This is a genomic window from Vibrio sp. 1978 (assembly GCF_033344345.1).
On sequence record NZ_JAWPOP010000032.1, the window covers coordinates 1 to 51,371 of the forward strand.

Consider the following 51,371-nt stretch of genomic DNA (forward strand, 5'->3'; position numbering starts at 1 on the left):
CGAGGTCTGCCGCGCTTGCCTTGTTTGTTTTGCTTCCACTCGGCTATCGCTTCCTCATCAATCCAAAAGGTCAGAGAGCCACGGTTTATTAAGGCTTTGTTGTACTGCGTCCAATTAGTTGTTTTGTAACGAGGTTTAGGCATGAGGCTACGACGATTAATGGGTGTAGCCGATCAGATCGTAGCTTCTTGATTTAGTTCCATCGATTTAAGCAACAAAGCCGATATCAAAAGTCAATTTGAAGGTTTGGAACGTAGTGGATATCGAATCATAAAGTCGGGAAAATCAGTAAACATAGAAACACCATTACCTCAAATATCAATCGCAGAACAGAGTTTTGACTCAGTATTGGAAGAAATTAGTATCGCACTAAATAAAGCCCAGCAGTTGCATTCGTGGATGGTAAATCACCCTTCTGTGTGACGTTAAAGAAACGATGCTCAGGAAAACTTATATCTAGAGGCTTGCTGATGGGGCATGAAACACAGAAATGCCCCAAAAAAGAACTGGAATAAATACTCTACAAAATTTGGTTCGTACGTTTTACCCTACGAAAAGTTATCCGATTGAATGTAACTCAACACTATTGAGCCTTCATTGTGCTTGTTTGATTAGTCAAACTGCCTATTTAATTGGTTAAATCATCATGCAATCTTGTTGGGGATGATAAATCACTGAAAATATTGTTATTATCCTTTTTATTTATCAGTAAAACCGACTCCCATGAGATATGAATCCTCTCCTGTAGCCCCAGAAGAAAGACAAGAAACCACTAGAGAACGAGCAGCACGTCAACGCTGAGAACGTCAGGAAGAGCTGAGATCTACCGCGAACGATGAGAAACGATGGGCTGAAAATAGCGAGCGCGTTCTTGCTGAACGCAAAGCGGTCCAACAAGCTTACGACCTAACAGAAAAAGAATGGAACGATGATTTACAAAAGCAAGCTAAAGAATATCAGTGGGACACCTCTCAACAAGAGAACGTGAGTATTGCGGTACTGACTGTTGAAGAAGGTAACGAGTATTTAGACTTGCTCATCAAAGACTCGCATGGACAACTTTCGAACGGCAAGGACTACACTGGCGTAGGCATGGGGCTTAAAGGCGCTTATGAGGTCGCTAAAGAGCTTGGCGGTTGGGGGCAACCGCTAAAGCTGTCAATATCAATGGTGTAATGAATATTGTGGTTGAGAACTACAAGCCTAAATATTTAGACCTAGGTATCCGTTGGCAAGAAGCAACACCACAAATGCTTAAAATTGGTCATGCTCTAAATACTGTTCAAGGCAATGTCAGTTTCTTGAAAGGCAACATCTATGTTGAACTTGTGTTTAGTGGTGCGGTTAATGCGGTTGACTACATTCTACATGATGAAAAAACGCTAGGTGAAGTGGTCGGCCAATTTACAGCGGATATATCTAAGGGCATTGCCGCAGGAGTTATCGCTCAAGGAATAACTATTCTGGGAGTCGCAACATTAAGTACGGTACTTGTTGTGCCAACCGCTCTAACACTTGGTATTTTCGCTGTTACTGCGTTTATTGTAGGAAAGGAAATATCTAAACTAGATGACCAATTTAAATTTACGGAACCGATGAAGAATCAAGTAAAGAAAACTATTAATGATTTCTAATGAAAAATTTAACCGAAGACTAAAGATAAAGCGTTGGCTTAAAGTGATGGCTAGTTGGCCTCTTATGGTTTTTATGGTGTGGTTGAGCTACAGCTCAATTAATGAGTTAATTAGCATTAACAACTCAATCGGTATCATTCCTAAAGTAAAACTAGCAGGTTTAGTGAACAATGTTGCTTCTTTTGTAGGCCTTCTAATATTTGGTTTTATAGCGATCATTCCCATAGCTATGCTACACAGGTCAACAGAACTATTACTAAAAGTACCATTTTCGACAAAAACAGGGCTATATTCTATAGCGATAATAGTATTAAGTTCTATTGCCTCTGCCATATGGTTAGATAACAACACGAGAGAAAAAATAAAGCAATATGACTATATTGAATGTACTTCTGAACAAGAACTTACATTAAAATCCTCAAGTCGGACGTATGTTTTAGACCCTAGTTCGTGCGATTAAATCATCTTTCAAGCTCTTGGCACAAGCACCCTGCTAGCGTATGTACATGTCATGCGCTAGCTCTCAATACTTGAAGTTATCCATTAGTTGCTAATATTCTATTTGTCGTAACGCATTTTTGTCCATCAATGTGTCAGCGAGATCTTGGCTGGCATGAAAATGCCACACTTCTGTTTATGAAACATCAGATTTACTCGATTCCGTTTATCAATATATAAATAAACAATGACTATGCAATCATGTGGTTGCATAATGAATTGCCTTTCAGGCCAAATCGCTAGACGTATACAGCTGCTAAATCCGGAATCAAAATCTTACTACTAATTAAATTAAAGGCTGACTATTCATATGTTTAATCACGATATCAAAAAGCAAGCTATCGCAGACTTAGAACGGGCAGATCGCCAATACAAACTATCTATTGAAACGGTTCAAAAATCGTCAGTAGCGTTATTCGAGCTCCGCCAGTATTGCAGTACAGAGCTTATCGTTGAGTGCGAAGATTTCATTAATACCCTGGCAAACTCTCCTAAAGAGTTCGAAAAATCATTCGGTGAGTACAAAGCTCAGGTAAAAGAATTTAAGAACGTATTGGAACAAATCGAGCAAGAGGTCATGGACGCCAATCTTAAAGCCGGTGGAACGGCTGGTGCCGGTATCGCTGCGGGTGCTGGCGTAGCTGCATTTGCCCCAACGGCTGCTATGGCTATTGCGACGACTTTCGGTACAGCATCAACAGGAACGGCGATTGCTTCACTAAGTGGTGCTGCAGCGACTAACGCAGCTCTCGCTTGGCTAGGCGGTGGTGCGCTTGCAGCTGGCGGTGGCGGTATGACAGGTGGAAGTGCTTTGCTTGCACTCGCGGGGCCAGTTGGTTGGGGTATTGGCATCACGGCTTTGGCTGGCGGTGGCCTGTTAGCTCGTAAAAAAAACGGCGAAATTGCCAGAAAAGCAAAAGCTCAAGAAAAAGAAATCAGAGCGCATAAAGCGCAACTGGATGTTAGTGCAACAGAGATCAAACGATTGATTGACTTGACCAAGCAACATTCACAAGGCATGAAAGACATTCTTAGCTCATTAGTGAATGCGGCACCGTTAGATTACAACCGATTTACTGAAGAGCACAAACTATCACTGGGAGCACTCATCAACCACATTCGCTCGCTGTCTGAGCTACTTAACAAAAGCGTTAAATAGGTAAACTCTATGAGCGTTGAGAGAAATAGTGCCGTCACCGATCAGATTTCAGGCGCCTTTGTCGATAATATCAACCAAGCTCGTCTGTTTGAGAAAGGGATTGAGCTCGATAAAGCGCAGGCTGCCTTTAATCTAGCGCAGGCCCAAGTAGATAAGGTTCGAGACTTCATCAGCAACCCTGATGGGATCTTAGGGTCGGAGGCAACGAAGCACGGTGAAATAGCTGAGCAAGTTGAGGTAGGAATACGTAACGCAAAGGCAGCTTTGGCAGGAATATCTGCAGATGATTTACCAGCAGATATTGATAGTGTAGCACGAACAGGCCCAGCCGATTATTTGCTGAACGATACCGAGGTCCAGTCTAAGTTTATCAACGGTGCCAACAACAACCTGAAACACGTATTAGACCACATGGAAAAATATCCGGATTTTGGAAGAGACGGTTCGTTCTACCATATCCCTAAGGATACACATGAGCTAATCGGCAAAATTATGTCGGGAGAAAATGTTGATGGGCTATCTCAAAGAAGCATAGATGCTATAAAGGCAAAGGTTGCAGAAATTGAAGAGCTTACAGGCCAACCGTTTAATTCAGTGGTTCAACCTGGCATTTCCGATTATGCAGAAGTGCAGCGTGGTGCGATCGATGACACACTGAATAAACACGAGGAAGAGCTACGCAAAGAAAGCGAACGACAAAAGGACCAAATTGAGAAGGAGCATGGGCCGTCGTTAAACGAGATGGGTAAAGCTGCCCTGATTGGTGGCGCAGTTGGTGGAGTGATTGCGTTCGCCTCGACAGCCTACGCGAAGTACAAATCGGGCAAAAACATTTTTGCGGGCGATTTTGACCGCGAAGACTGGAAAGAAGTCGGTCTTGATACGACCAAGGGCGCCGCGATAGGTGCTGTGTCATCAGCGGCAATCTATGGGTTAACTAATTACGCGTCAATGGCTGCTCCATTTGCAAGTGCTGTTGTTTCTGCAACAAAAGGGGTCAGTGTACTAACCAAGCAGTATATGGATGGTGAGATCTCCTTTGATGAATATATGAACTTGGGATTGGTCGTTTGTTCAGAATCTGCGATGGTTGGTATATTCACAGCGGCAGGGCAGACACTCATTCCGGTCCCTGTACTTGGTGCGGTGATAGGCTCAATTGCAGGCAAATTGTTTGTTGATATGGCGGGTTCTGGAAACAGTAAGCTGGCTAACGAGCTTAAAATCTTGATGTCTGAGTTCACTAAGAAACTCGATGCTATTTCGCTCCAGGCCTTGGAACGAATCAACAGAGAGTTTGATGAATTGGGTGATTTAACGACCGCAGCTTTCGAACCTAAAAACAATAGATTGGACAGCAGTGTAAAGTTAGCCAGAGCATACGGAGTATCGGAGTCCCTGATAATCAAGTCATCCAGTGAGTTAGATGACTTTATGCTGAGTTAAGATGAAAGAGGCCTGTTTAGGCCTCTTTTGCTATCTTTGCGAGCAACCCACTCATGAGCACATATCGAGCTTCCTGTGCGATTCATTAGAATTAGCACAGTGTATAGAGTTTTTTCCATATATTTTCTCATCTAAACAGAATACATATTGCTCCTGTTTGTAAAACAGAATTGTCCAAAAATGTTTACAGAGCCAAGCTTTGGGACAAAAGCGCCTTAGAACATCCACTCTAAAACATGTATGCCCCAAACTATTTTATAAGGTGTCTTCCATTCGATAGATTTAGCTAATTGGTCTAAAGGTGGCAATAATGCGCAATGCAATTGTATTTGCTAGTTGGAAAGTAGAGCGTTTTTGGGGCTGCTCCTAGAAACCATTAGCTGATACAACAACATTACGACCACTATTTTTTGCTTTGTACAGAGCAGCATCGACCTGTTCTAAATAAAGTTCGACTGTATCTCCACGTTGAGGAACATAACTGAACACCCCAATAGAAGTTGTAATTTGATGGGATATACCAATGTCTTCGCTAGAGATAGTAATAGTTTCAATATTCCCACGAACTCTTTCCGCTAACTCTAGGATTTCAGGACTTGATGACCCAGATACGACCACTAAAAACTCTTCTCCTCCCATCCTGAAGGAGAAATCTCCAGCACGCCTGCAAAGCTTGGAGATTCTCATGCTAGCCTCAACAATAGCTTCATCTCCTTTAGGGTGACCAAGTCGATCATTGAGGGATTTAAAATGATCCAAGTCTATGGAAATGAAGCTGATTAAAGATTTTTCCCTGATAGCTCGTTGAATCTCATTGGGGATTATCTTATTAAAATAACGGCGATTGAAAAGACCTGATAATTCGTCAGTAATAGATAACTGCTCTAACTTTCTATTTGCTGAACGTAGTTCTCCTTCAACCTTAATACGTATTTTTCTCTCTCTAATTAATTCGATTGCTTGGAAAGAAAGCTCATCATACATACCTAGAATAGTATCAATGAGAATACGAATCGAACCACTCATATGTTCATCGGCTATTTCTTTAGATTCAGAAAAGCTCTTACCTTCCATCATTTCATGAACAACAAAGCTCATCCTCTTATCATCATCCAAAATGTGAAAAGCAAGCCAGCGGATCAAAAACTGGATTATTTGCTCTATTACCTCTTGCCAAGAGTTAGCTGAATCCAATTGTCTGATTTTATTTACTTTTGGCAAGAATGAAGCATGGCTTGAGCGATGGGAATCGAGAAAACTTCCATCAGGAAAATACTTTTCCCAAATACTTTCTTCTGTAGAGAAGTGGTATTCTGCATATGCATAAAGTTTATTAAAAGCAAGATCGATATCAACTTTGTTGTCATTTACTATGGTGTTAGCTAACTGATTAAGTATTGAGACCAGTTCTTTGTGTTGGTTGTCAATAAGTTCAATACCTGTCTCAAAATTTTGATTCCACTGAAAAATGACAATATCTTTGCTCTGCATTAATCGAACCCACTCAATTTAAACTTGGCTGGATGAAAGGGTAATTTTACTGAATCAGCCCCAAAATCAAACGTATGCCAACTCTATGATACTGATAATCAGGTATTTTAACATGAAAAAGTTCACTAATCGGCAATAAGTCCATAGTAACAGTAAGGGGCTGTTGCCGAAGTTATCTGCTCTAGTGAGACTGGACTTCTCGTTAACCGAATTTTCAATACCTTTAGTTATTCTTGAGTTGCTAAATTAGTAAAATCACTGACCAGCATTGCCCCGAGACAGGTTTGACGAGTGGTTCGTAAAGTGCGGTTCGGGTTTTACGAACTGAGAAGCTTTTGTCCAGAAATGTACTTTAAGAACAGCATGGTTAAGATGAAGTCTTTGTAGATAGAGGGATCAACAGTGCCACGGAAGGTGTCACAGGCAGCCCATACGGCTTTGTTGATCTCATCTTGGTTGATTGGTGTGTGTGGCATTAAGTTGTTCTCGAGTAATGTTAAATTGTTTTAATTAGTGACGCTGCAATGCATTTAAAGGAGGCAAAGCAGGTATCAAAATCATGAGGTTCGGTGTTAAACACCATAGGAGTGACAAAGTCTTGAAAGCGATGGCGGAAAACAGGGTTTTCTTCAAGTTCTTGCAATCCGAGTTGTAGCTCTTGTTTTGGAGTGGCAACAAACTCTGCATGCTGATTACCAAAACGCACAATATCTTCTTCCAACACAGTTTTAAATAACGCTGTAAGTGCTGTCAGGTCGAGGTGTTCTGTCTGTTCTTCGGTCTTTAGAATGCAGTAAACATCATAGATATGGCGCACAAGAGTGGCATCATCCTTACGCTGTGCATCGCGCTTGACTGACATTGTGCGGCGCAACATTGATATGATTTTTTCAACCAACGTGGCATGGATAGAAACGCAATCAAACCCCTTCACTTCTGGTGGTTGTTTATACAGCTCTGCGACCAGTGATTGAATGCTACGAGGCTCTGCATCAAACAGTGGGATTGTCTCCATTAACTCCAGTTTGATAATGGGGCGAAGACATGGCGCTTGGCTAAACTGTTGCGGGTATCGGAGTTCCAACTCAACATAGCGATATTCATCACTTACACTACGCGCTTCAACCGTAAATCGCTCTGACCGAGTGATCGCCTGTTCAATACCGTTGATGCATGCCTTACGAGCTGCTTTCTTTTTTGCGCGGCTCAGTTCATCAAACGCTTGCTTAGGGATCAATTTAATGTCTACGTCTTCTGACATTCTCAGAATTTTAACGTTTGACTTTGCCAGAGCTGTACCGCCAGAAAAGACCATTTGGTGAGAGTCAGGCTTCACTTCTGCTAGCTCAGAAAGCAAGGCAACTACCCAGTAATCTTTTTCAATAATGGCAGGGTTTCCGAGCTCAAGTGCATCGGAAACCTCAAGAAACTGTTGCTTTAGTTTTTCCATATTAACTCGGTGAATTCAACACTCGGTTACCAACAACCAATTTGCGATTAAATTGTTTGGGATTCCATGAGTATTGAACGGATGATGGGATTTGGGTGCTTTCACCTGATAGGCTTTGCAAAGATAGGTTGTCCATCTCAAAATCGACGCCTTTCATCTTTAATATCTCGCGCATCAGGGCATCGCTCCCCCCAGGGTTCGTAGGCATGGGTTTGCCCGTTAAGCTGTTAATCCTTGCCTTGGTGTATAGACCATAGCCAAGCTTGATTAACTCACCTTTTGTGACTAGTTGCTTTAGCGCACGACCAATTTGATCGTAGCTAGCAAAGCCATCAAAGTCTTTGCGCTCAAACACATAACGTCTTGAACGCTTTATCTTTTGATAAATACGGTCAACGGCTGTCATTTGAACCTCCTAATTTCCTAAGTGTTCAGATTATAACTCAACCCTGTTGCCATAGGAATAAATACGGCACATGCATATGAGTAAATGCGACACTTGATCAGTTGATAGTTAGCATAAAGCATTGAAATAAATACACAATATTGATTAAACTCAAGATCGACATAACTTTAATTCAGTGTCTAACCTAGTTATGAGTCTATCCCTTCAGAGATGTTCAGCGCATCCTCTATCTCGACCCCCAAATATCGAATTGTATTATCTAGCTTCACGTGACCAAGTAACAGCTGAACAGCCCGAATGTTTTTGGTGCGAGCATAGATTAACGTCGCTTTGGTACGGCGCATTGAGTGCGTACCATAAAGATAAGGATCGTAGCCAAGTTCAGTTGCCCAGCGGCGAATAATGGTGGCATAGCAGCTATAACTCATTGGCTTACCTTGTTTGCGAGGGCTTGGGAAAAGATAATCTGGTGCAGATAATTGGCTGCGTATTAACCATTGAGTCAAGGATTGTGCTGTGCGGGAAGTGATCTCAAACTGTACCTCTCGACCAGTTTTGCTTTGGCTGTAAAGAACACGATCTTGAATGACGCCACCAGAAGATATATCTCTAACTTTCATTCTTAGCAAGTCACAAGAACGGAGCTTACAATCGATGGCGAGATTGAGCAGGGCCAACTCCATGATATTGCCTTCGATTTCTAGTCTAGTGCGAATTCGCCAGATGTCTTCGAGCTTGAAGGGCTTTTTCTGCCCAGTTAAGTGACCTTTCTTCGTCCACATAATTGACCTCCCGTCTAACTTTAGAAGTGGCCTTAATAAGTTTAGATGAGGAAATTGAATGGCTATGCAGTTAGGGGGCTGAAAAATATTGCAGACTAAAGTGGGTTAGAATCTTTGCTCTAGATGATAAAGGGGCATTTCTTGTTTAGGGGACTAGAGCCCATAAGGAACAGAAACGTTAAGCTTCTTATCCCAATGAACGCTCACTTGCTAACTTCTTAGCCACCCGAATTACCGTTCTAGTGGACACATTCGTCAATTTAGCGGTATCACTGATACTTAACCCATTGATAACTCTTAACTGATAGATTTTTTCATGAAGCTGGAGATCTGCTTGTCTTCCTCGATATTTTCCCTCTTCTCGAGCCTTCATGATCCCTTCAGCTTGCCGCCGCCGTCGATCTTGGTAATCTTTTCGTGCAATTGCAGCGAGCATATCCATCATCATCCCATTAATAGCCCTGATCATCGAACGAGTGAACTCGTCGGGAATGTGTGGCGCAAAAGCGATATGGCTAGTTGGTAAATCGATACTGATTACCTTAAGTTCCTTTTGGTTCAGCATTTCTTTTAATTTGAACCAACTTTCTTCATCAAGTCGAGAAAGACGATCAATTTGCTCTATTATGATCGCATCACCAATTGCAGCATCATCAAGTAATCGGAGTAATTCAGGTCTTTGTAATGAGGCTCCCGATTCATTCTCAATATACCAACCTGCTATTCGAAAGCCCTTTTGCTGTGCAAACTCCTGTAAAGCACCTTGAGCACGTTTTGCATTCTGATCAGAGGTTGATGCTCTTAAGTATCCAAAGATGTACATAAGCCCCTCAAAGTGACATTTAGATTATGATCTAAACAAGTGTGACAAATAGGTTATGACAAATCTACTTTTCGTGTCAATTTTTACGTGTGACTTATAAGTATACCTAAATGTCACATTATTAATCTTCTAACTTTGTGATTTTCCCCAACTCAAATGAACCATTTTCCAGCGCTTTCCATTCCAGTTCGTCTCCTTCCCCCCAACCAACTTGCTTCAATAAATCGTTTGGCAACTCAATAAATGCATCGCCTGTCTCTAAGTATTGAACGGCTACACGATAGCGAGCCTTCTGCTTACCCATAGTGCCTACCCTCCACTCTGAACGGGATTTGTCATAAATACGCTTTGTATATAAGAAGATCCCTCCAACAATAGCGATCACAGTTAACAAACCCATGAACCAAATCCAAAGTTCCATAATCCCTCTCCCCGAACTCTAATTACTTGCTCCAGTATCAATCAAAATTGAACTAGTACTCTCTCGTCGAATACGTTCTAAATCGACCCCATCAAGCCTTTTGTGTGTTCTTTCTACCGCATTCAAACGAGTGCCATCGGTATTAAAAATACTCCCAGCACCAGTTAAGCTATCAAGGTCAATCGCAGATGACTCTGGAAACTTACCATTCGCCTGTAACAATCCTAACCATTCATCGAGGTTTACTTGCTCCCAGTCAACCTCAGCCAAACGGTTCAAAGGAATGCCGTCACATTGAGGAGTCTTCGCAGAACCCCAACTCAACCCCAACTGCGGTCTGATTTGTTGCTGGATAATTTTTGATAATGGCGAACTGAAACAACAGTAAGTTTGGCGCTTCTCGATACAAGCACCAAGCACTTTTGTTTTGCAATATGACCCAACCTGATGGCAACTATTCAAAGCTCTTTTTGCATTAAGCTCAAATTCTTCTTCTTCACATTTCCACACAATCTGAATGATCATCATTGCCACGACGTAAGCGGTATATGCGGCCATAATGCCGCTGAGCATACTCGCCGCTTGTTCTCCGACTATTTGTTCCATCATCCCCTCGGGTGCATCAACAGCAACACCTGTGCTCCCCGTAGCAGATGCATTACCAAGAGCCTTACCTGTAATTTTGGCGATTTCATCCTTTAACGCTTGGATAGCCTCTTTAGCTAAGTCGGTTATTGGCTTAGTAAAGTTATCAATAGCACCTGTAATATTTTCCATATAAGACGTGAAAGGTTTCGTTATCTCTGTCCACCCACTTATAGCAGGATCACGGATAGCCTGATATGCACCTTTTATTGCACTGCCATCTTGAAGAGAAAGAATTGCACCGTCCAGTTTCGGCACTGACATGATAAGTGTGAGATAATCCCCCATCGATAAGCCGCTAGGCTTTTCACAACAATCCTGAGCGCCGCCAACCGCTACCTTACACTCGCCTTGATCACCGCTAAACGCTTTACAATATGTGTTGTTCTCTCCTGTAATATCTTCACAGCTCATATCCTGAGTCATGAACTGTGCCGCATTTAGCAATGCAGAAGCTCTTGCAAAATCAGCACTCTGAGTTTTGTTTATATCAAGGCAATCATCCCCCATACATCGGATTGGCCCACCACATGAATACTCGGTTTCTTTTTCTAAGCTAGGTACTTCTACATCGTAACCACAATCATATTTCTCTTCATGTACATAACAGTTACCTTGTGAGCCTCTCGCTCCATCAACACACTCTGAGCTAATGAAACCACATTGGGGGTTATCTTCATATTTTTTACACTGCTCAATATCTTGGTAATTTTCCAGACATTGCTCGTTGCCATCTTTATCGAACCAACAAGTTCCTTGCCCCTGGTTAAATGAACATTCTAATTGTGAGACATCTACTCGTGCAGCTAACTTCGGTACATTGGGCAAAGGCGGTTCACCAAGTAAATTATAAACAGGATCGCCTTTACATACTTGGAAGCCAGAAAGCATTACGCACGTATCATCATTAGATGGTGAAGCACTATAAGAACCCGTACAGAACTCCTCTAATGAAGCAATCCCATTCTCAATGCAACTTTGAGGCGTCCATCTATCGGAGACAACGGTAAGATTCTGCGCAAACTTTAAAAGTAAAGGCCCTGAGAAGTAATCAGCTAATGGTGTACCAATGCTCTTTACTTCCCCACTGTTGTGAAAAGAAAAAAGCTCTACTTGATTTGAAGCTAGTGCAGAGATTGCTGCTGACTTATTTCCAGCGGAATCATCGTTCCCCACTAACACAAGAACCTTTCGAATATCCCCTCCACGCCATTGGTAATGATTCGCAGCCCATGTAATAGCATCAAATGGGTAAGTAGGTGCGCTAGCTGCATTCACGCCATCTAGCCAAGTTTTAAAAGCGTTAAAATCCGGAGTCAATTCCACACGATTAAAGATATAATCACTGTGCCTGTAAACAGCACCTCCAAGCCTTAAATCATCACTACCATCTTGTGTTAGCAATTGAGCAAAAGCCCCTACGTTGTTCCTTAAATCGTGAATGACCCCACCCATTGAACCCGAATTATCAATAAGAAAGACAATATCAGCTGGCTCTGCGGCAATCTCTATCGTATGAGTGATAGCACAGTTACCTTTAGGCTTATACAGTCGGTCACATGTATAATAATCAGGCACATGTGACTTAATGGTTTTATCTTTGATAATGGTTTCAGCCGAACAATCCCCAAACCCCTCGGCTATTATGTCGATATTGTCGTAGGTCTCTCGGCTAAGATTCATCAACGGATCATTGCTGAAATCGGGCTTGGACTGGTTCGTGGCATCGAGGAGAACCTTATAAGCAGCTCCAGAAACCGAAGGGTTATCGCTGTTAGCATCATGCCACAGGGAGCTTTTAGTGTTGCTCCCTACATCATCCATCCCATCACTGGAGTCCCAGATATTTTTCAGCGCGTCCACATTAGGTTGTGTACCGTCTGCAAAATAGTCACTTAACGGATCATCGTTCTGGCCTGATGTGCCAGGGAAAAGATCATTCACATTGATGGCTTCACCGCCGCTAAAGTGAACATTGCCAGCCTCATATGAGGGCTGCTCAAACTCTGCGGCCATTTCAAGACCAAAATTTTGAGCTTCTCGACCAGTCTTAGCAGGATTTGTTGGTTGATTTGTATATCCGTGGGTTGGCAACAGTGACATTGTGACAATAAGCACACACGAGATAAACCTTGATGTGGGGTGATGAACCATAGACGATACCTCCGTTTTCAATGGTTCATGCTATTTCAGTATTTAAAATTCTTACGCACCTGTAATTGCCCATTTGGGGTGTATTTGGCATCAAACTGTCGTAATCGTTGCTTCTTTTTTTGTGCTACTAGCTTGTGGTGAGCTTAAGCAGAAAGGGCAATTCACAGATGTTCGTTGATTCACTGATGTAAAGTAATTGCACTTACAGCTAGGACATGTCTCTATCATCGCTTCACCAGACCGCAGCTCTTGGGCTAAACACCATGCGTCTGTAATATCTAGCATCTGCCAGCGCGCTCCATGCATACCAAGCGTTTCACTTCTGACTGCGCTGTAAAGTTTATACGCAGAATGAAGAGTATTGATGTTGATAGATCGCAATGCTGCTTTTCCTGTGATATTAAAATAGAGCTGCATTAGCAGTGATGCTTCTATCTTTGAGGTGTGACTATGGATAATTGTTGCACCACCACGAACTTTGTGGCTCTTCCTGCGGATCGTAAGTCCTTCATCTTTGAGTTCTTTGTATAATCTGCGAATCTGCTTATAAGTGAGCCCGGTTTCGATCATGATAATTTGGCTTATGTAGCCTATGAGTGCCATATTCCTAGCTATGCCCCATCGTGACAAGTTACTGTTACAGCTCATATCTGCCTCCAGTGCTTAAAGATTGTTGATGTTTTTTTAAGATGAGATGAGTAACGTGGCATTCGTCACTCTCCAGAATTTCTTTCACCAGTTCGGGAGAGAAACGGATTACAAATGGCATATCCTTGTCACAGGCTAAGCTACGAAGCTGGTTGTCGGTGGCTGCGGCCACCGATTTGGTTAGGGATGTAGTTACATCAAATATCTGGGCTGCTATGTCCGTATTGTCATGTGCTATTCGGCCCATGAGCAGCCAATAGGCGGAGCTGAGCCCAGCATCCTGATTATTTATAAGACTGACGTGATCATAGTGACCTTCTAGGTACTCGATGTAGTCCTTTTCACAACCAGAGAGTTTGAAGGAGATTATGGCACCAGATGACAACAGTTTGAGTTGACTTTCGCTTGCCGAAGCCAAAGCGGCCACAGTATCCAATGGAAGAGAAAATTGCTCGGAGACTTCTTTCGGATAAAGGCTAGACAGGCTTTTCAAAAGCGTCCATAGGCACAGATCAAATTCAAATACGTTTTCATTAAATCGGGCTACACCAAAACTCTTTTGAGCATGATCTATCATTTTCGGAATCAAGGAGCTGCTATTACATGTCATTGAAACGCTCTCCTCTATCAGTTTTTTCTGACTAAGCTAGGACGAGCAATAAACAGTGCTGTAACAACGGCCGGAAACGCTAGTGCATATAACCATTGCTTTGTCTCAATACCGCTGAATGTTACAGTTGCTGCTACACCCAGCGTATAACTAACTCCTACCCAATAAATTAACCTCTTCATTATTTTCATCCTTTAGTAATACGACAAATTTTTCACACCCTAGCTGTTCCAAATATTTTTTAGCTGTCTCAATTTTCAATTCGCGCCTACCTCCTCTTTTTGAAATAAGAATCTCAGCGTTAACTTCAATCTGAAAATAGTTTTTTCTGACTTCCCTCAGAATTACAATTTCAACTTTGTTCTGACGGAACATTTTTAATAAATCAACATGTTTCATAAATAACCTAGATATAAATTTATACTTTCCCGTTTGAGGGTCAAGTGGGAGATCAAAAAACACACATGATATTTTTTTATGAAATCATTTTATGGTCTTTTAATTTTATAGTCCGACCATATTTTGTCTCTTAAAACTAAGCATTCTTCATTCTCTTTCACTATGATGAGAAATAATTTCTCATACTCCTTTGAATACAAGAGAAAAGGATTCCGTCTTTGTCCAGCGATGATAGTCGCCCGAACATGTATCATCGACAATATAGACTCTGTTTTTTCCAACATAAGCTCTAGGGCTTTCCCGCTTACCACAATCACTTTTCCCTCATATTCAAGCGATACTCTTCCTACAAGCCAGGGACCTCTCCCCCTGATCATTTGTATTTTAAGTTCTTCAAGTAAATAACCTAAATCTCTATTTTTATTTATCATCTAAATTCCTCCACTCGCATTGACAAAAATAAATTCCATGTTAAATGTCAATTAGGGACATCTAAATTAATAGAGGATCAGTAATGTTCAGAGAAACAATTAAGTTTTCAGCCTTCATGGCTGCTTTGTTCTTTTGTGTCAAAGTAGCCGGTATTTTGGGTCTGATTGTTTTAATCATTGCCGTGTGCTTCTATGCCCAATGGCTCAATGGCCGCTCAGCATCTTCAATACTGAATGTTAATGATATTGAAAATAGATACACAACAAACAGTCTCAGAGACACTCAATCTTGGTCATCAAGCTACTGTTACGGACCGAATGAGCACCCATACGATCCGCACATTAGCTCAGTTGAAAGAACCTACTGACCTCTGCTTACACTCATATATCGCGCCACTGGATTAAGATACCCAGCAGCTTGATCTTTACCCGCGTCAGCGGAAGTCTGGATGATGTCGCTCATACGGTCAGCAAGTTCAGTGTCGCCAACCTCAGTTCGCATCTGCTCCCTCAAGTTGGCGACTTGCTGTTCATCCCCTGTCAATGCAGCTGCGAACAACTGAGCACCTGTTTGATTGAGCCCAGCTTCGGCCCCGGCAACCGTAGCCATACTCCTAAACTCATCACCATATTGCTCAACAAACTGTTCCGCAGCTTCAACACTGTGTTCACTAGCAGCAGCCAATGCTGACGCAAAAAACATCCCTCTCTCCTGGAGACTCATTCCTTTCGCTGCTTCGGAGAGATCCGATTCACCAGTCAGCCACTCTTTAGCTGCGTTGTATCCTGATACGCCCGCTCCCATAATACCGCGACCAAGGGAAGCCATTCCGGTTAATGCCTTACCTGCAACCCCCCACTCCTGCTCAACGTATTCATCACCACGCTTAGCATCTTCAATGAATTGATCTCGCTGCTCAGAGGTCATACTGGCAAGACGACCCATTGAGCCTCCAAAATTATCAGAGAAGCCATCTAAAGCAGCTCCTGCTCCACCAAATAATTTCTCGATAAATCGGCCAGCCCCTTCGGCTGTAGCGAAAACCTGAGATGAAGTTGAGGGAGCAACATCATTAGCCATAATACGGTTGCGTAGCTCCCCTAAACGTTGCCCTGTAAAATCGCTCCGATTTTGACCGTGTTGCGCGTTTACGTTATCCAGGTTTTCACCGTGAGCGGCATAAACATCGCTATCTCCTCCGGGAAGATCCGTTTTAGGTTTGGCTTTCTGCTCAGCTGTCATCAATTTAGGGACGTTCAAGTTTTTCTCCCCTTGGGTGATAAGTGTGCTATCTATTTGGGGAGCCCCGCTAATTAAATGGCTGTGCTTTTGCGCCTCACTGGCATTTGCAATCGGGTTTTTAGCTCCAATTGTTCCTGCAACAATTTCCGCTGCCTGAGTTCTATGTTGCAAATCTTCTGACTTCAGCATCGCATACAGAGCCCCACCCACTGAAGCCCGGTCTCCGTCCATACCAAGACCTTTATAATGTCGTTCTCGCTTAGTTGCGGCCTGGCGTAACTCACTAGGAGCCTGCCGCATGTATTGGCTCAAATGCGCCATTGACGCCTGATCACCCAAAACCGATCCAGCAATAGCTTGCATGTCTGCTGACGTCACACTGCCCAGCACTTCTTGAGCACTTGCTAACCGCTGATAGGTATCCTGAGCAGTCAGCATCTGGGAAGCAGTATGAGTCAGTCCATGACGCTGATCCTCACCAATAGACTCAGTAAACCGCTGCGTTTTATCGTCACTAATCTGATTAGCAACATCATTGGTCAGTGCTGCTGTATCATTCTTGGAGAACCCAATGTCATTAGCAATTCGATCCAAATCCTTTGTCATTTGAGTTCTTGCGGCAGTTGAGCGGGTTTCAGCATTTGCACTGAGATCTCCTTTCATATCTACAGAATTTTCTGCTCCAGCCGCTTTAGCAGCTTTTCTGGCAACCGAACCAGCTGGCCCCATTAAAGTAGAAACCAACTTTCCTGCATCCACGCCAGCACTCATTCTGGCACCAATCGCACCAATAACTGCGTTGGTCTGAGAGCCATCAAGGCCATGCTCTTTAGCGTACTGTTGACCAGCATTCACTATCGCTTTGGCCTGACTGCTATCCGATGACCTCAGCATCTGTCCAAAGCTCTGGAGCCGCTGATAGGACTTGTCAGCACTATTCCCAGAGAAGAATGAGTTCGAGAGCTGATTCTGAAAAGCGTCTTGGGCAACCGCCGCTCTTGCATGTCCACTGCTTACCATTTCAGAAGACATTTTAGAGAAATTCACTTTATCAATTAGGCCATTGGCACCACCCTGTAAGCCGCCCTGAAGGGCATTGAAAGTGTGGGCTGGCATTTGTTTAGCTAACGGCGCAGGTTGTAGTAAGTCTGGAGAAGAGATCTTCTCATTGATATGATCACCACCACTCATGCGGCCAGCCAGTGAGTTCAGTGAGTAAATTGACCCAGAAACAATGAACAAAGTAAGTACTGGTATGGCAGAAGCCATCATTCCACCTACAGCAAGATCATTGCTCATCATATCCGTTACGTGAAGAATCCCCTCGAAACTCGTTGGATCGCCGCCAGAAGTGATGTAGTCCTGTAAGGAGGCAGTGCTGCGGTTATAAATAAAGAGATTCACCACTGCCAAAACGGGCATCCATAGCTGAATCCAGATCAACGTCATAAAATATTTAAAGACCAGTTGAATCCCCATCATTCCCAGCACGATAAGCAGCCCCATGAGCGGCACAATGGCGTATACCAGAGCTTCGATAAATGTCAGCATCGGCCTGACAACAGTAGCAAATACCGATTGCTCCGCAGTCCACTGAGTATTTCGCTGCTGCACCGCCTGCTCAATCATCAGTGAGGCAGTGCCTTGCTGTATGGACTCGTAATATTGTCCCATGCCCTCGTTTAACACCGGAGTTAGGATCGCTGCCTTGAGCATGTCAGAGCTAATAATTCCTGTTGCCGACAGGTCATTAAGCGCATTGTTTGTTTCCGCCACAGGATTAACGCCACTTGTACCAGCAACGGTCAGACCCAGTAGGTAATTGATCGATTCATGAGAAGTTCCAGAGTCGAATGCCGTATCCGTGGCAGCCATTAGATCAGTCCAGGCGTCAGTACAATTGGGAGTTGTCGACCCACTAGGTGACACAAAAATCTCAGTACCATAGACCGTTGACGAAAAGCGCAATGCCTCGCGCCAGGTCAGATTCTTCAAATTCGATTCGGATACGTCAGCCAGCTGATAACGGATCGCGGTACAGTCAGCAACGTAGTTTCGCCAGCTACGCTGCATGTCCACTGAGCCACCTCCGACAGCACTATCCCAGCTAGCCCAGAGTGCGGCATTTCCCGCAAGCTGGCGTTGCGCACTGATCAACTCTAATGAGGACAGAAACCCTTTCCGCGTTATCTGAGGTGTAATAGTCGCAAACCCGGTTTCGAACTTGTCGGTCAGGACATAGCCGATATTCGAGATCATTCCCCCAATCGCCGCTGGTCCCAAGGGTACGTTGGCAACAACACGGACATCACCAGTGTAGGCATCCTCGATTTTGACCAGAGCTGATGCCCCGAAAAAAATTGCATATACAATCCAGCCGATAAGCACCTGCTGGATCTCAATACCACGCCCTCCCTGTACTACCCCCTTGACGCACACAATAACCACGGAGACCAAGAGTCCGATGGAAGCCATTTTAGTAAAGTCATTCGTTCCAGTGATCATCGCAACCGCAATCAGTACCTGCTCTAGTAGTGCTGAATCACCGATGCTATAAATCGTAAACTCAGGCATCATGCACCTCCCCTAGAACTGGTGAGGCTGAGACGTTGCGCCTGAACATTTTTGATGATTTGGTTGTAGCGAGTCACAATGTCACTGACTGAACCATACTGCTCGACCATCTGCCGATGTTCGTTCTCGATGTTTTTACGCGATCGCTCTAACTGCTCCATCACCTCATTTTTATGCGGTGAGTCGGCATTAGATACCGCTAATTCTGCCGCCGAAATCATCTGTGTCGCTAGGTCGTACACCATCGCATTGGCAATAACAGTAGCACTTTCATCTGCAAATGAATTAGCAGCACTGTCAGAGAGAACTGCCAAGTTACGAATGATTGTGCCTACTGAGGCAGGAAGGTTTGTGATCAGAGCTTGCTCATCGGAAGTGATCGAACCAATATTACTCCTGTACTTGAAAACAATTCCCGGTCGAGAATTTGTTCCTGCGAACGCTTCATAAATTTTTTGACGAACGCTGGTTATGGTGACAGTTTGTCTCGCTGGCGCTAAGCAGTCATCATCACAATCATAGATTTTGACTTGACCACCGCCTACAAGATCCGAAAGGGAAACTAGTCCCCCTGGCAGGCGCGATACAGGGTTAGTATCACCTCCACTGGCATCTGCTATCAAATCGCCAACGATCACCGAACCAGTAAGTGAAAGCATCGCCTCAAGCAGGGCAGTGTCACCATATTGAAACCAGGTACTTACAGAGTTAGCTTTCAGTTGCTTCCAAACAATATTACCGATCAGTTCTTGATATTTGGCTGGATCGTTATTCTTCAATTTCCGTAGTGGAGTTTCCCCGTCTTGTTCTTGTACCGAACCGAACATATCGTCATAAAGCCCAGCCCCTGTTGCCTTAATAGATGCCTTGGTTTTATGCTGAATATCAAATGCTGACGTCGCGTCATTAACAATCCCTTGCGCCAATTGGCAGCTATTCGCTAAGTGCTGGTTTAATGCTTGAACCTTTTTCTGAAAGTTCTCCATCCACTTCGCTCCATCCGGGAAAACGTTGTCCAGAGCCAACTGGAACGCATAACCTTTTGCGTTGGCCGCAACTGCTCGCATCATCGTGACTAGCTGCTCAGCGTTAATAAATGAGAACGACCCGCCAAACATATCAACCCCACCACATCCCGCCTTCCAGGATGGTGGAGTAAAGGAAACAAGGTTCTGCTCATAGATGCGTGACTTAACTGTATAGCGCCCCCCAGTGAAGACTCCGCGACGCTGTGACTCATGAACACCAGGCAAAGTGGTATTGCTCATTTCATTGAATAAGCGATCCATTTCAGACTGTAGTCCCCCGGCGGAAACCGGGGCGGTTACTGTCGATGCAGCGATAATCGCCGCCAAAATTGTTTTCCGCATAATAGAAACTCTCCATCCGACTTTGAGTTTCTATTTTCTCAATCATTAGCGCTATTCCTTAGCGCTCTAATTGCCCACTTTGGGAGTAATCGGGATTAACTTTAAATTGTTCTTTCGTGACAGGTTAAAAACATTTGAAAAAGCCACTTTCTTAGACTTGCGTTTATGGTTTTCCATGAGATGTTATATATGAAACAAATCTCACCAAATGGAGAATGACGAATGAACCAAAAATTGACACTGTTATTATCAACTATCATTTGCAGCCTTTTTTTAAACGGCTGCGCTGTATCACCAAAGCAATACGATACACAACAGAGTAGAGCACTAAACATTGCTAGAGCTGGCGGGATTTACGATCAAGATTTACAAGACTCCTCAGATGGTACTAACTCCTACAAAAAATCACTTTTGCTTCGCGCACTAAATGCAACAGCCCTACTAACTTCACTCGATGCGCCATTGTCTGGGATGACTGGCGCTCAGACTCTAGCATTCAATGCAGGAAATATCATGGCGACACCTGATAACCCGTCCGCTCGCCCATCGTTAATGGCCTGGATGCCCAAAACAGAAGCTAGTAATAAAGATAATGCACGTATCAAATTCGAGGAACTTGTGGATGCAAGCCTAATAAATACAGCCCAGAATATGGGAATAATCGTTGAAAAACTGGCCGACAAAGGTATTACGATGCCAAAACTGAATGGCTGGGATATCAATATATGGACAGTGGATGCGCCTCAGTTCGGCTGCAAACCTGAGCATTGCGTAATTGCAACTCACGTTGCTCGGATAAATGATTGGCAAACACCTGAATTTATCACTTCTGGGCCAGGTGCAAGTTTTATTCTAGATTCTAATCACCCTAGTCAATACAGCCGAATTATTTTCCAGCAGACAACTGAAAAGGTTTCCTTTCCGGTCGATGAATTCTATCGGCAGTTAAGTGCCAGCCTCCCTGCATGGTCAGCTATGTACTTTCCTCCCAATACCGTCTTTAAGGATGGGCAAACACTACCTTACCCGGTGCTTTATGAACATGGTCAACAGCTTATGTTCGTAACTCCTCAAAGCTAACTGAAACCATATAAGGGCGGAACTGGCGACGATGCATACCAGTTCCTCGATGGAAACAAAACTATGATGACATTAACGACCGTATCAGAACAACTCAGTAGTACCCAGAGCCGAGTATTTTGGCGTGTGGGTACCCAACGAAAAGGCATACTCAATGTCACCCTCGATTTTGAAAACGACGATAGCGCCTTACTCTGCGAGCTATGTGCTATCCGCCACTTACTAATTGAGAGCCCAGTGTTTGGCCGTGTGCCAGGTACAGGAAAGGGCTACAAACTGGTTGTATCAAAAGGTGCAATTAAAAAGCTGGCACGAGGAAGATCCGACAAGAAGTACGCCCAAAAGTTTGCCGCCTTCCTGCAATCTCGCTTGGCTGGAGTGCTGATCGAGGTCTCTACTAAAACGGAGTTCATGGCCGACACCGAAAAGGAGGCAACAGAGCAACTGCTTGCTGAACGTAAACGCTACGCAGGCACCTTTGATGCTATCGAAACACCTGCAATGGGCACGGTCTTGGTAACAGATCACGCTGTATCACGATACAGTCAACGGATCACCTCAGGTAAACCCAAAGCCCCGTGGCTGTCACTGGTCAAACGCATCCAGAACCCGGAGCTTCGCATTTACCCTCTTGCGGAACGAGAGCGCCGTCGTAAAGCCAAGAAATATGGCACTGCTGATAACGTGGAGGAGTGGGGGCACCCGAGCAGTGAGTTCCACTTCCTAATACTGAACGATCAGGGCACCAGAACACTCGTTACCGCCTACAAACGCTAGACCAGAAACGAAAAAGCCGGGTTTCCCCGGCTTTTTCAAGATCAATGAACAGTTTCATCGACACCGAACGCTTTCTCCCAGGATTCACCACTTTCAGCAGCATCTAGGTCGATAACGAATTCCAGCTCGATGCGATCCAGTTCCAGCGACCGCATTTCACATTGTTCAGCAACCAGCTCTCGGTAACGATTTTCAGCTTCATCGTGAGATGTCGCTGAAATCGTCTCTGAAAACAGTTCCTGATGTTTGTGAGTGTTGAAAGCGTAAAATATGGTGCCAACAACATCGTAGTTGCGCGTAGCGCATTGAGTTTGTACCGACATAACAGTCTCCTAATACGGTTAGGCCGGGAATCCCCACCGGGATTTTCCCGGCAAGGGTGCTGTTTGATTTAATAAATTACTTTATCGACCAACGCGCCAAAAGCGGCCATTGCATCAATATACGAGTCATAAGTACGGTCAGTGACCTGCTTAGGCAGGCCGTACTCATCTTCATAAATCCCCAAGAACAGACGTCCATCACTATCAGGAAGCGGAGAGACTTGATTGAACAAAGCGCCAATCTCGTCTCCAGTTGCTTGTTGATAGGTGGTTTTCATCATATCCAGAGCAGTTTCCTCAGTGATCACATCGAACAGGCTCATTAGCATACCTCTAGGCAGCGGTTAAACGCTGATAAGCGGCGTGGCTCACGACCAATCTGGCCGTCGATTGGCGCAGACTCGATGAAAGCACTAGGCGTTTTGTGAGTTTTAGGCTCGCGGCTGAGCCACTCACCAACAACCGAGTTGTCACTCACTTGGGTAGGCATGACGGCCTTTACAGGCCGCTTCTTAGAAAGACCTAACGCAGTTTTGAGCAGATACAGCATTCCGCGAGCAAGCAGGGTTGCTGAAGCCGCAAATAGTGCGACGGTAACGATCATGACTAAGAAGAAAGTGGTTGCAGACATAGCTTCACCTCATATTGTTGAGGGAGCTATCCCCACATGGGATTCGCTCCCGAGTGGGTTTAAAGTTAATTTGCTGTTTGTTTTTGGCGACCAGCTATCGCACTTATCAGCTACAAGAGCTGAATAAGCTTCCAAGATAACAGGCTGTTCTACTTAGACAAATCGCTCCAACTGCCCTTTTGGGGCGACAAACTGTTCAGCATCCCTCCCCCAAGAAAGCGATTAACCCCATTTGAACACCAATTACGTCTCAGCTCAGTCAGAACAGCGACTTTCACATGTGAAAGTGAATCCAGTCCGTCATTGAAATCAGCAACTTTACCCTCCATATAACATAGGGATAATTAACCTCTGGAGTACCTATGACCGACAATACAGTAATGGAAGCACTGTTCATCCAGCAGCGCCTGCAAATCATGAATCTGGGCGTGCATCATGACGAGTTTTCTGACTCTTACCTGCACGCTTGGGAGTCTGGCACTTATCCGCTCCTACAAGACACCGATGGCAGTGTGATCAGGATGCCTCATGAACCCTATGCCGAGTTCTTCAAGACCCCAAAAGACAAAGTGCAACGGCTATTTGATCGCTTATGTACAGCATGGGACGCCAAAGAAGAACTGACTTTCTATGCCCTGGAAGATGAGCTAGGCGTTCACGGTGGCTATGGTAGTGAATGGGATCGCGTCGACCTCATCAAGATTTGCCGTTACTTGTACCTGGAGCGTTCGTTTGACGAAGAGTTCTGGAAAACTCTGATCACACCGATGGAACACCCTTCCGAAGCATCATCGATCCTTCGTGAATTTAACCGTGAGCGTGACATCTACTTCATGTAATCAATTCACAGTTCCGGAGGTCTCGGTGGATCTCCGGGGCGCTTTAGCAGCACCTGCCAGAGCACACGAAAAGCATAAAAGTGAGTCGCCAGTGTTTTCTGTGTCAGATCTGACTTTCTGGCATAGTATCGGTGGATGTGTGCCCGACCGATTTGAGGTGGCGTACTCACCCCTGGTTCATTGGCCGCAATGTCATTGCACGCATTTACCAGCAGCCGGATCTGAGCTCTCCTTGTCTGCTTACCACCGTAGCGTAGATATGAATGCGACCGTTCTTTAATCCATTTTTCCATATCCGCTCACCCCAAGTACGAATTTGTCACGTCGACACGACCGTGACCCAGTTCTCTTGCTATTTGCATCCTGACCTCACGATCAAGAGACTTTGCTGTTTCAACGCTAATTCCCTTTTCTCTGGAAATATATTTATGATGTGCGTTGCCATGTTTTATTCCCGCTTTGACTGGACATTTCACACCAGATAATTTCTCATACCTATTTTGAGCATACGCATGACGCTCACCGTGGAATTTAACACCCAATCTTGCCGCTTCTTTGTAAGCATCCTGCCGAAACTCTTTATAGCTCTGTTCGGCTGGGATCATACTGCGACCATTTTGAATATCCCTGGCATGTTCTAGCGCTTTAATTTGTGATTGCTCAAAAATAGGAACAAAACGAGGGCGACCTCCTTTCGTTCCGTCTCTTATTTCTACACATCCTTTACTCTGGGCTTGAGCCAGAGCTTTATCTGCATTCAATTTTGCAGACTCTTCAAACCTGAGACCTAGTTCTCGTTGCAAATTTAACAATGCTCCAGTTCGCTCAGTTGCAATGTAAGTTGCTTTATCGTGACGCTCCTGAGAAATACTTTTGTCCCCTTCACTAATGCCACTCCGCTTAGGTAAATCACCTTGTTTTACTGGATCAACACGAACCTTATTATCTCCACGAGCGATTTCCATTACTCTATTAACCGCACTTAAATAGTTTTGTGCAGTTGATGCTTTTATCTCACCATTTTCAAAACGATCTCTTAAATGATCCGCGTACTGCATTAAGTGTGAAACTTCAACTTTTCTAAGATCTTTAATTCCCTGTTCAGCTTTGACCCAGGAGCAAAATACATTCCAGCGGTCATGGATCGTGCTAATAGACTCAAATGACTTGTACTCTTCTTTCAGCGCATTTAACCCGGCATAGCCCATGTCACGACTTTTAAGGCCAAAGTTTTTGGCATCCGGATTCGTTCGTTCACATCGCACTGATGCTCCCCTCTTAGTTGTTCTGTCCTCATTAGCCATGCCCCTAACTGGTGTTAAGTGATATGCAGTTTTTGATGGCAGCTCTGCGTGCTGCTGGCTAAGCGGTTCTCGCCGCTTCAAAGGGCAGATAAGACGATGCCCACGTCTACTTTATTACGACCAAACATTGCTATGGCAGGGGCCCTGCTCTCAACCGTCTGGCCTGCCTGAAATGGCAAACTGACGGCAGATCCGGCTGATGTCATCGTCTCTGATTCCTTCCCAATACTGGAAAGGACCCGGCGAAGCCGGGATTTTTCGCGCGTTTTCCCGCGCGGGTCGAAAGCCTAGCGCCATTGAGGCGCAAGGCTTTCGTCGGGTGGCTAGCCCCCCGTCTCTGTTCCCTGACGGTAGACAGAGACGGGGGCGAAGCATCAGCTCCACAGCAATAGCAACATCAGTTACAGGTTGTTGCTCAGGAGGGAGCCTAGAAGCTGAGACCTTTGGTTGATCGCAGGTAAGAAGCATTGTGCTGCGCAAAACGCATACAGCAATGCAGCAGCACAACGCTGCAAACAATAAGAATAGAAACATGATGTTTCCTCCGTTCTGTTAGATTTCAGGCGGAGGAGTGCCCTATCAGGGGTCACATCCCCCAGATGGGTTAACTATGTAGAGCCATTCGGCTGTAAGTATTTTGAAGTGGTTTATGCTATTTCTTGGTAACGATGACTAGCTATCAACGACCGACTTTGAGCGGTATTCCATCTTTTATGATAGTTTCGTTAGTCTGTGTGTCAACTGCTATCAAAAGAGGCTTTTTAGGTTGCTTTTCGACGTAATTTTCAGTCCTATCGTCACAACTGTTAATCCAAAAGCAACTTTTCGAGGGCTCTCAAACATACACATACAAACATACCTGTTGCCTTAATCAAAATACTATCTTGAGATAGTATTTTGAAATGAGAAACATGAAGCTACGCTGCGAAGGAAAATACATATGCCGTTTATTGGACATGACACGATTAATGACAAACGTGTCAACATCCTTAACTACGAAGACCCGAGAGCAATATTTAAACGAGGTCAAATAGTATGTCGATACTGTAAAGAGGAATTGGTGATCAGAGGAAACTCTAGAATAAGCGTACCCAAAATACACTTCATGCACCTATCAAATGAGTGCAAAGGAGAATACAAACATCATCCAGAAAGTCCCGAACACTTATTCTTTAAAGAGCTCCTTTCAAGGGACTTAGCCAAAGATCTTGATGAGTATAGCAATGCACGTGTAGAGCTCGAATGTCCTGTTGAATCCATAAAGCGAATCATTGATGTTGCTTTTATCTTCCCTAATGGATGGGTTGTTGCCCATGAAGTTCAGTTAAGTGCGATCACACCCAATGAGTTAGAGGAGAGAACGAATGATTACAGAAAAGCAGGAATTGACGTTACTTGGTGGCTTGGGAAGCAGGCAAATACCCAAAAAAATCGCCAATGGTGCTACGAAAAACTGGGTGAGTGCCACACCATTGATTACGAAAAGCTGGTCGAACATTCAGCCAAGTGAAAAAGCTGTGAGATATGGAAGCTCTGAACCTAAATTTTTCACCTCCTTTTGGTGGTCGCTATCGATTGAAAATTTTAGCGAATTTAATTACCCAATGCTCCCTGCGGATAGACAAAGAATGCCGAATCAAACAATGCTCTCTTATACACTCATTCACCGCTTACTATTTGCTACACTTCAATGCTGGGCTACAACATCGTCAATAGAAAAATCGCGATTAATGAATGGGATAGGAACCCCTAAAAGCCAAGCGCAAGCAGCAGCCCTATTAGGAGCTTGGGAAGGTGTTGGATTTTTAACGAAAGAAGGAAAAGGAAAAACAGCATCGTACAAGATAGTTGATGGCTATAATGCAGGAAATTGGCCAAGAGCCACAAATGAGCAACGAAAACAGTGCTACCAAAGAATACTAAGAAACATACCATTGGGCATAAATCTGAATGCAGTCAAAATAAGGGCTGTATGCTTAAAGAAAATAACTTATGAAGCCGCAGACTTTACTCTTTAACGGTAAAGCTTGAGCTAGAGAGCAAGTCAAGTAGCTCAATTATGAGCTATTTTATAAAAATTTAGGTCATTGAAACCTTGAAGCCATTTGCTATTTATTACACAGGCTATGATTGATAGAGGTGATAGCTTGAAATACAACGCAACTCGACAGTCTTTTCCCCCTAATCTTGATATGTGGCCTGTAGGTTCGGCAGAACGCTTAATACATGGATGCTGGCTGTTGAGCATTATGAGGCTCCATACGTTCACCAATGAGTGTGGCGAAACGCTCCAGGAAACGTACAATGAAATTAATCATAGAATAGGTGTAAATACGGTTTACATTGACCTTCTTACCTTAGGCGAGAATTATAGAAATGCGTCACAAATCTTAAATATCATCAGGAACAATGAACAACCGACTTGGGTTTGGTTTACCAACTGCGACGCTCTATTAGATACTTCGCTTGCTGGTTGGCTACGATCGATTCTAACTACCTGTGATGTGGAGCATCTAAGAGTGGCTTTTCTTCTCGATAACAAAATGCAATACAGGAGCATCTTTCAACATTATTCAGCACCACTTTACAAAAGTACTACATATCTAGTTCTTAAAGTGAACTAAAGCTTGTTGAAAAATACTGTTTATTTGGAGTCTCTGTAATAGCCTCATCCCTCGTAATCAAAGAAAATTTCAATCTAGTTTTCGTATTCACATGTTTACCTCTTTCCGTTTTTCATCGATGTAATTAGCTAAGTCAATTAAGCTAACTAAATACTCCGCCTTTTGCGACTCACGCCAAGCTGGGATAGGTAATCGATTTGCCGTTGCGCGATCTTTCGCAGTACGTGGCGCTAAGCCAAAATATTTCTCACATATTTGTCCTAAAGGTACAACTGGTGTATTAAATTCCGCCATCAGTAAAAAAAGTGTATTCATAGAAAGACCAATATCCATTCCTCAACTAAACGCCATCATTTTCGTTTATTTCAACATGCGAGACATACCGCGGATCTGCCCTTTCTAGGCACTTAGAGACGTTTTTTAAGTGGAAAGCCTGTCAAGGGTTCCAGTGGCCGTACTCCGGGCTTTAAAGCGCCAGCCTTGCCCTGCTATGGACAAATGAACTAAACGCGCTCTATGAGCTAAAGCGGCCACCCCTTGACTGGATTGGAACGTAATAGCCTTGACTTAGGAGGTTGGCTTTAGGCCGAAGGCCGCGCCATCCTCCTGAGTCCCCGGCGGCGAGGGGTTCCCCCCTTGGGGGGCGGAGGGGGGTATCACTGGCCCCTAGCTTTAGCTAGGAAATGGCCAGGCATTATTTTCTTTTCCTCATAACTCACAGAAAGTGAGATATAGAAATATATATGTATTTATTAGAAAGATATGAAAGAGCGGGTTTTGCGCATAACTTCGTTATGGTCGCAGATAAACTAATCTACCCGCTTGCAGATAAGAGTGGATAACAAAAATAATCCACAAGGAAGGCCGCAGAAAGCCCCTGAGCGCATCAATAATAAGAGGGGGTAAGGTTAAAAGGTGGGGAGATCTTGCCGGATCTTGGCTTACAGGAACGACAAATGCCGGGCATGTGCCCGGTTAGGTTTAATCCGATTGGATTTATTGAATGGTATCAGGTGGCGGGTGACTAATGCCTATATCCATGCTGTTCAGGCGTTCCCAAACTAGCTTATTGAACTGCTTACTGCTTAGCTGGGCAAGCTCATGGGCAGGCATAGACTTGGTAAGGGCCGTAGCCACTTCATGCTTGCGTTCGTCCAAGCTCTTGGATGCCAGCTTGTTGCGGCGGCGTTGAGCGCCAGCGTTCTGCTTTCGGGCATCCCATGCACGTTTGAAAATTTGTTTACGCTTACGGTTACGCGCTTCTCTTAGGGTGATAACCTCGCCCGCCTCAGTGAGTCCGCTATTACGCAAAGCCAGTTGCTCATCAGCCTGAGTGTAAAGTTTATCTAAATCAGCCCCCGCAAGGCGGTAAAACTCGCTAGTAAGCACCAGAACTTTAGGGAACCAAAAGCCATTAGCCTGATCCCATACCATGCCGCTTTTCGGGTTGGCTTCATCACCATCAGCGTGAACGTAACAAAGGCCAAACGGGATCATGACTTCATCAATGAAGCGGCTGATCCGGCTTACGGTTACTTTGCTTTCAGTGATGTATTGCTCACCTGTTTCCGGGTCTGTTACCCACATTTTGGATAGTTCGGCGGCCATATCTTCCAGATCGAGTTCCACGATACCTGTAGCCAGATCATGGCGTGAAAGCAGCATTTGAAACATCGGGTTGATGAGGTTACGGCGCACGTCTTTGAAGTCACGCTGACGGCCTGCGGCCTGACGCAAGTGGACAAAGTGAGGATCACGGGAAATGTCGCGCTTACGACAGAAGTTGAACGTTTTACCCAGCTCACCCGGTAAATTCTTCCAAGATGCAGGACGGACGTAAACGGGCTTTGGGTTTAAGCAACAGGTGCTGTGAGTTCCTCTCTTGCGTTTGGTACTTTTACAACACAAGCCATTGGAGTGAGAGCTCGCTCCCCTTCCTGCTAATTTTACGTTATTAGAATACACCTTGGCACTTCTCCGCTCTGGAGAAGTAGTGCAATCTCAACAAATTTGACTTGTTAAAAATCCACATTTTGCTACACTAATCCTCGAATGAAAGACTAAACCCGCGAGGAGCGCCAACTCCGTTATCAGCGGGTTTTGTTTTATCTGTCATCAAGTTTTTGATTAGCGTAACTATCTGTCCCACTTTCACATGTGAAAGTGAACGTGCCCCCCTATGTGTCCCTTAAAAATAAAAAACACAATCATTTCAGAGCTTTAATCAAACAATCACTCCCATCCAACATTGGTGCTACGGAGAGCCTGCAAGAATGAGTCATGATATAAACACCCGTTTTTATGTTGCCAAGGTCGAGCGCAGCAGTACGCTCAAAAAATAAGTCGGGTATTGTATACCCAAGCACCTCTGGGTGCTAGTTTCAGCGAGAATGATTTGGTTGGCTGACTAGCCAAGTGCTTAGGAATACGCAGAAGTAATACGAATGTGTCATTCGTTGATTCATTCTGTGATGATTATTCCGCCTTCACACCACCACCGACTTGCTTTAATTCATGATTTTCGTTCTGATAGTGGGTAAAATGAAGCATTTCTAAACGAACTTCGTATAGAAATGATTTATCATAGAGCACGTCCGATAGTTATGGTGAAAGGTTTGAACCCAACAATCATTGAACAAATTGAAAGTATCTGCGCAGAGCGTGGAGTACGACTGACTCCGCAACGCCGACGCGTATTTGAACTCATTTGTTCTAATCGCCGCGCCTCAAGTGCGTATGAGCTATTGGAGCAACTAAAAGAGAGTGAGCCTCAGGCTAAGCCGCCCACTGTTTATCGAGCATTAGATTTTCTCCTAGAACAAGGCTTCATCCACCGAGTGGAATCGACAAATAGCTTTATTACTTGTTGTTCTTTCAATACTCAGCAGCACTTTTTCCAATTACTAATTTGCGATAAATGTGGTGATGTCGTTGAACTCGAAGATGAGACGCTGATATCCTTGTTAGCCGAAAACGCCGAGAAGCATGGATTCAAACTGACCAACCAAGTTATTGAAACTCATGGTGAATGCCAGGCCTGTTCCTCCGAGACGAAAGAAAAAGTATAGAAGAACGTTATGCGCGCTGAATTTGTAAACCCGTTTTTAGCTTCTTTAATGAACGTGCTAAAAACTATGGCTTCTCTTGAGCTGAAGCCACAAAAACCGCGAATCAAAAAAGATGAGATCGCACGAGGTGACGTTTCTGGTCTGATTGGTATGGTAGGCCCACAAACTCGTGGTTCAATGTCGATCACCTTTGATGAAGCACTCGCCCTAGAAATCATGCAGAACATGCTTGGTGAACGTCCAAATGGGCTCAATGAAGAAGTGACCGATATGGTGGGTGAGATCACCAACATGGTTACTGGTGGTGCGAAACGCATTCTGGCGGAAAGTGGTTTTGACTTTGATATGGCAACACCGGTTGTGGTTTCGGGCCGAGGTCATACGATTCGCCACAAGTGTGAAGGCTCAATTATTATCATGCCTTTCTCTTCCCAATGGGGAAATGCCTTTATCGAAATTTGCTTCGAATAAAAGAGAAAAAATAGGTTGGCACTGGCCAACCTATTTTGTTTTTGCCTCAGGCAATAAAAAGGTCAGCATTTGCTGACCTTTTCTTTATCTATTCAAACATTAAGCTTTGAACGCTTTAAATGCGTTGATTAGACCGTTTGTTGAGCTGTCATGCGAGCTGATTTGAGACTCGTCTGCAAGCTCAGGTAGGATTTGGTTAGCCAGTTGTTTACCTAGCTCCACGCCCCACTGGTCAAAGCTGAAGATATTCCAGATAACACCTTGTACGAAAATTTTGTGTTCGTACATTGCGATCAAGTTACCTAGCGTACGAGGCGTGATTTGCTTCACTAGAATAGAGTTTGTTGGACGGTTACCTTCAAACACTTTGAATGGCGCAATCGCTGCCACTTCTTCAGCATTCTTACCTACTTTCACCAACTCTTCTTTCACGGTTTCTTCATTTTTACCAAACGCTAGAGCTTCAGTTTGCGCGAAGAAGTTAGACATCAGTTTTTGGTGATGATCGCTAGCTGGGTTGTGGCTAATTGCAGGTGCAATGAAGTCACATGGGATAAGCTTAGTACCTTGGTGAATTAGCTGGTAGAACGCGTGCTGACCGTTGGTACCTGGTTCACCCCAAATGATTGGGCCAGTTTGGTAAGTTACAGCATTGCCGTCACGGTCAACGTATTTACCGTTTGATTCCATGTTGCCTTGCTGGAAATATGCTGCAAAACGGTGCATGTATTGATCGTAAGGTAGGATAGCTTCTGACTCCGCACCGTGGAAGTTGTTGTACCAAATACCAATCAAAGCAAGAATCACTGGAATATTGCTTTCTAGATCTGTTGATACGAAATGCTTGTCCATCTCGTGAGCACCATCAAGCAACTCAACAAAGTTGTCGAAACCTACTGCTAGTGCAATTGATAGACCGATCGCAGACCATAGTGAGTAACGGCCACCAACCCAGTCCCAGAATTCAAACATGTTCGCTGTATCGATACCAAATTCAGACACGGCTGTCGCGTTTGTTGAAAGCGCAGCAAAGTGTTTAGCCACATGAGCCTGATCACCCGCAGATTCTAGGAACCAATCACGAGCAGTGTGCGCGTTAGTCATGGTTTCTTGCGTTGTAAACGTCTTAGACGCGATCAAGAATAACGTCGTTTCTGGGTTAACTTTCTTCAACGTTTCAACGATGTGTGTACCATCAACGTTAGATACGAAGTGAAGGTTTAGATGATTTTTGTATGGCGCTAGAGCTTCCGTCACCATGTAAGGGCCAAGGTCAGAACCGCCGATACCGATGTTCACAATATCGGTAATTGCTTTGCCTGTGTAACCTTTCCATTCACCGCCGATAACGCGCTCAGTGAATGATTTCATTTTTTCTAGAACCGCGTTCACTGCTGGCATTACGTCTTCGCCATCTACCATAACTGGAGTATTAGCACGGTTACGTAGTGCAGTGTGAAGAACAGCGCGACCTTCTGTTTGGTTGATCGCTTCACCACTGAACATCGCTTCAATTGCAGATTTCAGCTCGGTCTCTTTCGCAAGAGCAAACAGGTGCTTCAGAGTTTCCTCATTGATGAGGTTCTTTGAGTAATCGACTAGGATGTCTGAGCCGAAACGTGCAGAGTATTTGTCGAAACGCGCTGCGTCTTGAGCAAACAGCTCTTTAAGATCCATATCTTGTGCAGATTCGAAATGCGCCGTTAGCGCTTTCCAAGCTTGTGTTTGCGTTGGATTGATATTTTTCAACATGGTCTTTATCCCGATGTTACAGTAGGTTCCATTCCTTACAGTCTAGCGAAAACTGTGGAATCCCCGATTTAGCAAATAGAATATAAATTAGATGTTTGGGCAAATTGCCACAAAACAAGTCTTTGTAATTTTTTTTCAGGCGCCAATTATGACCGAGAGCTTTTACACTCACATTGAGTTAGGTCACGTTCCCTGCCCTGAAATTGAACAATTCATTTACGATGACAAGAATCATATCATTTACTAATGACAGGCTCTAATTGGAATAGGATAGACGCCAATTTATAAATTTCCAAAGGAACACGTATGTGGGCACAAAAAACACTGCAATTAAAAGCGAGAAGCCGCGGTTTTCACCTGATAACTGATGAAATTGAACAACAATTACCACAAATAAACGAACTTTCAGTAGGTTTATTACACTTATTTATTCAGCACACCTCCGCCAGTTTGACCTTAAATGAGAATGCTGATCCAACCGTGCGTATGGACATGGAAGCGCACTTCAATAAGTTTGTGCCAGAGCGTGCTCCTTATTATCAGCACACCTATGAAGGTGACGACGACATGCCGGCACATATTAAAGCATCACTGCTTGGCAGTAGTGTGACGGTACCAATCCAAAATGGTCGATTAGCTTTAGGAACATGGCAAGGTATTTACTTGGGTGAGCATCGAGACTTTGGTGGTGGCCGCCGCGTTATTGCTACGATTAACGGTGAGTAGATAAAACAAAGGCTAACCTTGGGTTAGCCTTTCGTTGTTTATTTGGAGTATTCCATCTCGACGCGAGGCGTTAGCTTAGTCACGAGTTCATACGCAATCGTACCAATGTGACCCGCCACTTCTTCTACTGGGAGCTCTTTCCCCCAAAGAATCGCTTCGTCGCTGACTTTATCCGTTGCGTCTGGTCCCAAATCGACCGTCAGCATATCCATGGAAACTCGACCTGCAATAGGTACTTTACGGCCATTAACCCACACCGGCGTACCGTTTGGAGCACTTCTTGGGTAACCGTCGCCATACCCTACAGCGATGACCCCAACTTTTGTATCTCGCTCACTGGTCCAAATACCACCATAGCCAACACTTTCGCCCTTCTTCACTTCACGTACCGCAATAAGGTGGGATTTAAGTGTCATGACAGGCTGATACCCAAGATCTTGCGCCGTTTTGTCATCGAATGGCGACACACCATACATGATAATACCCGGACGAACCCAATCTAAATGGCTTTGAGGCCATGCCAATAACCCCGCAGATGCCGCCAGTGAACGTTCCCCTTGGCAACCAGAAGTCAACGATTTAAACAGCTCAATCTGTTGTGGGGTAATATCGCTATCCAGCTCATCTGCACAGCCAAAGTGGCTCATGTAACGCAACGGTTTCGCTACATTTGGACACTCCTTCAGCCGCGTTACAAAGTCGTCATATTGTTCAGGACGAACCCCAAGGCGGTGCATGCCACTGTCAATCTTCAGCCACACGACAACCGGAGTTTCAAGGTCTGCTTGCTCCAAGGCGATAAGCTGCTCTTCACAGTGCACCACGGTTTGGATGTTGTTCGTCACAAGAACAGGTAAATCACCAGGAGAGTAAAAACCTTCTAGCAATAGAATCGGCTTTACTACTCCACAAGCGCGCAGTTGCAATGCTTCTTCAATGCGAGCCACGCCAAACGCATCCGCATGGTTAGCATGTTTTGCGACATGACGTAATCCGTGACCATAACCATTGGCCTTGACGACAGCCATCACTTTACTTTGTGGCGCTTGAGCTTTTACGCGCTGTAAGTTGTGCTGCAACGCAGACAAATCAATGCACGCCTTGGCCGCTTTCATATAGCTCATGGAATTACTCATCATCAATATCGAATGCAGGACCCGCGTAGTTGTCGAAACGCGAATGTTGACCTTGGAAAGTGAGGCGAACAGAGCCGATAGGACCGTTACGCTGTTTACCAATAATGATTTCGGCCGTACCTTTGTACGGACTATCTGGGTGATAAACCTCATCACGGTAGATGAACATGATCAAGTCGGCATCCTGCTCGATGGAACCGGATTCACGCAAGTCCGAGTTTACTGGTCGTTTATCCGCACGTTGCTCTAGGGAACGGTTTAGCTGCGACAGTGCCACAACAGGCACATTTAGCTCTTTTGCCAGCGCCTTAAGAGAGCGAGAGATCTCAGCAATCTCAAGAGTACGGTTATCGGTTAACGAAGGCACGCGCATCAACTGAAGGTAGTCGACCATGATCATCGATAGACCGCCATGTTCACGAGCGATACGGCGAGCGCGCGAACGCACTTCGGTCGGAGTTAGACCAGAGCTATCATCAATGTACATATTTTTCTTCTGCATCAGGATACCCATAGTAGAAGAAATACGCGCCCAATCTTCGTCATCTAGCTGACCCGTACGGATCTTGGTTTGGTCTACACGAGACAAAGAGGCCAACATACGCATCATCAACTGTTCAGCTGGCATCTCTAACGAGAAAATAAGTACGGGCTTTTCTTGTTGCATGGCCGCATTTTCACACAAGTTCATCGCAAAGGTCGTTTTACCCATCGATGGACGCGCTGCGACAATCACCAAATCAGAGCCTTGCAAACCTGCGGTTTTCTTATTGAGATCTGTGAAACCGGTATCGACCCCCGTAACACCATCTTGTGGCGTTTTATACAACAACTCGATACGTTCTAACGTCTTTTCGAGGATGTTGTCGACGTTTTGTGGTCCTTCGTTTTCACTAGTTCGAGACTCGGCGATAGCAAAAACTTTACTCTCCGCCATGTCTATTAAATCTTCAGAACTGCGACCTTGAGGGTCATAGCCCGCGTCCGCAATTTCATTCGCGACACCAATAAGGCCACGAACAATCGCACGCTCAGCGACAATATCAGCATACGCATTGATGTTAGCTGCACTTGGCGTATTCTTCGCCAAGTCAGCGAGGTAAGCAAAACCGCCTACATCTTCTAACAACTCGTGACGCTCTAGATACTCCGATAAAGTAATAAGATCGAGAGGTTTACCCGCTTCAAGAATGGTTTTTACACCTTCAAAAATCAGGCGGTGTGGACGACTATAGAAATCACTGCTCACAACACGTTCGGCAACGGTGTCCCAACGTTCATTATCCAGTAAAAGACCACCAATTACTGATTGCTCGGCTTCTAGTGAGTGAGGTGGCACTTTGATTGCGTCGACCTGACTGTCTGAAGGTTTGCGATTTCTGTTTTCCGCCATGACTTTGCTCGATAACTACTATTGACCCACGATTATAACCTTAACCTAGCTGAGATGCTTCCCCGAAGCGACAATTACTTGTTAAGAAATCATCATGTGAACCACCCGGGTAATAGCCTGGTTCTTCCGCCTAGCTCTAATAAAAATTAACCTACCATTGACCCAACCAAATATCTGTATCAGTATCATGCCCCTCCTTTTTGATTACGTTCGAGGTTGATGTGTCCCGATACTGGTTACTTAGCTTTAGCCTACTGTGCGCTAGTGCATCGTATGCTGACGAATCAGTACAGCCAGAGCAAAATATTGATGTACCCGACCCACTAAAAACCGAGGTGGAGTTCGGCTATCAAGCTCACACAGGTAACACGGACTCTCGTTCCCTGAATGCTCGTTTGAGTGCTGAATATACGTCAGGTCGACACCGTTCTAATGGTGAGTGGAAGTACTACAACTTGTACAAAGACGGTGAAGAAGACAAACGCTCATCCACCTATTCCCTACAGAGTGACTACAAGTTAGGCCCTAAGACGTATTTGTATGGCAGCTTTAAAGGAGTGGATTCTCGCTACAGTGCTTATTTTAAAGACTATACGTTGTCAGGTGGTTTGGGTTACCAGTTCTCCTACACTGAGAACTTCATTTTAGAGGTAGAAGTAGGCCCTGGTTTTCGCTATCAAGAGCCAAACTTAGACGAAATAGATGATGACGATATTGTCTTTCCCGATATCGTTAGAGAAGGCATTTTTCGAGGAAATATCAACACAACTTGGCATGCGTTGGATAATTTAAGTCTCGCAGCTGATATTACGTTGGTAACAGGTAGAAGTAACACACGTACTGATAGTGAACTCAGTGTAACCAATGATATTACTGAAGATATTGCACTGAAACTGGCGCACTCTCGTCAGTATCACGATAAAGTGCCTGAAGGCTTAAGCAAAGCGGACAGCGTATTTTCCGTTAATTTACTTTTCGCTTTTTAACCCTTTTTCTCTCAGTTTTAGAAATAAAAAAAGCACCTCCAAGGAGGTGCTTTTTAGTATTTCGTCTTGATACTGAATTACTCAGCAGCAACAACTTGTAGGTTAACTGTCGCGAAAACTTCAGAGTGAAGTTGAACGCTGATCTCGAACTCACCAGTGTTACGTAGAGCACCTTCAGGAAGGCGAACTTCGCTCTTAGCAACTTCAACGCCTGCAGCTGTGATAGCGTCAGCGATGTCACGAGTACCGATAGAACCGAATAGTTTGCCTTCGTCACCAGCTTTAGAAGCGATAACTACCGCTTCTAGAGCGTTAACTTTCTCTGCGCGAGCTTCTGCAGCAGCTAGTTGCTCAGCAACTTTAGCTTCTAGTTCAGCACGACGAGCTTCAAACATTTCAACGTTAGCTTTAGTTGCCATAACTGCTTTACCTTGTGGGATAAGGAAGTTACGAGCGTAGCCAGATTTAACGTTTGCAGTATCGCCAAGACCACCTAGGTTACCAATTTTATCAAGTAGAATAACTTGCATTGCTTAATCCTCTTTCTTAATAAAATGAACCGATTACTGATGCTTGTCAGTGTACGGTAGTAGAGCTAGGTAGCGTGAACGCTTGATAGCACGTGCTAGTTGACGCTGGTACTTAGCGCTTGTACCAGTGATACGGCTAGGTACGATTTTACCAGCTTCAGTGATGTAGTTTTTAAGAGTTGCTACGTCTTTGTAATCAATCTCTTGTACGCCTTCTGCAGTGAAACGGCAGAATTTACGACGACGGAAGAAACGAGCCATGGGCTATCTCCTGATCTTAAATTTGAGTAATGTTGTCGGCGTGTAACACTAATTTTCCCACGCCATTTCGGCCGGTTTGATAAGTGACAAAACCACTTACCTTAATGTTACTGCCTTGAACTAAATTCTGAGTTAGTGCTTGTGACCCAAGCCCGCTGACGACTACCGGCATACGACAATAAACTTGTCGAGGTAAGTCAGCTTCGATAATAGTAGAGCGATGCTCCAGCCAAAACCGACAGTGTTCAATGCCACCAGGGCTTTTACTACGAATGGGCGGTTTGGCAATGGTGCCGCTCAGCTCCATTCGATTGGCCATAAGAAAACTTACTCAGCAGCTTCTGACTTAGCTTCAGGCTTAGCTTCAGAACGCTCTTCACGACGTGGAGCACGCTCTTCTTTTTGCTTAAGCATGATAGATTGCTCAGTGATCGCTGCTTTAGTACGCATGATCATGTTACGTAGAACTGCATCGTTGAAACGGAAAGCAGTTTCTAGCTCATCAATTACAGCTTGGTCAGCTTCAACGTTCATAAGAACGTAGTGAGCTTTGTGAAGCTTGTTGATTGGGTAAGCCAGTTGACGACGGCCCCAGTCTTCTAGACGGTGGATTTTACCGCCAGCTTCAGTGATTGAACCAGTGTAACGCTCGATCATGCCAGCAACTTGCTCGCTTTGATCTGGGTGCACCATGAATACGATTTCGTAATGACGCATTGGTTGCTCCTTACGGATTATTCAGCTTCCACAAATGGCTCAGTCGTCCAGAGGAAGCAAGGAACTAAAGATAATTGACTGAGTTTAAGGAGCACGAATAGTACAGAAAGGGCGTAAAATAGGCAAGTGATTATTTGCTCAGCGCAGTGGATATTTAATTTCTTCTAATACTAGAAAACACAAAGGCTGCCAACAAGCTGGCAGCCTTTAAAATCAGCGTGTTATTGCGCTGGCTTATCGGTGCTTATTTAACTTCAGCCAGTTCAGCGCGCATTTGATCGATCACTTGTTTGTAATCTGGCTCACCGAAAATCGCCGAGCCTGCAACAAACATGTCTGCGCCCGCTTCTGCAATTTCACGAATGTTGTCAACCTTCACACCGCCATCGATTTCTAAGCGGATATCACGACCAGACTCGTCAATCATCTTACGAACGGCACGCAGTTTATCTAGTGTATGAGGAATGAATGATTGACCACCAAAACCAGGGTTTACCGACATCAGTAGAATCATGTCGACTTTATCCATAATAAATTCAAGACTTGCAAGTGGCGTTGCTGGGTTTAGTACCACACCAGCCTGACAGCCGTGCTCTTTAATTAACTGCAGTGTACGGTCTACATGATCAGAAGCTTCTACATGGAACGTAATCATCGACGCACCCGCTTTTGCGAAATCAGGAATAATACGGTCAACGGGTTTCACCATTAGGTGAACATCGATTGGCGCTGTGATGCCATAATCGCGTAGTGCTTTACACACAGGCGCACCAAAAGTCAGGTTTGGTACATAGTGGTTATCCATAACGTCGAAATGCACCACATCCGCACCCGCTGCGAGTACTTTTTCTACATCTTCACCGAGACGAGCAAAATCTGCCGATAAAATGGATGGAGCAATAAGAAAATCTTTCATACCTGACCTCAGTAGTAATGAGCAAACAATCTGCGCGCAATTCTACCGAAGCCAGTGGGGAGATCCACTATTTAGATATAATAGTGTGAGAATTAAGAGTTTGATTTATCCATGTCTGGGGCATGAAAAAGCGCAAGTAGCTCATCAACTTTATTACGACCGTTACCATTACGGCTAATGGTACGCTTTACTTTTACCACATTAAGATCCGCGCCGTGATACAACCGACGTGTCAAGGTAGTGTCGTGGTTAGAAATCAACACAGGAATGCCACGTTCAGTCGCTGTTCTTTCAGCAATGTCGGCTAATGCAGCTTGGTCGTCCAACGTGAAACCATTACCTGCGTATGAGGTGAAATTTGCCGTATTTGAAAGCGGCGCATAAGGTGGATCGCAATACACGACGCTCCCTTTGCGCGCACGACGAAATGTTTCAGGATAACCTTCACAAACGAACGTAGCTTTTTTGGCTTTTTCTGCAAAAAACTCCAATTCCGCCTCAGGGAAATACGGCTTTTTGTAAGAGCCAAACGGTACATTGAAGCCACCTTTTTTGTTGTAACGGCATAGGCCATTAAAACCAAAGCGGTTCATGTACAAAAACGCTAAAGAGCGGTACATCACGTCATCGGTTTTATTAAATTCAGCGCGAATGTGTAGGTAGGCTTCTTTGCGGTTGTTCTCAGCGACAAACCAACGCTTCGCTTCAGAGATATACTCTTCAGGGCGTTCTTTCAGCAGGTTGTACAGATTGATCAAATCTGGATTGATATCTGCAAGTAGATAATGGTCATAATCGGTATTCAGAAACACTGAGCCCGCACCAACAAAAGGTTCAACTAGCTTTCGAGCCGGCGGCAAATGACGTTGGATGTCTTCAACCAGTCCGTATTTTCCTCCTGCCCATTTAAGAAAGGCTCGTTGCTTTTTCATCTACTGCTCTATCTATCGACCAAAAATTAAGGCTGCGGAATGTAACATATTTTTCAGGGAAGCTCAGGTTTATTTCACTCGTTCAATTTCACGGTGAACCTGACGGAGTGATTTTGCCCAAGGACTCACCGACTTAACCGAATCTGGCAAGCTTGCGACGGCATCACGAGCCATTTGAATTGTCGGATAATCTTGATATGTGATGATATACCACTCGGTGTCATTACGAACGGTAGGATAAATTCGCACTTGATTATTCAGTTTATGCTCATTGAGAAAGGATTGTACATCTTCCATTGAGGTCATAGCTGCGAGTTGTAAAGTATAAGCTCTTGGCGATAGCGCTTTTAGTTCTTCACGAGCAAATGAAAACTTCACAACAGGTTGGTTTGCCTCACCCTCTTCTGACTGAGCAGGTGCTTGCGCCATATCTTGATTCGGTTTTACGACTTTAATCAAAGGAGAGCTAGTTTCATCGGCGGTTTCTGTTTTCTCAGTACCTACGACGTCATCAATCGCTTTTGTGTCTGCTGAATCAGTTTTACCTTCAAGCAATGCATCGACCACATTCGACTCAATCACCACTCTTTGTTGATTGTCATCACTGCCTACGCTCGCTACTTCTTCTGTCACTGCTGGTGGTAATGAATCAGAATCATCAACCGCACCAGAGTTATCAAGACTGCTAGAGCCATCGGTTACAGGTTGCAGTGAAGATTGCGCTGCACTGATTACTGACTCTTCAAAAGTTGGAATAGCCGTTTGCTCTAAACCGCCAGCAATTTGCTGCGCTTTATCATCAGGACTTGGTTGACTAAGCATCCACCAATAGCCACCCGCAGCAAGCAACAGTAATACTAATACCACCAACGCAATATTCAGGGGTGAACCGACAATCGAGCGGATAATGATCCTTTTTTCCACTTTCATCTCTCCTAACGCCATGATGTCACCCGGTACTGGGTCGACTTTTTTAAATGCATCTCTAACCCGTTTCTCAGACTCATCATCGACGTAGCGCGCAACAAGTGACTCAAAGAAACGACGAGCTTCCACTTCGGACAACATATCAATATCAAGCTCAACAGGCTTTATCTCTTGTCCATAACTGAGACGTGCTAGCAAACCGTCTAAACGTCCAGACTGTGTAAACAGTAAGACATTGATGGTCCAATTTGGCTTATGGTGCGCCTCTAAGACCAGCATCCAAAGCTCAGAGATAAGTGTCTCACTCAATAAATGCGCATCATCTACAACAATTGCAATGTCACACGGCTCATCACCTAAAAGCCTTTCAAGGCTATCAAGTAAAGGCTCTTGCTGATTAAACAATGCGTCTGAAACCAGTTGATTCAAAATAAGGACGCGATGCTGCACATCGTCTTGATTAGAATGACAAAGTAACAAACATTGATTCTTGTTACTGGCACCCACTTCAAGGTATCGCTGCGCTAACCAAGATTTCCCGTACCCATCATGACCATTAATCGCAATGAGATTGGAACCAAAGTTAGTCAGTAGACCTAATCTATCAAGCAACTCGATTTGAGAATCTAATTCCAGTACGTGAGCAACACTCATCTAATAACCTTAATACACTACAAGAATGACGCCCAAAGGCGCCATTACAAGGTTAAATATCGCGACCGAAGTCTATTGCCTGTTTGAGTACGTCTTGTGTCGTATCAGCAATTACCTCGGCAGTGCCAATGCCTGTAGGCAAAACCAATCGTAATTGACCAGAGAGGACTTTCTTATCTCGCATCATGTGCTTGATGAAGTCATCGAAATTCATACTGTCTGGAGTATGCACAGGCAGTTTTGCACGACGCAAAATCGCAACAATACGCTCAAATTGCTCTTCCGAGATCAGACCACGTAGATGCGACGTTTTGGCCGCCATAACAGTGCCGGAAGATACCGCTTCACCATGCAGCCAATTGCCATAGCCAAGTTCCGCTTCAATCGCATGACCAAAGGTGTGACCTAAGTTAAGCAAAGCACGGATGCCCGACTCTTTCTCATCCTGAGCCACCACTTCCGCTTTTATTTCACAGCAACGTGCGATCGCATAAGTTAGTGCTTCTTCATCCAACGCATACAAGCGCTCAAGATTGTCTTCTAACCATACAAAAAAATCTGCATCGTAAATAATGCCGTACTTAATGACTTCGGCGATACCCGCAGCGAACTCACGTTCAGGCAACGTCGACAGGCAGTTGGTATCAATGATCACTGCTTTAGGTTGGTAAAACGCACCTATCATGTTCTTACCCAACGGATGGTTAACCGCGGTTTTTCCACCAACCGAAGAGTCCACTTGGGATAGTAATGTGGTCGGTATTTGAATAAAGTCGACCCCACGCTGGTAACAGGCAGACGCAAAACCCACAAGATCGCCAATAACACCACCACCTAACGCGATGATCACAACATCACGAGCATAACTCCCTTCCAGTAAGAAGTTCATTACTTGATTAAATACATCCAAGTTTTTGTACTGTTCACCGTCAGGCAATTCTAACAAGGATGCACTACAACCGAGCTGCTCGAGTTGCTTTAAAATTTTGTCTGCATACAAAGGCGCCACTGTGACATTACTGATCACAACAACTTTTTGTTTTGCATTTTTGTTTGAGAGAACTTGAGAGAGGTACGCCGGGTCCTCAAATAACCCGGCGCCAATAGAGATTGGGTAGCTACGCTCAGCTAGGTTGACCGTAATCCGTTCCATCGGTTTGCTCCAATTAAAAAAAAGATAAAGACTTATCTCTCTTCTAGCATTTTTACGATCTGGTTGGCTACCACTTTTGCACTTTGATCGTCAGTGCGAACAGTGTAATCCGCTACTTCTTCATATAAAGGATTACGTTCTTCAGCTAATTGCTCCAGTACTTCGCGAGGGTTATCCGTTTGAAGTAAAGGACGCTTCTTGTCGCGGTTTGTACGCGCAAGTTGCTTTTCAATCGTCGTTTCTAAGTAAACAACAACACCACGTGCCGAAAGACGATTGCGGTTTTCTTTGCTCTTAACAGAGCCACCGCCAGTCGCAAGCACGATGCCTTGCTCTTGTGTTAGGTCTTCAAGTACCGCTTCTTCACGCTTGCGGAAGCCTTCTTCACCTTCTACATCAAAAACCCAAGAGATGTCTGCACCAGTGCGTTCTTCGATCACTGTATCGGAGTCAACAAACTCCATATGCAGTTGCTGTGCTAGATGTCTACCAATTGTACTTTTGCCGGCGCCCATTGGGCCAACAAGGAAAATATTACGTTTCTCAGCCATGTTTAGCAGTAATTTACAACATTGATTCAATAAGATCGCCACAAGAAAACACAGCTAAACTGCTGTTCTACAAGGCTTGTGGCACCAGTTCCTCACAGATAATTCGTGATAAGACCCGAAATTATCCAAGCATGGTGCCACTATTGCAACTTTATTTTTGATTTAATCAGTTTTTCCCGAGACAGAACTACTGAATCACCACCTTAGGCGTGACGAAAATTAACAGCTCACTTTTGCCAACATTCTCATAACTTCGACGAAAAAGAGCACCTAATAGCGGCAGGTCGCCCAACAAAGGCACTTTGTCCACCGAGTTAGTAATGCTGTGCTGAAAAATACCACCAAGAACGACCGTTTCACCGTTATTCACTAACACTTGCGTCCCGATACGTTGAGTATCAATCGCAACAGCTTCACCAGTGCCTGTCTTCACGACTTGTCCTGGTCTATCTTGCGTGACACTTAAATCCAATACTAAGCGGTTATCCGGTGTGATTTGCGGGGTTACCTTCAAACTTAATACCGCCTTTTTGAACGTCACCGTCGTTGCACCACTTGATGATGACTCTAGGTAAGGAATCTCTGTACCTTGTTCGATATAGGCAGGTTTCTTATTGGTAGTGATCAAACGTGGGCTCGAGATAATCTCAGCTTTAGACTCTTGTTGCAGCGCAGAAAGCTCAAGATCCAACAAGGTGTCTGAACCTAACTTTGCGACCTGAAAAGCAATGCTGGTCGCATTCGGGCTGGTTGCAGCTAAGTTTACATTTAGGAAGTCATCGATCCCTACTCCATCACCGTCACCACCGTCATCACCCCCTTCTCCATTATAGAGACCGATCGTGGCGAGGTTGTTCTCAATAGAACCACCCACTGTATTACTGCCATTAATAGACGTAAAACCCCAACGAATCCCTAACTCGTCCATGTTACCTTCATTGATGGTCACAATACGCGCCTCAATTTGAACCTGTTTAACTGGAATATCCAAAGACTCAATAATTTCTCGAATCACCTCGATGTTTTCAGGTAACTCTCTAATCAATAACGAGTTAGTTCGCTCATCAATGGTCATACTGCCGCGCTCTGACAGCATGCTGATATTTCCTTCACCATTGATCATCTCCGCAATGTCTGATGCTTTAGCAAAATTAACTTTGATGATTTCAGATGAAAGCTCTCCCATTTCTTCCGTCAGTTTTTGTTTTTCTAACTGCTGCTTCTCACGCAAGTCCAGCTCATCAGTCGGAGCAACTAAAATCACGTTGCCATCAACACGCTTATCTAACCCCTTAACTTGCAAAATAATATCCAGCACTTGCTGCCAAGGGACACCATCAAGACGAAGCGTGAGGTTGCCTTCTACAGAGTCGGAGACAACCAAATTGAATTGGTTGTAATCAGCAATAAGCTGCAAGACGTTTCGCACAGGAATATCTTGGAAGTTAATCGAAATAAGCTTACCTTCTCTTTCTAAAATGCTTTTATCTGGGGCTTTCTCATTGGGTTTGATCTTCGCTACTTTGATTTCCAAAAAACGCCCCGTTAAACGGTAATCATGCATGTATTCTTCATTGATGTGCGCAACCAAGCGCGTCGTCGAGGTGTCGCGAAACACTTCTACGCTCTCAACCACAGTCGAAAAGTCTTTCACGTCTAGGAGATACAATTGCTCGTCTTTTACTGAAGTGTTAAGCAAATCGATACTTAACCCTTCCTGTACACGCTTGATATCTACAATCGCGGCCGGTGACGCCAATTCGACGACAATCACGGCGTCTTTATCTTTATTAGTTCGAAAGTCGATACTTTTTAGGGCATTGGACGAAACTTCTTCAGCTGCCGCTAAAGGGGCTAAAAATACAAACAACCATAAGGAGAAGAGCCCAGTAAGTATCCTTGGTGTACGTGTTAATCCTTGTCTCATTTTCATTACTCAATATCAAAAATAAATGGGGCTATCTCAAAGCCAACTTAACTTTACGTTTTTGCCAACATCCTAAGCCGTCGGGCAACGTTTCATTAATCAACAAGTAGGAGTGGCTGACATGGGTCACTTTGCCATTATTGCGTCCAAGGTATTGACCCGGCTTAACTTTATAGACGGTGCCATTGGGAGCCTGAACAAGGCCAGAAACCGTGTTATCCATGCCCATGACACCTTTCAAACGTAATTGGCTTAATGGGAATTTTTCTAATTTACCAGTTCGCCTTCTTGAGGGCGGTTGCCAACAATCTTTTCTTGCAACTGGCTGAGTCGCGATAGTGGCTTCTTTGGGTAATTCAAAGGGTGCACGCTGTACTTCCGGTGCGTACGTGACTGCAACATATTTGTCTGCGGGCTTAAGCTTCTCGACCTCTCGACGCGCCTGTGTTTCCACTCCTCGAATAAAATCCGTCAATGATTCATCATTCGCCTGGCAACCCATCAATAGAGAACCCATCAGTACCAGCAACAAAGACTTACTTGTCATTTTTCGTCTCCTCCGGCTTAAACTGATAGGTGTTAGCGCGCACCCGAAAGTGCAGGGTTTCACTCTCTTGGCTGACACGTTGCCAAGTCACATCTTTAAACGTGATGATTCGAGGTAGCGTCGCTATCGCCTGAGAAAAATGGCCGATGTCATGAAAGTCGCCCGTTAACTCTATGTTTAAAGGAAGACGATAAAGGAAGTGCTCTGATTGTTTTTCGCCCCAGTCGATTCGGGTGAAAGTCAGCTTATTGTCGATGCCAAGCTCATTCACTGAAGCGAGCATTGTAGCCAGCTCTTTTTGCGCAGGCAGTTGTTGCAGTAATAACTCGTAACGAGTGGTAAGTTCATCCAATTGAGATTGAAGCTGAGGCAACGCTGCCACTTTGTTCGCTTTGATCTTCAATGCCACCTTGAGTGTCTGCTCCTGCTGGATCAAGTGATTCAACTGTTCTTCTTTCGGTTTAAGGTAAAACCAATAACCTAAGCCTTGAATCGCCATGATCAGAAGCGCGATTACTACAATCTGGGGCAACAATGGCCACTCGGCCATTTCATCTATTTCGAGATCCTGCCAATCAACCACGTTGAGCCTCCAATTTCTTCTCCGTTACTTTGAACATGAAAGACACTTTGAATGTTTGAAACTCTTTCCCAAAACGGGCTTTGCCGTGAACGATGGAATGCATTTCTACGTCGTTCAACTTGGCCGAGCGCTCCATGTTGTCCAGCATCGTGGCAAGTTTTGGAGTGCTATCTGAGATCCCAGAGATCTCAATTTCCAGATCATTCATTTTGATCTTGTCGACATATACACCTTCAGGGATAACGGCAGGCATTAAGTTCATGAACTCGGTCGTTTTGTTTCGTCCGTTTTGTAAACCTTCAACGACCTTTAGACGTTCGAGGATTTTGCTGTGCTCTTGCTCTGCAATTTTCATTGCTTCAATACGCTGGTCGAGTTCGGCAATGTAGTGAGTGAGGTAATCGAGCCGATCCTGTTGTTGATCTTGTTGGTACTCAAAAAACTTTCCAATACCCCACTGGATGCCAACAGCGACCAACATGCCTAATGCGACCAAACTGATGAAACGACGTCGGTGCTCTTCTCTTTGATTCTCTCGCCAAGGAAGTAAATTAATGCGATAAAGCACGGGCGCCTCCTAGCCAATGAATGCCACGAACGGCCAGTCCGGCTGCTGTTGAGAAATGCTGCCAATCCACAGCACGACGCTTACGCTTAGACACCTTCATCTCAAATAGCCCTAGCGGATTTAGCAATTCACACTCTAACGACAATTGTTGAGACAACTCCTCTGCGAGCATGGGAGTGGAGGCCCCTTCCCCTGATAACCAGATACCCTTGATGTTTTGTGAGCCATTGATTGAGGTATAGAGCTGCATCTGGCGCTTTACTCGCTCTATGATTTGACGGTTAAACAGCTCTGTTTTCTCCTGAGCATCATCGGACAGAAAATCGACTGGAGAAGCGCTGTTTGCTCCGCGTGTGCCGTAAGCAAACTCTTTGTGAAACAGTTCACCTTGTTCGGTAAACATGGTGAAGGAGCTCGATAAGGTGCCAATATCGAGTAAGCAGTATTTGTTTTTGTCAGGAAAGCGATCGGCGGTGAGCTTCCAGATATGACCAAGGCTTTGCGAATGCACGTCCACTAAAACAGGTTTTAGTCCGGACTTTTGTAATGCATCGACTCGGCCTTCTACCACATCTTTTCTTGTCGCAAACACTTGATAGCTATCACTGCCACTCTGCCCGCCCTCAGCGCGAAGACGAACGAAGTCTAAACTCAGCTCTTCGACAGGGAATGGCGATTGATGAGAAAAGGCTTGTATCACTGCAAACTCAACTTCACTCTCTTCAAGATTTTGTTCTATTTGCAGTTTCTTGCTAATTACCGAGTTATCAGGAACTGAAATCGCAACTTTTTTAGCGCCAAAAGGCAGTTCTTTTTTTATCTGCTTGAGGGTCTTTACAATTTCTTGATGATTTATGGTGTTATTTTCAGCGACAATACCTTCCTTTAGTAATATTTCTTTGTAACCCAACAGAGCGTAATTGTTGCCTGTGGGTTTAAGTACTACGGCTTTGAGGCTGTTATGGCCTATATCGATGCCGGTAACGATTAGCTTATCCATCTCTTACTCTCGCTCCGAAATTTCTTCGTGCAAAGGTTGTTATTAGCATCCAAATAAGAGTTAATATCTCTTATGTGCTAAATTTTTGACCTAAGAGTACAAGGGTTTGCCGTTACACAGCCTCAACCAATCAGGGATTCTCCGGTGAAGTTCATAAAGCGTTTATTATTTTTAACATTGATTTGCATAATTCTTGGAGTCACCACAATATTTGGCTTCTATCAGTACGTGAAGCCTGAATTGCCAGATGTTGCAACTCTAAAAGACGTTGAATTACAAACACCTATGAAGGTGTTTAGTCAAGACGGGAAGCTGATCGCACAGTTCGGTGAAAAGCGTCGTATTCCTGTTACTTATGACGAAATTCCTCAAGACTTAATTCACGCGCTCATCGCAACCGAAGATAGCCGTTTCTACGAGCATCCCGGTATCGACCCTATCGGCATCACTCGTGCAGCGGTTGTTGTTGCGGTTTCAGGCTCGGCTAAACAGGGTGCAAGTACGATTACGCAACAGCTAGCTCGTAACTTCTTCTTATCTAATGAGAAGAAGATCATGCGTAAGATTAAAGAGATTTTTATTGCTATCCATATTGAGCAGCTTTTAAGTAAGCAAGAAATCATGGAGCTTTATGTCAATAAAATCTTCCTTGGTTACCGCTCATATGGCTTTGGTGCTGCCGCTCAAGTGTATTTTGGCAAGAGCCTTGATGAATTGACGTTAAGTGAGATTGCAACACTCGCAGGTATGCCAAAAGCGCCATCAACCATGAACCCAATTTACTCTCTTGAGCGCGCAACAAAACGCCGTAACGTTGTATTAATGCGAATGCTTGATGAGAAATACATTACACAAGAGCAGTATGACGAAGCACGCAATGAGCCTATTGTGGCGCGTTATCATAGCGCTGAGATTGAGCTTTCCGCACCTTACGTAGCAGAGTTGGCTCGTGCATGGGCAGTAAAAGAATACGGTGAAGAAGAAGCTTACACCTCTGGCTTGAATATCTACATGACTGTGGATTCTAAACTGCAAGATGCTGCAAATACGTCTGCGGTAAATAACCTCTTGTCATACGATGAACGTCATGGCTACCGTGGTGCAGAAAGTGTGCTTTGGAAAGAAGGGGAAGCGGCCTGGGACAATGAGCAAATAGAAAAGCACCTGAAGAAACAGCCAACTTATGGTGACCTTTACCCTGCGGTTGTGACGAAAGTCGATGATAAGACCGCGCAAGTATGGGTTAAGAACCATGAAGAGCAAACCATCCCTTGGACTGGAATGCACTGGGCGCGTAAGTACATTACCGATAACCGCCAAGGCTCAACACCAAAGTCAGCGCATGATGTGCTAGCGACAGGTCAACAAGTTTGGGTTCGCGAAGTAAGTGAAACCGATGAAGATGACAACAAAACACTGAGCTGGAAACTGAGCCAAGTGCCGACAGCAAACACCGCGTTTGTTGCGATGAACCCAGAAAATGGCGCGATATTGTCGCTGGTTGGTGGTTTCAACTTTGTTCACAGCAAGTTTAACCGTGCAACCATGTCAGTGCGTCAGGTTGGTTCAAGTATCAAGCCTTTCATCTACTCGGCAGCAATTGACAAAGGACTGACTCTAGCCACTTTGATTAACGATGCGCCGATTAACAAGTGGGATGCAGGTTCTGGTTCAGCTTGGCGACCAAAAAACTCACCACCAACTTATGGTGGTCCAACACGTCTTCGCCTCGGCTTAGCTCAATCAAAAAACGTCATGGCAGTGCGTACACTCCGTGAAGTTGGCCTCGAGGAGACACGTCAGTACCTTACTCGTTTCGGTTTTGATATTAACCAAGTACCACGCTCTGAGACCATCGCACTCGGAGCTGGCAGCTTAACACCAATGAAAGTGGCACAAGGTTACTCTGTGTTTGCGAACGGTGGTTATTACGTTGAACCATTCTATGTAGAACGCGTGGAAGATGCATTCGGTGAAGTACTGTTTAAAGCCAATCCAAAGAGTGTTTGTCATAAGGATTGTCCGCAAATGAGCGAGCAGCCAGAAAATCGCTACGCTGATGAATTTGGCGAACAAGACGTCGCGATTGATGGCCTTGCAACAGACAATGCCCTTGAAAATGATGAACCTCAATATGCACCGCAAGTTATCTCTGAACAGAATGCATTCTTAATGCGTGAGATGATGTACAGCAACATTTGGGGTGGCGGTAACTGGCGTGAAGGCACAGGTTGGAATGGTACAGGCTGGCGCGCGCAAAAACTTGGTCGTCGTGATATCGGGGGTAAAACGGGTACAACGAATGATTCCAAGGATGCTTGGTACAATGGCTATGGACCTGGTGTCGTTGCCATAGCTTGGGTTGGCTTTGATGATCACTCACGTGCACTTGGCCGCACCACCGTTAACAGCAACCTAGGGCAAGGCCAAATTTCTGGTGCCGAGTCGGGTGCGAAAACCGCAGAGCCTGCTTGGATTGACTTCATGCGTGTTGCGCTAGAAGGGACGCCGGAGCAAAGTAAAAATATTCCAGAGGATATTATTCGAGTTCGTATTGATCGCAACAGCGGTATGCTAACGCACAAGGTAGATAGCACATCAATGTTCGAATACTTTGAAAAAGGCACGGAGCCTACCGAATACGCTGGCGACCGTTTAGAAGATAGTATTTATTCTTCAGGTTCTGGCGCAGAAGAACTGTTCTAAATCACAAAAGCACAAGGGAGAGCATCAAGCTCTAATGCCGTTCACTTAAGGTGAGCGGCATTGTTTTTTCTAGGGTATCGGCTTGGTTTTTTCTTAACGACTCTA

51 protein-coding genes and 2 pseudogenes are annotated in these 51,371 nt (G+C 44.6%); 14 read left to right on the forward strand and 39 right to left on the reverse strand.

Features of this window, described 5'->3' with window-relative positions:
- The coding region (locus R8N49_RS21595; protein WP_169643946.1) for a transposase at positions 1–143 on the reverse strand (143 nt) is incomplete at its 3' end.
- Positions 144–723: 580 nt separating this feature from the next.
- Here R8N49_RS21595 and R8N49_RS21600 point away from each other — a divergent pair.
- The 4 genes and pseudogenes from R8N49_RS21600 (at position 724) to R8N49_RS21615 (ending at position 4,737) form a co-directional block, all read left to right on the forward strand.
- Positions 724–1,634: pseudogene (locus R8N49_RS21600) on the forward strand (hypothetical protein).
- Entirely contained in the window at positions 1,624–2,094 is a 471-nt protein-coding gene (locus R8N49_RS21605; protein WP_017821094.1) for a hypothetical protein, read from the forward strand. The pseudogene R8N49_RS21600 and the gene R8N49_RS21605 overlap by 11 nt, the downstream one beginning before the upstream one ends.
- Before the next feature lie 348 nt (positions 2,095–2,442).
- Complete coding sequence (locus tag R8N49_RS21610; RefSeq protein WP_222133138.1) at positions 2,443–3,291, forward strand: hypothetical protein; 849 nt, start codon at positions 2,443–2,445, stop codon at positions 3,289–3,291.
- A 9-nt stretch (positions 3,292–3,300) separates the two neighbouring features.
- On the forward strand, positions 3,301–4,737 hold the full coding sequence (locus tag R8N49_RS21615; protein WP_222133135.1) for a hypothetical protein: 1,437 nt from the start codon (positions 3,301–3,303) through the stop codon (positions 4,735–4,737).
- 366 nt (positions 4,738–5,103) lie between these two features.
- Here R8N49_RS21615 and R8N49_RS21620 read toward each other — a convergent pair whose 3' ends face one another.
- From R8N49_RS21620 to R8N49_RS21675, 12 genes and pseudogenes are all read right to left on the reverse strand, one after another.
- Complete coding sequence (locus R8N49_RS21620; RefSeq protein ID WP_181387656.1) at positions 5,104–6,228, reverse strand: GGDEF domain-containing protein; 1,125 nt, start codon at positions 6,226–6,228, stop codon at positions 5,104–5,106.
- A gap of 341 nt (positions 6,229–6,569) precedes the next feature.
- A pseudogene (locus tag R8N49_RS21625) lies at positions 6,570–6,704 on the reverse strand (type I restriction-modification system subunit M N-terminal domain-containing protein); the annotation flags it as partial.
- A gap of 20 nt (positions 6,705–6,724) precedes the next feature.
- Positions 6,725–7,678 (reverse strand): nucleotidyl transferase AbiEii/AbiGii toxin family protein, encoded by a 954-nt coding sequence (locus R8N49_RS21630; RefSeq protein WP_102424391.1) that lies wholly within the window; start codon positions 7,676–7,678, stop codon positions 6,725–6,727.
- Position 7,679: 1 nt separating this feature from the next.
- Positions 7,680–8,084, reverse strand: a complete 405-nt coding sequence (locus tag R8N49_RS21635) for a DUF6088 family protein (RefSeq protein ID WP_222133134.1) — start codon at positions 8,082–8,084, stop codon at positions 7,680–7,682.
- A 188-nt stretch (positions 8,085–8,272) separates the two neighbouring features.
- A complete protein-coding gene (locus R8N49_RS21640; RefSeq protein WP_005391099.1) occupies positions 8,273–8,866 on the reverse strand; it encodes a tyrosine-type recombinase/integrase in 594 nt (197 codons plus the stop codon).
- Between the two features lie 187 nt (positions 8,867–9,053).
- Complete coding sequence (locus R8N49_RS21645; protein WP_031847521.1) at positions 9,054–9,689, reverse strand: recombinase family protein; 636 nt, start codon at positions 9,687–9,689, stop codon at positions 9,054–9,056.
- Between the two features lie 121 nt (positions 9,690–9,810).
- Positions 9,811–10,110, reverse strand: coding sequence for a hypothetical protein (locus R8N49_RS21650; RefSeq protein ID WP_017788968.1), 300 nt, complete (start codon positions 10,108–10,110; stop codon positions 9,811–9,813).
- A gap of 18 nt (positions 10,111–10,128) precedes the next feature.
- Positions 10,129–12,909 carry a conjugal transfer mating pair stabilization protein TraN gene (traN, locus tag R8N49_RS21655; RefSeq protein WP_017788967.1) on the reverse strand — a complete coding sequence of 927 codons (2,781 nt, stop codon included), beginning with the start codon at positions 12,907–12,909 and terminating at the stop codon, positions 10,129–10,131.
- 90 nt (positions 12,910–12,999) lie between these two features.
- Positions 13,000–13,557 (reverse strand): FlhC family transcriptional regulator, encoded by a 558-nt coding sequence (locus tag R8N49_RS21660; protein WP_001277754.1) that lies wholly within the window; start codon positions 13,555–13,557, stop codon positions 13,000–13,002.
- Positions 13,547–14,167 (reverse strand): hypothetical protein, encoded by a 621-nt coding sequence (locus tag R8N49_RS21665; RefSeq protein ID WP_000128321.1) that lies wholly within the window; start codon positions 14,165–14,167, stop codon positions 13,547–13,549. The genes R8N49_RS21660 and R8N49_RS21665 overlap by 11 nt, the downstream gene beginning before the upstream one ends.
- Before the next feature lie 150 nt (positions 14,168–14,317).
- Positions 14,318–14,566, reverse strand: a complete 249-nt coding sequence (locus tag R8N49_RS21670; protein ID WP_077672958.1) for a hypothetical protein — start codon at positions 14,564–14,566, stop codon at positions 14,318–14,320.
- A gap of 89 nt (positions 14,567–14,655) precedes the next feature.
- Positions 14,656–14,997 (reverse strand): hypothetical protein, encoded by a 342-nt coding sequence (locus R8N49_RS21675; RefSeq protein WP_017788955.1) that lies wholly within the window; start codon positions 14,995–14,997, stop codon positions 14,656–14,658.
- A gap of 83 nt (positions 14,998–15,080) precedes the next feature.
- On the opposite strand from R8N49_RS21675, the gene R8N49_RS21680 reads away from it, so the two are divergent.
- The gene (locus R8N49_RS21680) at positions 15,081–15,365 is read left to right on the forward strand and encodes a hypothetical protein (protein WP_017788954.1); all 285 of its coding nucleotides are present in this window, start codon (positions 15,081–15,083) and stop codon (positions 15,363–15,365) included.
- Here R8N49_RS21680 and R8N49_RS21685 read toward each other — a convergent pair.
- Both R8N49_RS21685 and R8N49_RS21690 read right to left on the reverse strand, forming a co-directional pair.
- Entirely contained in the window at positions 15,359–18,817 is a 3,459-nt protein-coding gene (locus R8N49_RS21685; RefSeq protein WP_161716224.1) for a conjugal transfer protein TraG N-terminal domain-containing protein, read from the reverse strand. The genes R8N49_RS21680 and R8N49_RS21685 overlap by 7 nt on opposite strands.
- Positions 18,814–20,184 carry a conjugal transfer protein TraH gene (locus R8N49_RS21690; RefSeq protein ID WP_017788952.1) on the reverse strand — a complete coding sequence of 457 codons (1,371 nt, stop codon included), beginning with the start codon at positions 20,182–20,184 and terminating at the stop codon, positions 18,814–18,816. Before R8N49_RS21690 ends, R8N49_RS21685 begins: the two co-directional genes overlap by 4 nt.
- Positions 20,185–20,406: 222 nt before the next feature.
- Between R8N49_RS21690 and R8N49_RS21695 the strand changes: the two genes are divergently transcribed.
- Together R8N49_RS21695 and R8N49_RS21700 are read left to right on the forward strand one after the other, a co-directional pair.
- Entirely contained in the window at positions 20,407–21,264 is an 858-nt protein-coding gene (locus R8N49_RS21695) for a hypothetical protein (RefSeq protein ID WP_017788951.1), read from the forward strand.
- A gap of 63 nt (positions 21,265–21,327) precedes the next feature.
- Positions 21,328–22,041 (forward strand): hypothetical protein, encoded by a 714-nt coding sequence (locus R8N49_RS21700; protein ID WP_161716223.1) that lies wholly within the window; start codon positions 21,328–21,330, stop codon positions 22,039–22,041.
- 41 nt (positions 22,042–22,082) lie between these two features.
- Here the strand turns inward: R8N49_RS21700 and R8N49_RS21705 are convergent, their stop codons facing one another.
- From R8N49_RS21705 to R8N49_RS21715, 3 genes are all read right to left on the reverse strand, one after another.
- Complete coding sequence (locus R8N49_RS21705; RefSeq protein WP_017788949.1) at positions 22,083–22,364, reverse strand: hypothetical protein; 282 nt, start codon at positions 22,362–22,364, stop codon at positions 22,083–22,085.
- A gap of 68 nt (positions 22,365–22,432) precedes the next feature.
- Positions 22,433–22,687 (reverse strand): hypothetical protein, encoded by a 255-nt coding sequence (locus R8N49_RS21710; protein WP_017788948.1) that lies wholly within the window; start codon positions 22,685–22,687, stop codon positions 22,433–22,435.
- Positions 22,687–22,995, reverse strand: coding sequence for a hypothetical protein (locus R8N49_RS21715; RefSeq protein ID WP_017788947.1), 309 nt, complete (start codon positions 22,993–22,995; stop codon positions 22,687–22,689). Before R8N49_RS21715 ends, R8N49_RS21710 begins: the two co-directional genes overlap by 1 nt.
- 362 nt (positions 22,996–23,357) lie before the next feature.
- On the opposite strand from R8N49_RS21715, the gene R8N49_RS21720 reads away from it, so the two are divergent.
- A complete protein-coding gene (locus tag R8N49_RS21720; RefSeq protein WP_017788946.1) occupies positions 23,358–23,834 on the forward strand; it encodes a hypothetical protein in 477 nt (158 codons plus the stop codon).
- A gap of 299 nt (positions 23,835–24,133) precedes the next feature.
- Here R8N49_RS21720 and R8N49_RS21725 read toward each other — a convergent pair whose 3' ends face one another.
- Entirely contained in the window at positions 24,134–25,099 is a 966-nt protein-coding gene (locus R8N49_RS21725; protein ID WP_001203214.1) for an integrase domain-containing protein, read from the reverse strand.
- Positions 25,100–25,215: 116 nt separating this feature from the next.
- Positions 25,216–25,344: a hypothetical protein gene (locus R8N49_RS21730; RefSeq protein ID WP_017788943.1), complete on the reverse strand. Its 129-nt coding sequence runs from the start codon at positions 25,342–25,344 to the stop codon at positions 25,216–25,218.
- Between the two features lie 734 nt (positions 25,345–26,078).
- Between R8N49_RS21730 and R8N49_RS21735 the strand changes: the two genes are divergently transcribed.
- Positions 26,079–26,648 (forward strand): competence protein CoiA family protein, encoded by a 570-nt coding sequence (locus R8N49_RS21735; RefSeq protein WP_017788929.1) that lies wholly within the window; start codon positions 26,079–26,081, stop codon positions 26,646–26,648.
- Positions 26,649–27,849: 1,201 nt separating this feature from the next.
- Here R8N49_RS21735 and R8N49_RS21740 read toward each other — a convergent pair.
- Complete coding sequence (locus R8N49_RS21740; RefSeq protein WP_170826434.1) at positions 27,850–28,077, reverse strand: pyocin activator PrtN family protein; 228 nt, start codon at positions 28,075–28,077, stop codon at positions 27,850–27,852.
- A gap of 681 nt (positions 28,078–28,758) precedes the next feature.
- The gene (gene repA / locus R8N49_RS21745; RefSeq protein ID WP_103270986.1) at positions 28,759–29,727 is read right to left on the reverse strand and encodes a plasmid replication initiator RepA; all 969 of its coding nucleotides are present in this window, start codon (positions 29,725–29,727) and stop codon (positions 28,759–28,761) included.
- A gap of 638 nt (positions 29,728–30,365) precedes the next feature.
- Between repA and zur the strand changes: the two genes are divergently transcribed.
- Together zur and R8N49_RS21755 are read left to right on the forward strand one after the other, a co-directional pair.
- Positions 30,366–30,830, forward strand: coding sequence for a zinc uptake transcriptional repressor Zur (zur, locus tag R8N49_RS21750; RefSeq protein ID WP_005381268.1), 465 nt, complete (start codon positions 30,366–30,368; stop codon positions 30,828–30,830).
- A 9-nt stretch (positions 30,831–30,839) separates the two neighbouring features.
- Positions 30,840–31,301, forward strand: a complete 462-nt coding sequence (locus R8N49_RS21755) for a chemotaxis protein CheX (RefSeq protein ID WP_005381269.1) — start codon at positions 30,840–30,842, stop codon at positions 31,299–31,301.
- A 99-nt stretch (positions 31,302–31,400) separates the two neighbouring features.
- On the opposite strand, the gene pgi is transcribed toward R8N49_RS21755, so the two are convergent.
- The gene (gene pgi, locus R8N49_RS21760) at positions 31,401–33,053 is read right to left on the reverse strand and encodes a glucose-6-phosphate isomerase (RefSeq protein WP_005381270.1); all 1,653 of its coding nucleotides are present in this window, start codon (positions 33,051–33,053) and stop codon (positions 31,401–31,403) included.
- A 306-nt stretch (positions 33,054–33,359) separates the two neighbouring features.
- Between pgi and R8N49_RS21765 the strand changes: the two genes are divergently transcribed.
- Complete coding sequence (locus R8N49_RS21765; protein WP_005381271.1) at positions 33,360–33,779, forward strand: secondary thiamine-phosphate synthase enzyme YjbQ; 420 nt, start codon at positions 33,360–33,362, stop codon at positions 33,777–33,779.
- 38 nt (positions 33,780–33,817) lie between these two features.
- On the opposite strand, the gene alr is transcribed toward R8N49_RS21765, so the two are convergent.
- Together alr and R8N49_RS21775 are read right to left on the reverse strand one after the other, a co-directional pair.
- Entirely contained in the window at positions 33,818–34,894 is a 1,077-nt protein-coding gene (gene alr / locus R8N49_RS21770; protein ID WP_005381272.1) for an alanine racemase, read from the reverse strand.
- Between the two features lie 13 nt (positions 34,895–34,907).
- Positions 34,908–36,308, reverse strand: a complete 1,401-nt coding sequence (locus R8N49_RS21775; protein WP_005382759.1) for a replicative DNA helicase — start codon at positions 36,306–36,308, stop codon at positions 34,908–34,910.
- 221 nt (positions 36,309–36,529) lie between these two features.
- Between R8N49_RS21775 and R8N49_RS21780 the strand changes: the two genes are divergently transcribed.
- The gene (locus R8N49_RS21780) at positions 36,530–37,294 is read left to right on the forward strand and encodes a DUF481 domain-containing protein (RefSeq protein ID WP_186584618.1); all 765 of its coding nucleotides are present in this window, start codon (positions 36,530–36,532) and stop codon (positions 37,292–37,294) included.
- Between the two features lie 77 nt (positions 37,295–37,371).
- Here the strand turns inward: R8N49_RS21780 and rplI are convergent, their stop codons facing one another.
- The 14 genes from rplI to pilM form a co-directional block, all read right to left on the reverse strand.
- On the reverse strand, positions 37,372–37,824 hold the full coding sequence (rplI, locus tag R8N49_RS21785; protein ID WP_005382760.1) for a 50S ribosomal protein L9: 453 nt from the start codon (positions 37,822–37,824) through the stop codon (positions 37,372–37,374).
- Between the two features lie 33 nt (positions 37,825–37,857).
- The gene (gene rpsR, locus R8N49_RS21790; RefSeq protein WP_000090472.1) at positions 37,858–38,085 is read right to left on the reverse strand and encodes a 30S ribosomal protein S18; all 228 of its coding nucleotides are present in this window, start codon (positions 38,083–38,085) and stop codon (positions 37,858–37,860) included.
- Positions 38,086–38,101: 16 nt separating this feature from the next.
- Positions 38,102–38,404: a primosomal replication protein N gene (gene priB / locus R8N49_RS21795; protein WP_005381298.1), complete on the reverse strand. Its 303-nt coding sequence runs from the start codon at positions 38,402–38,404 to the stop codon at positions 38,102–38,104.
- An 8-nt stretch (positions 38,405–38,412) separates the two neighbouring features.
- Positions 38,413–38,802 carry a 30S ribosomal protein S6 gene (rpsF, locus tag R8N49_RS21800; RefSeq protein WP_005381299.1) on the reverse strand — a complete coding sequence of 130 codons (390 nt, stop codon included), beginning with the start codon at positions 38,800–38,802 and terminating at the stop codon, positions 38,413–38,415.
- 244 nt (positions 38,803–39,046) lie between these two features.
- Positions 39,047–39,718: a ribulose-phosphate 3-epimerase gene (gene rpe / locus R8N49_RS21805; protein WP_005381300.1), complete on the reverse strand. Its 672-nt coding sequence runs from the start codon at positions 39,716–39,718 to the stop codon at positions 39,047–39,049.
- A gap of 92 nt (positions 39,719–39,810) precedes the next feature.
- A complete protein-coding gene (locus R8N49_RS21810; RefSeq protein WP_005381301.1) occupies positions 39,811–40,650 on the reverse strand; it encodes a Dam family site-specific DNA-(adenine-N6)-methyltransferase in 840 nt (279 codons plus the stop codon).
- A 69-nt stretch (positions 40,651–40,719) separates the two neighbouring features.
- The gene (locus R8N49_RS21815; protein WP_115386332.1) at positions 40,720–42,231 is read right to left on the reverse strand and encodes an SPOR domain-containing protein; all 1,512 of its coding nucleotides are present in this window, start codon (positions 42,229–42,231) and stop codon (positions 40,720–40,722) included.
- A gap of 52 nt (positions 42,232–42,283) precedes the next feature.
- Positions 42,284–43,384, reverse strand: a complete 1,101-nt coding sequence (gene aroB, locus R8N49_RS21820; protein WP_005381318.1) for a 3-dehydroquinate synthase — start codon at positions 43,382–43,384, stop codon at positions 42,284–42,286.
- A 32-nt stretch (positions 43,385–43,416) separates the two neighbouring features.
- Complete coding sequence (gene aroK / locus R8N49_RS21825; RefSeq protein ID WP_005381319.1) at positions 43,417–43,935, reverse strand: shikimate kinase AroK; 519 nt, start codon at positions 43,933–43,935, stop codon at positions 43,417–43,419.
- Between the two features lie 187 nt (positions 43,936–44,122).
- Complete coding sequence (locus R8N49_RS21830; protein ID WP_005382765.1) at positions 44,123–45,868, reverse strand: type IV pilus secretin PilQ; 1,746 nt, start codon at positions 45,866–45,868, stop codon at positions 44,123–44,125.
- Between the two features lie 25 nt (positions 45,869–45,893).
- Positions 45,894–46,409, reverse strand: coding sequence for a pilus assembly protein PilP (locus tag R8N49_RS21835; RefSeq protein ID WP_005382766.1), 516 nt, complete (start codon positions 46,407–46,409; stop codon positions 45,894–45,896).
- Positions 46,399–46,992, reverse strand: a complete 594-nt coding sequence (locus R8N49_RS21840) for a type 4a pilus biogenesis protein PilO (protein WP_033907305.1) — start codon at positions 46,990–46,992, stop codon at positions 46,399–46,401. Before R8N49_RS21840 ends, R8N49_RS21835 begins: the two co-directional genes overlap by 11 nt.
- Complete coding sequence (locus tag R8N49_RS21845) at positions 46,985–47,560, reverse strand: PilN domain-containing protein (protein WP_054577259.1); 576 nt, start codon at positions 47,558–47,560, stop codon at positions 46,985–46,987. Before R8N49_RS21845 ends, R8N49_RS21840 begins: the two co-directional genes overlap by 8 nt.
- Complete coding sequence (gene pilM, locus R8N49_RS21850) at positions 47,544–48,560, reverse strand: type IV pilus biogenesis protein PilM (protein WP_017821733.1); 1,017 nt, start codon at positions 48,558–48,560, stop codon at positions 47,544–47,546. Before pilM ends, R8N49_RS21845 begins: the two co-directional genes overlap by 17 nt.
- Before the next feature lie 144 nt (positions 48,561–48,704).
- Between pilM and R8N49_RS21855 the strand changes: the two genes are divergently transcribed.
- On the forward strand, positions 48,705–51,266 hold the full coding sequence (locus tag R8N49_RS21855; protein WP_085570127.1) for a penicillin-binding protein 1A: 2,562 nt from the start codon (positions 48,705–48,707) through the stop codon (positions 51,264–51,266).
- Positions 51,267–51,371: the final 105 nt, after the last annotated feature.

Bases quoted from the DNA above. Each gene is read 5' to 3' on its own strand.
- R8N49_RS21685 (WP_161716224.1), bottom strand. From the start codon at position 18,817: ATGATGCCTGAGTTTACGATTTATAGCATCGGTGATTCAGCACTACTA.
- R8N49_RS21645 (WP_031847521.1), bottom strand. From the start codon at position 9,689: ATGTACATCTTTGGATACTTAAGAGCATCAACCTCTGATCAGAATGCA.
- R8N49_RS21690 (WP_017788952.1), bottom strand. From the start codon at position 20,184: ATGCGGAAAACAATTTTGGCGGCGATTATCGCTGCATCGACAGTAACC.
- R8N49_RS21830 (WP_005382765.1), bottom strand. From the start codon at position 45,868: ATGAAAATGAGACAAGGATTAACACGTACACCAAGGATACTTACTGGG.
- R8N49_RS21665 (WP_000128321.1), bottom strand. From the start codon at position 14,167: ATGACATGTAATAGCAGCTCCTTGATTCCGAAAATGATAGATCATGCT.
- R8N49_RS21680 (WP_017788954.1), top strand. From the start codon at position 15,081: ATGTTCAGAGAAACAATTAAGTTTTCAGCCTTCATGGCTGCTTTGTTC.
- traN (WP_017788967.1), bottom strand. From the start codon at position 12,909: ATGGTTCATCACCCCACATCAAGGTTTATCTCGTGTGTGCTTATTGTC.
- pilM (WP_017821733.1), bottom strand. From the start codon at position 48,560: ATGGATAAGCTAATCGTTACCGGCATCGATATAGGCCATAACAGCCTC.
- rplI (WP_005382760.1), bottom strand. From the start codon at position 37,824: ATGCAAGTTATTCTACTTGATAAAATTGGTAACCTAGGTGGTCTTGGC.
- R8N49_RS21695 (WP_017788951.1), top strand. From the start codon at position 20,407: ATGAACCAAAAATTGACACTGTTATTATCAACTATCATTTGCAGCCTT.
- R8N49_RS21735 (WP_017788929.1), top strand. From the start codon at position 26,079: ATGCCGTTTATTGGACATGACACGATTAATGACAAACGTGTCAACATC.
- R8N49_RS21705 (WP_017788949.1), bottom strand. From the start codon at position 22,364: ATGTCGGTACAAACTCAATGCGCTACGCGCAACTACGATGTTGTTGGC.
- R8N49_RS21660 (WP_001277754.1), bottom strand. From the start codon at position 13,557: ATGAGCTGTAACAGTAACTTGTCACGATGGGGCATAGCTAGGAATATG.
- R8N49_RS21640 (WP_005391099.1), bottom strand. From the start codon at position 8,866: ATGTGGACGAAGAAAGGTCACTTAACTGGGCAGAAAAAGCCCTTCAAG.
- rpsR (WP_000090472.1), bottom strand. From the start codon at position 38,085: ATGGCTCGTTTCTTCCGTCGTCGTAAATTCTGCCGTTTCACTGCAGAA.
- R8N49_RS21715 (WP_017788947.1), bottom strand. From the start codon at position 22,995: ATGTCTGCAACCACTTTCTTCTTAGTCATGATCGTTACCGTCGCACTA.
- aroK (WP_005381319.1), bottom strand. From the start codon at position 43,935: ATGGCTGAGAAACGTAATATTTTCCTTGTTGGCCCAATGGGCGCCGGC.
- R8N49_RS21720 (WP_017788946.1), top strand. From the start codon at position 23,358: ATGACCGACAATACAGTAATGGAAGCACTGTTCATCCAGCAGCGCCTG.
- zur (WP_005381268.1), top strand. From the start codon at position 30,366: ATGGTGAAAGGTTTGAACCCAACAATCATTGAACAAATTGAAAGTATC.
- R8N49_RS21775 (WP_005382759.1), bottom strand. From the start codon at position 36,308: ATGGCGGAAAACAGAAATCGCAAACCTTCAGACAGTCAGGTCGACGCA.
- rpe (WP_005381300.1), bottom strand. From the start codon at position 39,718: ATGAAAGATTTTCTTATTGCTCCATCCATTTTATCGGCAGATTTTGCT.
- pgi (WP_005381270.1), bottom strand. From the start codon at position 33,053: ATGTTGAAAAATATCAATCCAACGCAAACACAAGCTTGGAAAGCGCTA.
- R8N49_RS21815 (WP_115386332.1), bottom strand. From the start codon at position 42,231: ATGAGTGTTGCTCACGTACTGGAATTAGATTCTCAAATCGAGTTGCTT.
- R8N49_RS21675 (WP_017788955.1), bottom strand. From the start codon at position 14,997: ATGATAAATAAAAATAGAGATTTAGGTTATTTACTTGAAGAACTTAAA.
- R8N49_RS21730 (WP_017788943.1), bottom strand. From the start codon at position 25,344: ATGACATCAGCCGGATCTGCCGTCAGTTTGCCATTTCAGGCAGGCCAG.
- R8N49_RS21810 (WP_005381301.1), bottom strand. From the start codon at position 40,650: ATGAAAAAGCAACGAGCCTTTCTTAAATGGGCAGGAGGAAAATACGGA.
- R8N49_RS21610 (WP_222133138.1), top strand. From the start codon at position 2,443: ATGTTTAATCACGATATCAAAAAGCAAGCTATCGCAGACTTAGAACGG.
- R8N49_RS21670 (WP_077672958.1), bottom strand. From the start codon at position 14,566: ATGAAACATGTTGATTTATTAAAAATGTTCCGTCAGAACAAAGTTGAA.
- R8N49_RS21650 (WP_017788968.1), bottom strand. From the start codon at position 10,110: ATGGAACTTTGGATTTGGTTCATGGGTTTGTTAACTGTGATCGCTATT.
- R8N49_RS21635 (WP_222133134.1), bottom strand. From the start codon at position 8,084: ATGACAGCCGTTGACCGTATTTATCAAAAGATAAAGCGTTCAAGACGT.
- aroB (WP_005381318.1), bottom strand. From the start codon at position 43,384: ATGGAACGGATTACGGTCAACCTAGCTGAGCGTAGCTACCCAATCTCT.
- R8N49_RS21700 (WP_161716223.1), top strand. From the start codon at position 21,328: ATGATGACATTAACGACCGTATCAGAACAACTCAGTAGTACCCAGAGC.
- R8N49_RS21740 (WP_170826434.1), bottom strand. From the start codon at position 28,077: ATGAATACACTTTTTTTACTGATGGCGGAATTTAATACACCAGTTGTA.
- rpsF (WP_005381299.1), bottom strand. From the start codon at position 38,802: ATGCGTCATTACGAAATCGTATTCATGGTGCACCCAGATCAAAGCGAG.
- R8N49_RS21710 (WP_017788948.1), bottom strand. From the start codon at position 22,687: ATGAGCCTGTTCGATGTGATCACTGAGGAAACTGCTCTGGATATGATG.
- R8N49_RS21765 (WP_005381271.1), top strand. From the start codon at position 33,360: ATGTGGGCACAAAAAACACTGCAATTAAAAGCGAGAAGCCGCGGTTTT.
- R8N49_RS21620 (WP_181387656.1), bottom strand. From the start codon at position 6,228: ATGCAGAGCAAAGATATTGTCATTTTTCAGTGGAATCAAAATTTTGAG.
- R8N49_RS21835 (WP_005382766.1), bottom strand. From the start codon at position 46,409: ATGACAAGTAAGTCTTTGTTGCTGGTACTGATGGGTTCTCTATTGATG.
- alr (WP_005381272.1), bottom strand. From the start codon at position 34,894: ATGAAAGCGGCCAAGGCGTGCATTGATTTGTCTGCGTTGCAGCACAAC.
- R8N49_RS21630 (WP_102424391.1), bottom strand. From the start codon at position 7,678: ATGGAAAAACTAAAGCAACAGTTTCTTGAGGTTTCCGATGCACTTGAG.
- R8N49_RS21615 (WP_222133135.1), top strand. From the start codon at position 3,301: ATGAGCGTTGAGAGAAATAGTGCCGTCACCGATCAGATTTCAGGCGCC.
- priB (WP_005381298.1), bottom strand. From the start codon at position 38,404: ATGGCCAATCGAATGGAGCTGAGCGGCACCATTGCCAAACCGCCCATT.
- R8N49_RS21605 (WP_017821094.1), top strand. From the start codon at position 1,624: ATGATTTCTAATGAAAAATTTAACCGAAGACTAAAGATAAAGCGTTGG.
- R8N49_RS21755 (WP_005381269.1), top strand. From the start codon at position 30,840: ATGCGCGCTGAATTTGTAAACCCGTTTTTAGCTTCTTTAATGAACGTG.